53 protein-coding genes (1 of these 53 running past the window's edge) are annotated in these 57,671 nt (G+C 56.5%); 28 read left to right on the top strand and 25 right to left on the bottom strand.

The features are described 5' to 3' along the window. Window positions 1-24: 24 nt before the first annotated feature. The 11 genes from mgtE to BM344_RS04910 form a co-directional block, all read right to left on the bottom strand. Window positions 25-1,386, bottom strand: a complete 1,362-nt coding sequence (mgtE, locus tag BM344_RS04960) for a magnesium transporter (RefSeq protein ID WP_091986682.1) — start codon at window positions 1,384-1,386, stop codon at window positions 25-27. Window positions 1,387-1,479: 93 nt separating this feature from the next. Next, the gene (locus tag BM344_RS04955) at window positions 1,480-1,749 is read right to left on the bottom strand and encodes an HPr family phosphocarrier protein (RefSeq protein WP_091986679.1); all 270 of its coding nucleotides are present in this window, start codon (window positions 1,747-1,749) and stop codon (window positions 1,480-1,482) included. A gap of 7 nt (window positions 1,750-1,756) precedes the next feature. Next, window positions 1,757-2,641 (bottom strand): RNase adapter RapZ, encoded by an 885-nt coding sequence (gene rapZ, locus BM344_RS04950; protein ID WP_091986676.1) that lies wholly within the window; start codon window positions 2,639-2,641, stop codon window positions 1,757-1,759. 28 nt (window positions 2,642-2,669) lie between these two features. Then, window positions 2,670-3,140, bottom strand: coding sequence for a PTS IIA-like nitrogen regulatory protein PtsN (gene ptsN, locus BM344_RS04945; protein WP_091986674.1), 471 nt, complete (start codon window positions 3,138-3,140; stop codon window positions 2,670-2,672). An 87-nt stretch (window positions 3,141-3,227) separates the two neighbouring features. After that, window positions 3,228-3,536, bottom strand: coding sequence for a ribosome hibernation promoting factor (gene hpf / locus BM344_RS04940; protein ID WP_008170154.1), 309 nt, complete (start codon window positions 3,534-3,536; stop codon window positions 3,228-3,230). 103 nt (window positions 3,537-3,639) lie between these two features. Next, a complete protein-coding gene (locus tag BM344_RS04935; protein ID WP_228143552.1) occupies window positions 3,640-5,169 on the bottom strand; it encodes an RNA polymerase factor sigma-54 in 1,530 nt (509 codons plus the stop codon). 149 nt (window positions 5,170-5,318) lie between these two features. After that, the gene (lptB, locus tag BM344_RS04930) at window positions 5,319-6,044 is read right to left on the bottom strand and encodes an LPS export ABC transporter ATP-binding protein (RefSeq protein ID WP_091986670.1); all 726 of its coding nucleotides are present in this window, start codon (window positions 6,042-6,044) and stop codon (window positions 5,319-5,321) included. Between the two features lie 11 nt (window positions 6,045-6,055). Then, window positions 6,056-6,589: a lipopolysaccharide transport periplasmic protein LptA gene (lptA, locus tag BM344_RS04925; protein WP_407656798.1), complete on the bottom strand. Its 534-nt coding sequence runs from the start codon at window positions 6,587-6,589 to the stop codon at window positions 6,056-6,058. Next, complete coding sequence (lptC, locus tag BM344_RS04920; protein WP_091986667.1) at window positions 6,573-7,157, bottom strand: LPS export ABC transporter periplasmic protein LptC; 585 nt, start codon at window positions 7,155-7,157, stop codon at window positions 6,573-6,575. Before lptC ends, lptA begins: the two co-directional genes overlap by 17 nt. Beyond that, the gene (locus tag BM344_RS04915) at window positions 7,154-7,729 is read right to left on the bottom strand and encodes a KdsC family phosphatase (RefSeq protein ID WP_167363212.1); all 576 of its coding nucleotides are present in this window, start codon (window positions 7,727-7,729) and stop codon (window positions 7,154-7,156) included. The genes lptC and BM344_RS04915 overlap by 4 nt, the downstream gene beginning before the upstream one ends. Beyond that, on the bottom strand, window positions 7,729-8,583 hold the full coding sequence (locus BM344_RS04910) for a KpsF/GutQ family sugar-phosphate isomerase (protein ID WP_407656843.1): 855 nt from the start codon (window positions 8,581-8,583) through the stop codon (window positions 7,729-7,731). Before BM344_RS04910 ends, BM344_RS04915 begins: the two co-directional genes overlap by 1 nt. A 351-nt stretch (window positions 8,584-8,934) precedes the next feature. Between BM344_RS04910 and BM344_RS04905 the strand changes: the two genes are divergently transcribed. The 11 genes from BM344_RS04905 to BM344_RS04855 all read left to right on the top strand — a co-directional run bounded on the left by BM344_RS04905 (window position 8,935) and on the right by BM344_RS04855 (window position 17,998). Continuing rightward, entirely contained in the window at window positions 8,935-9,747 is an 813-nt protein-coding gene (locus BM344_RS04905) for an ATP-binding cassette domain-containing protein (RefSeq protein ID WP_091986664.1), read from the top strand. Further along, window positions 9,744-10,526, top strand: a complete 783-nt coding sequence (gene mlaE, locus BM344_RS04900; RefSeq protein ID WP_091986662.1) for a lipid asymmetry maintenance ABC transporter permease subunit MlaE — start codon at window positions 9,744-9,746, stop codon at window positions 10,524-10,526. Before BM344_RS04905 ends, mlaE begins: the two co-directional genes overlap by 4 nt. Before the next feature lie 34 nt (window positions 10,527-10,560). Further along, window positions 10,561-11,010, top strand: coding sequence for an outer membrane lipid asymmetry maintenance protein MlaD (gene mlaD / locus BM344_RS04895; RefSeq protein ID WP_091986659.1), 450 nt, complete (start codon window positions 10,561-10,563; stop codon window positions 11,008-11,010). A gap of 33 nt (window positions 11,011-11,043) precedes the next feature. Next, complete coding sequence (locus tag BM344_RS04890; RefSeq protein ID WP_091986656.1) at window positions 11,044-11,697, top strand: MlaC/ttg2D family ABC transporter substrate-binding protein; 654 nt, start codon at window positions 11,044-11,046, stop codon at window positions 11,695-11,697. Then, on the top strand, window positions 11,694-12,026 hold the full coding sequence (locus BM344_RS04885) for an STAS domain-containing protein (protein WP_091986654.1): 333 nt from the start codon (window positions 11,694-11,696) through the stop codon (window positions 12,024-12,026). Before BM344_RS04890 ends, BM344_RS04885 begins: the two co-directional genes overlap by 4 nt. Before the next feature lie 105 nt (window positions 12,027-12,131). Continuing rightward, window positions 12,132-12,374, top strand: coding sequence for a BolA family protein (locus BM344_RS04880; protein WP_091986651.1), 243 nt, complete (start codon window positions 12,132-12,134; stop codon window positions 12,372-12,374). Between the two features lie 28 nt (window positions 12,375-12,402). After that, the gene (murA, locus tag BM344_RS04875) at window positions 12,403-13,665 is read left to right on the top strand and encodes a UDP-N-acetylglucosamine 1-carboxyvinyltransferase (protein ID WP_091986648.1); all 1,263 of its coding nucleotides are present in this window, start codon (window positions 12,403-12,405) and stop codon (window positions 13,663-13,665) included. A gap of 39 nt (window positions 13,666-13,704) precedes the next feature. After that, window positions 13,705-14,352, top strand: coding sequence for an ATP phosphoribosyltransferase (gene hisG, locus BM344_RS04870; protein WP_091986646.1), 648 nt, complete (start codon window positions 13,705-13,707; stop codon window positions 14,350-14,352). A 23-nt stretch (window positions 14,353-14,375) separates the two neighbouring features. After that, window positions 14,376-15,680 carry a histidinol dehydrogenase gene (hisD, locus tag BM344_RS04865; RefSeq protein ID WP_091986643.1) on the top strand — a complete coding sequence of 435 codons (1,305 nt, stop codon included), beginning with the start codon at window positions 14,376-14,378 and terminating at the stop codon, window positions 15,678-15,680. A gap of 276 nt (window positions 15,681-15,956) precedes the next feature. Then, a complete protein-coding gene (hisC, locus tag BM344_RS04860; RefSeq protein WP_091986640.1) occupies window positions 15,957-17,009 on the top strand; it encodes a histidinol-phosphate transaminase in 1,053 nt (350 codons plus the stop codon). A 245-nt stretch (window positions 17,010-17,254) separates the two neighbouring features. Then, entirely contained in the window at window positions 17,255-17,998 is a 744-nt protein-coding gene (locus BM344_RS04855) for a Nif3-like dinuclear metal center hexameric protein (RefSeq protein WP_091986638.1), read from the top strand. A gap of 222 nt (window positions 17,999-18,220) precedes the next feature. Here the strand turns inward: BM344_RS04855 and BM344_RS04850 are convergent, their stop codons facing one another. Next, window positions 18,221-18,661, bottom strand: coding sequence for a YhcB family protein (locus tag BM344_RS04850; protein WP_091986635.1), 441 nt, complete (start codon window positions 18,659-18,661; stop codon window positions 18,221-18,223). 232 nt (window positions 18,662-18,893) lie between these two features. Between BM344_RS04850 and zapE the strand changes: the two genes are divergently transcribed. The 5 genes from zapE (at window position 18,894) to BM344_RS04825 (ending at window position 28,066) form a co-directional block, all read left to right on the top strand. After that, window positions 18,894-19,991, top strand: coding sequence for a cell division protein ZapE (zapE, locus tag BM344_RS04845; protein ID WP_208603411.1), 1,098 nt, complete (start codon window positions 18,894-18,896; stop codon window positions 19,989-19,991). A 105-nt stretch (window positions 19,992-20,096) separates the two neighbouring features. Next, window positions 20,097-21,281 carry a thiolase family protein gene (locus BM344_RS04840; protein WP_091986630.1) on the top strand — a complete coding sequence of 395 codons (1,185 nt, stop codon included), beginning with the start codon at window positions 20,097-20,099 and terminating at the stop codon, window positions 21,279-21,281. Window positions 21,282-21,856: 575 nt separating this feature from the next. Then, window positions 21,857-23,758 (top strand): DUF1302 domain-containing protein, encoded by a 1,902-nt coding sequence (locus tag BM344_RS04835; RefSeq protein WP_091986628.1) that lies wholly within the window; start codon window positions 21,857-21,859, stop codon window positions 23,756-23,758. A gap of 33 nt (window positions 23,759-23,791) precedes the next feature. Next, entirely contained in the window at window positions 23,792-25,153 is a 1,362-nt protein-coding gene (locus tag BM344_RS04830; RefSeq protein WP_091986625.1) for a DUF1329 domain-containing protein, read from the top strand. 222 nt (window positions 25,154-25,375) lie between these two features. Continuing rightward, window positions 25,376-28,066 (top strand): LuxR C-terminal-related transcriptional regulator, encoded by a 2,691-nt coding sequence (locus BM344_RS04825; RefSeq protein WP_091986622.1) that lies wholly within the window; start codon window positions 25,376-25,378, stop codon window positions 28,064-28,066. Window positions 28,067-28,074: 8 nt separating this feature from the next. On the opposite strand, the gene BM344_RS04820 is transcribed toward BM344_RS04825, so the two are convergent. The 12 genes from BM344_RS04820 to pilB all read right to left on the bottom strand — a co-directional run bounded on the left by BM344_RS04820 (window position 28,075) and on the right by pilB (window position 41,989). Next, a complete protein-coding gene (locus tag BM344_RS04820) occupies window positions 28,075-28,977 on the bottom strand; it encodes an acyltransferase (RefSeq protein ID WP_091986619.1) in 903 nt (300 codons plus the stop codon). A gap of 12 nt (window positions 28,978-28,989) precedes the next feature. Beyond that, complete coding sequence (locus BM344_RS04815) at window positions 28,990-29,925, bottom strand: glucosaminidase domain-containing protein (RefSeq protein ID WP_091986615.1); 936 nt, start codon at window positions 29,923-29,925, stop codon at window positions 28,990-28,992. 87 nt (window positions 29,926-30,012) lie between these two features. After that, on the bottom strand, window positions 30,013-32,199 hold the full coding sequence (locus BM344_RS04810; protein WP_091986612.1) for a hypothetical protein: 2,187 nt from the start codon (window positions 32,197-32,199) through the stop codon (window positions 30,013-30,015). 143 nt (window positions 32,200-32,342) lie between these two features. Next, the gene (locus tag BM344_RS04805; protein WP_091986609.1) at window positions 32,343-32,900 is read right to left on the bottom strand and encodes a YfaZ family outer membrane protein; all 558 of its coding nucleotides are present in this window, start codon (window positions 32,898-32,900) and stop codon (window positions 32,343-32,345) included. A 120-nt stretch (window positions 32,901-33,020) separates the two neighbouring features. Then, window positions 33,021-33,209 (bottom strand): DNA gyrase inhibitor YacG, encoded by a 189-nt coding sequence (yacG, locus tag BM344_RS04800; RefSeq protein WP_091986606.1) that lies wholly within the window; start codon window positions 33,207-33,209, stop codon window positions 33,021-33,023. A 52-nt stretch (window positions 33,210-33,261) separates the two neighbouring features. Beyond that, window positions 33,262-35,619, bottom strand: a complete 2,358-nt coding sequence (locus BM344_RS04795; protein WP_091986603.1) for a response regulator — start codon at window positions 35,617-35,619, stop codon at window positions 33,262-33,264. A 43-nt stretch (window positions 35,620-35,662) separates the two neighbouring features. Next, a complete protein-coding gene (tsaA, locus tag BM344_RS04790; protein WP_091986600.1) occupies window positions 35,663-36,406 on the bottom strand; it encodes a tRNA (N6-threonylcarbamoyladenosine(37)-N6)-methyltransferase TrmO in 744 nt (247 codons plus the stop codon). Beyond that, on the bottom strand, window positions 36,406-37,500 hold the full coding sequence (locus BM344_RS04785; protein WP_407656797.1) for a hypothetical protein: 1,095 nt from the start codon (window positions 37,498-37,500) through the stop codon (window positions 36,406-36,408). The genes tsaA and BM344_RS04785 overlap by 1 nt, the downstream gene beginning before the upstream one ends. Further along, entirely contained in the window at window positions 37,493-38,092 is a 600-nt protein-coding gene (coaE, locus tag BM344_RS04780; protein ID WP_091986597.1) for a dephospho-CoA kinase, read from the bottom strand. The genes BM344_RS04785 and coaE overlap by 8 nt, the downstream gene beginning before the upstream one ends. Further along, window positions 38,093-38,968, bottom strand: a complete 876-nt coding sequence (locus tag BM344_RS04775; RefSeq protein ID WP_091986595.1) for a prepilin peptidase — start codon at window positions 38,966-38,968, stop codon at window positions 38,093-38,095. An 82-nt stretch (window positions 38,969-39,050) separates the two neighbouring features. Continuing rightward, window positions 39,051-40,271 (bottom strand): type II secretion system F family protein, encoded by a 1,221-nt coding sequence (locus BM344_RS04770; protein ID WP_091986592.1) that lies wholly within the window; start codon window positions 40,269-40,271, stop codon window positions 39,051-39,053. 2 nt (window positions 40,272-40,273) lie between these two features. After that, window positions 40,274-41,989, bottom strand: a complete 1,716-nt coding sequence (gene pilB / locus BM344_RS04765; protein WP_091986588.1) for a type IV-A pilus assembly ATPase PilB — start codon at window positions 41,987-41,989, stop codon at window positions 40,274-40,276. Between the two features lie 400 nt (window positions 41,990-42,389). Here pilB and BM344_RS04760 point away from each other — a divergent pair, with 400 nt between their 5' ends. The 7 genes from BM344_RS04760 to BM344_RS17495 all read left to right on the top strand — a co-directional run bounded on the left by BM344_RS04760 (window position 42,390) and on the right by BM344_RS17495 (window position 50,294). Next, entirely contained in the window at window positions 42,390-42,815 is a 426-nt protein-coding gene (locus tag BM344_RS04760; RefSeq protein ID WP_208603377.1) for a pilin, read from the top strand. A 77-nt stretch (window positions 42,816-42,892) separates the two neighbouring features. Continuing rightward, a complete protein-coding gene (locus tag BM344_RS04755; protein ID WP_091986586.1) occupies window positions 42,893-44,821 on the top strand; it encodes a hypothetical protein in 1,929 nt (642 codons plus the stop codon). Then, window positions 44,818-45,678 (top strand): glycosyltransferase family 2 protein, encoded by an 861-nt coding sequence (locus BM344_RS04750; protein WP_091986584.1) that lies wholly within the window; start codon window positions 44,818-44,820, stop codon window positions 45,676-45,678. Before BM344_RS04755 ends, BM344_RS04750 begins: the two co-directional genes overlap by 4 nt. Further along, window positions 45,679-46,926, top strand: a complete 1,248-nt coding sequence (locus tag BM344_RS04745; protein ID WP_091986581.1) for a glycosyltransferase — start codon at window positions 45,679-45,681, stop codon at window positions 46,924-46,926. Then, on the top strand, window positions 46,923-47,948 hold the full coding sequence (locus tag BM344_RS04740) for a glycosyltransferase family 4 protein (RefSeq protein WP_091986578.1): 1,026 nt from the start codon (window positions 46,923-46,925) through the stop codon (window positions 47,946-47,948). The genes BM344_RS04745 and BM344_RS04740 overlap by 4 nt, the downstream gene beginning before the upstream one ends. 27 nt (window positions 47,949-47,975) lie before the next feature. Beyond that, a complete protein-coding gene (locus BM344_RS04735; RefSeq protein ID WP_091986576.1) occupies window positions 47,976-48,998 on the top strand; it encodes a polysialyltransferase family glycosyltransferase in 1,023 nt (340 codons plus the stop codon). A gap of 54 nt (window positions 48,999-49,052) precedes the next feature. Further along, window positions 49,053-50,294 carry an MATE family efflux transporter gene (locus BM344_RS17495; RefSeq protein WP_139229626.1) on the top strand — a complete coding sequence of 414 codons (1,242 nt, stop codon included), beginning with the start codon at window positions 49,053-49,055 and terminating at the stop codon, window positions 50,292-50,294. Window positions 50,295-50,332: 38 nt separating this feature from the next. Here the strand turns inward: BM344_RS17495 and BM344_RS04725 are convergent, their stop codons facing one another. Beyond that, window positions 50,333-51,694: an MBL fold metallo-hydrolase gene (locus BM344_RS04725; RefSeq protein ID WP_091986571.1), complete on the bottom strand. Its 1,362-nt coding sequence runs from the start codon at window positions 51,692-51,694 to the stop codon at window positions 50,333-50,335. 90 nt (window positions 51,695-51,784) lie between these two features. Here BM344_RS04725 and cysQ point away from each other — a divergent pair, with 90 nt between their 5' ends. The 5 genes from cysQ to wecC all read left to right on the top strand — a co-directional run. Then, window positions 51,785-52,552: a 3'(2'),5'-bisphosphate nucleotidase CysQ gene (gene cysQ / locus BM344_RS04720; RefSeq protein ID WP_091986568.1), complete on the top strand. Its 768-nt coding sequence runs from the start codon at window positions 51,785-51,787 to the stop codon at window positions 52,550-52,552. Window positions 52,553-52,655: 103 nt separating this feature from the next. After that, entirely contained in the window at window positions 52,656-53,207 is a 552-nt protein-coding gene (locus tag BM344_RS04715; RefSeq protein WP_091990794.1) for a sugar transferase, read from the top strand. A gap of 29 nt (window positions 53,208-53,236) precedes the next feature. Beyond that, window positions 53,237-55,204 carry a polysaccharide biosynthesis protein gene (locus BM344_RS04710; protein WP_091986565.1) on the top strand — a complete coding sequence of 656 codons (1,968 nt, stop codon included), beginning with the start codon at window positions 53,237-53,239 and terminating at the stop codon, window positions 55,202-55,204. Between the two features lie 143 nt (window positions 55,205-55,347). Further along, window positions 55,348-56,481 (top strand): non-hydrolyzing UDP-N-acetylglucosamine 2-epimerase, encoded by a 1,134-nt coding sequence (wecB, locus tag BM344_RS04705; RefSeq protein ID WP_091986562.1) that lies wholly within the window; start codon window positions 55,348-55,350, stop codon window positions 56,479-56,481. Then, a protein-coding gene (gene wecC, locus BM344_RS04700; protein ID WP_091986560.1) for a UDP-N-acetyl-D-mannosamine dehydrogenase crosses the window boundary here: on the top strand, window positions 56,478-57,671 show its 5' portion. 84 nt of this gene lie beyond the right edge of the window; 1,194 of the gene's 1,278 nt are visible here — the first part of the coding sequence; its start codon is at window positions 56,478-56,480; its stop codon lies off the right edge, out of view. Before wecB ends, wecC begins: the two co-directional genes overlap by 4 nt.

Raw genomic sequence — 57,671 nt, 5'->3', positions numbered from 1 at the left:
AGCAAAGCGTAATCCGACATCCGGCTACGCATAGAAAATCGTGGCGAGGCCAAGAAAGGCCATGAAACCGACCACGTCTGTCACGGTGGTGAGAATCACGCTCCCCGCTAGGGCCGGGTCGATGTTCCGTGACTTCAGGAACAGCGGTAGCACGGTACCCACGAGTGCTGCCGCCACGAGATTAATGACCAGGGCGGCGGCGATAATGGCGCCAATCAGCATGTCCTGGAACCAGAGCATGGCGGCCCCTGCGACCACGGCCGCCCAGAGAAACCCATTGAGGATGCCGGACAGAAACTCACGGTTCAGCAGCCAGCCCACATTGGCGCCGCTGATCTGGCCTACGGCCATGCCCCGGATTACCAGGGTGAGGGTCTGGCTGCCGGCAATGCCGCCCATGCTGGCGACAATGGGCATGAGCACGGCGAGCGCGACCACCTTGGCAATGGTTTCTTCGAACAGACCGATCACCGCCGAAGCGGTGAGGGCGGTAATCAGGTTGATACCCAGCCAGACCGCCCGACGCCGGGATGTTTTCCACACCGGTGCAAAGGTGTCCTCATCTTCGTCCAGACCTGCCATGCTCATCAGAGAGTGGTCGGCGTCTTCCCGAATAACGTCCACCACGTCATCGATGGTGATGCGGCCCAGCAGCCGGCCTTCCTCGTTCACCACCGGCGCCGAGATCAGATCGTAGCGTTCAAACAGGGTTGCTACCTTGGTGTCGGACAGGGTTACGGGAATGGGGTCAATGTCGGTATCCATGACCTCCCGCACGGTGGCGGCAGGATTGGAAACCAGCATCTTGGTGATCGGCAGCATGCCGATGAATTCATCCCGCCGGCTCACCACAATCAGGCTGTCGGTCATCGGGGGCAGGGTTCGGTGCCGGCGCAGGTAACGCAGCACCACGTCAATGCTGATGTCCGGGCGCACCGTGATGGTGTCCGTGTTCATCAGACCGCCGGCGGTGTCCTCGGGGTAGGAGAGAACTTCCTCGACCCGCTGGCGATCCTGTTCGTCCATGGTGTCCAGGACTTCCTGAATCACCGTGTCCGGCAGCTGTTGCAGCAAGTCGGCCAGGTCGTCCGACTCGAAGTCCTCGATGATGTCCGCCAGTTCCTGGGCATTCAACTGGCTCAGGAAGTAGCCCCGGATATCGTCGTTCAGGTACTGGAGAACTTCCCCCTCGAGCTGCTTGTCGACCAGGTTCCAGAGCAGGGCCCGCTGCCGGGGCGGCGAGGACTCGAGCAGGTGGGCAATATCGCTGGGGCTCAGGCCGCCATTCAGGATGCGGGCAACCTGCTTCAGCGCACCACTGTCCAGTGCTTCACTCAGGGAGCGAAGGCGCTGGCGGGCCTGGCTTTTTTCCAGAATATCGGTCATGAATCACCCGGCGTCAGAAAACGCCTGCATTATAGCGGAGTTAGGCGCTGTAGGTGAGAATGAGTTGTAGGTGAATGCCGTACGGCATTCGCCTTATTCGCCCTCGCCGAAATAGTCGTTGATCAGGTCGGCCACGGCCTCGACCGCCTGCTCCTCGTCGGAGCCCTCGGCAATGATCTCCACTTCGGTACCCTGACTGGCGGCCAGCATCATCACCTGCATGATGTTCTTGGCATCCACTTCCCGGCCCTTGCCACTGATGCGAACACTGCTTTCGAACCCGGAAGCCGTGGCAACGAGCTTTGCAGTGGCGCGAGCGTGAAGACCAAGTTTGTTGATGATGGTAATGGGGCGACGAATCATGAGTGGATCAGATCTCTTCCCTTGCCTGAAGGTGTGGCAGCTCCGTGTGCCGAACCTGCACATTGCTGTATTTCTGCCGGAAGTAGGCGCCCAACTGTTCGCACATGTAGACCGACCGGTGTTGGCCGCCGGTACAGCCGATGGAGATGGTCATATAGCTACGATTACTGTCGGCGAAGGATGGCAGCCAGTTATCCAGGAACGTCGTCAGGTCTTCGATCATTTTTCGAGTGGACGGCTCCTGTTCAAGGAAATCGATAACCGGCTGGTCGGTGCCCACATATTTGCGCAGACTGGTGTCCCAGTAAGGGTTGGGTAGGCAGCGGACATCAAAAACGTAGTCCGAATCCAGGGGAACACCGTGCTTGAATCCAAAGGACTGGAACAGCAGAGCCAACTCCTGGTCCTTGCGACCCACCACCCGTTGTTTGACCATGTCCCGCAGTTCGTACATGGACATGCCAGTGGTGTTGATATACAGGTCTGACAGCTTGGACAGCGGCTCCAGCAATGTTTTCTCGCTGCTGATTGCCTCCCGCAGCGAGGTTTTGTCGTCGCTCAGCGGATGTTTGCGGCGTGTTGCGTGGAAACGCTGAAGCAGCGACTGTTCGTCGGCGTCCAGGAAAATGATCTCCACAGTAACGCCGGTACCCTGAAGACTGCGGTAGATGTCCTCGAAATTCGCCAGTTCTCCCGACAGGTTGCGGGCGTCGATGCTCACTGCCATCTTGCCCAGCCGGCCCGGACTGGCCTGGCCTGCCGCCTCACGGGTGAGCGGGAACAGAAGGCCAATGGGAAGGTTGTCGATGCAGTAGAAGCCAAGGTCTTCAAGCACATGAAGTGCCGTACTCTTGCCCGAGCCGGATCTGCCACTGACGATGATCAGCTTCATGACCAAACTTCCTCTGCTGTGGTAGCTCTCATCCGCCCGTAGCGGTCATGCGTTCGTAAAGCGTTCGGGCATCCTGGCACTGCCGGAGTCGGTCACAGAACGACCGCTCATTGAACTTTTCGGCCAGTTGGCTGAGAAGTTCGAGGTGCTCGCTGGTGGCCTCCTTGGGCACGATCAGCGCGAAAATCAGGTCGACCGGCTGATTATCGATGGCGTCGAAGTCGACGCTTTCCTCGAGGGTCATCAGCACGCCCACCACGTGATCCAGCCCTTCAAGCCGACAGTGCGGGATCGCAATACCCTGGCCAATGCCGGTGCTGCCCAGGCGCTCGCGGGCAATCAGATTGTTGAAAATCTGGGTTTCGCTGAGCGTGTTGTCCTGCTGGTTTATCTGCTCGGCAATAAACTCCAGGGCCCGTTTCTTGCTGGAGGCCGCGACCCTGCATAGGGTCAGCTCCGGCGCAAGAATGTTGTCTATGGTCAGGGATGTGTCGCTCATGGATCGACTGGGTTTCCGTTAAAAAAAAGGCTGCGACACGTCACTCGTGTCGCAGCTCGATTGTATGAATTACACCATAACAGCCGGTTAACGAGAGCCGTTTCCGTGCATCCGGTCTACATTCTTTTCCTTGTGCTTGAGGATCTGGCGGTCCAGCTTGTCGATCAGGGCATCGATGGCCGCGTACATGTCCTCGTTTTCCGCCTTTGCGTGAATCTCACCACCAACCACGTGCAGTGTGGCTTCCGCGATCTGGCGCACCTTTTCCACTTCCAGGGTAACCTGGCAGTTACTGATGTGGTCAAAGTGACGCTCGAGCTTCTCGAACTTCTCTGAAACGTAATCCTTGAGTGCGGGAGTCAGTTCTACGTGATGGCCTGAAATATTGAGTTGCATAGGCGTCTCCTGTTGTCATCGTGCCGGCTCCGGAGAGCCGGTCTGGGTGCAGGCGCCCTTGGCGCCGGCGAATACTGCGTTGCGTGCCGCTCCCCGTAAGGGATCAGACCAGCCGCTTGCGCTCGTTGGAAGGCGGAATGTGCATGGCCTCCCGGTATTTGGCAACGGTGCGTCGCGCAACCTTGATTCCCTGTTCTCCTAGCATGGCTGCAATTTTACTGTCGCTCAACGGCTTTTTGGGCGTCTCCGCGGCAATCAGCTTCTTGATCATGGCCCGGATTGCCGTTGAGGAGCATTCGCCGCCCTCGTCCGTGCTTACGTGGCTGGAGAAGAAATACTTCAGTTCGAAAATGCCCCTCGGGGTGTGCATGTACTTCTGGGTAGTGACCCTTGAGATAGTTGATTCATGCATCTCCACGGCCTGGGCAATGTCCGAGAGTATCAGAGGCTTCATGGCCTCCTCTCCATGGTCCAGGAACCCCTGCTGGTGCTCGACGATGCGCGTGGCCACCTTAAGTAGTGTTTCATTCCGGCTTTGCAGGCTCTTGATAAACCACTTCGCCTCCTGCAGCTGGTCCCGCAGATAGGTGTTGTCGGCGCTACTGTCTGCACGCCTTATAAGTGAAGCATAGCTTGCATTTACCCGAATGCGCGGGGCAATTTCCGGATTCAGTTCCACCCGCCAGCGGCCGTTGTGCTTGCGCACAATCACGTCTGGAATTACATAGTCTGGCTCGGCGCGGTCAATGACATCGCCCGGCCGCGGGTTCAGCCCGGTAATCAGTGCCAGTACTTCCCTGAGCTGATCTTCTTTCAGCCGGCTGCGTCGCAGCAACTGGGCGTAATCACGGTTGCCCAGCAGATTGATGTAGTGGGTGATCACCAGCCGGGCCTGGGCCAGCCAGGGAGTGTCCGGTGGCAACTGGTTGAGCTGGATGAGCAGGCACTCTTGAAGGTCCCGGGCGAAGACGCCTGGTGGGTCGAAGTGCTGCAGGCGGTGCAGCACCGCTTCCACTTCGTCCAGTTCGAGGGGATCTTCCTCAGCCTCATCCAGCAGCCCGGCGTGAATGTCTTCCAGGGAGCTGGTCAGGTAGCCGCGCTCATCCACCGCATCCATCAGGGCATGAGCAATGGCCTGGTCCCGTTCGCTCATGGGCGTGAGGTTCAGTTGCCACTCCAGGTGATCCTGCAGGGTTTCTGTCGGTGAGTTGCGAGTCTCGAAATCGTGGTCGTTCTCGTCGTCGTTACGGGCCGCCGGCGCGGGTGCGGACTGGTAAATATCGTCCCAGGCAGTATCGACCGGCAGGTCATCGGGGATGTTGTCGGGGATGTCGTTTTCCGAGGCCCAGTCCGGGCCGTTCTCGCTTTCGTCCCAGTCGGTCTGGGTTTCGGTCGGGGATTCGGCGGTGTGTTCCGAGGATTCGGATTCGCCCGATTCCGGGCCTTCGGAGGAGGCGTCAGGGTGGTCATCGTCCTCGGAGGTTTCCAGCATCGGGTTGGATTCCAGTGCCTGCTGGATTTCCTGCTGAAGGTCCAGGGTGGAAAGCTGTAGTAGCCGGATCGCCTGTTGCAGCTGGGGCGTCATGGTCAGGCTCTGACCCAGCTTTAACTGTAAAGAGGCTTTCATAACCATGGTTCAGGATCCGTCACTCATCAGCGCTTCGTGCCTTAGCCAGTAAAAAGTCGTTATATGCCGGTTACTTGCCTTGGGTTTCATTTACCCTAGCAAGTTCTTTGCCGAGTTTACTTGCTGCAGGTCATCAAAACAATCCGCACTTGGTATCACAGCCTGAATTCGTCGCCCAGATACACTTCCTTGACCTGTTGGTTGGCCAGGATGGCATCGGCGTTGCCGGAGGCAATAATGTGGCCGCCGGAAACGATATAGGCATTCTCGCAGATATCGAGGGTCTCTCGCACGTTGTGGTCGGTGATCAGTACCCCGATGCCCTTATCGCGCAAATGGCGAATGATGTGCTTGATGTCACTGACTGAAATCGGGTCAACACCTGCAAAGGGTTCGTCAAGCAGAATAAACGCCGGCTCCATGGCCAGGGCCCGGGCTATTTCCACCCGTCGCCGTTCGCCACCCGACAGCGCCATGCCGACACTGTCTCGAATGTGGGTGATGTGGAATTCTTCCAGCAGCTCCTCCAGCTTTTGCTCCCGCTCGGCGCGACCCATGCCCCGACGGGTTTCCAGGATGGCCATGATGTTGTCGCGAACCGACAGCTTGCGGAACACCGAGGCTTCCTGGGGCAGGTAGCCAATGCCCTTTTGGGCGCGACCGTGCATCGGCAGGGGGGTGATATCGCGGCTGTCGATGGTAATGCGGCCACGATCAGCGGGAACCAGCCCGACGATCATGTAGAAGCAGGTGGTTTTTCCCGCCCCATTGGGACCCAGGAGCCCGACAATCTCCCCGCTGCGGATTTCCAGGGAAACGTCAATGACCACCTTCTTCTGCTTGTAGCTTTTTGCCAGGTTGCTGGCTCTCAGAACTGCCATCGGAATCCTGTTTAATCAGTGCGGCTGTCGGTACTGCGTGGCTGTATGACCATTTCGACCCGGCCCGGTCCGGATCCTGTGTCGGTGCCACCTTCGGCGGTAACTACCCGGTCCTGGGTATCGTAATGAATGATGTTGCCCCGGAACAGGTTGCCATTCTGTTCAATGATGGCCTCCCGTTCAAAGGTGATGCGCTGATCGGTCGCAGACCAGGTGATGTTCAGGGCCCGTGCGTCGGTTTCGCCGTTACCGTCGCGGGCTGGCTGGCGGTACCTGGCCGGTTCTCCGGACGCTTCTATCCGGCTGAGCCCGTTTGCGTCCCGGTAGAGAACCACCCGCTCGGCATCCAGTCGGGTCTGACCCTGTTCCAGCTCGACATCGCCGGTGTAGGTTGCGATCCCCTTGGCATCGTCCAGGCGGGCGTTATCGGCCGTTACCTTGATCGGCGTGTCGGAATTGAGGTCGAAGGCGGCGGCCGGGGCCATGATCGCCAGTGATACCAGCGCAGCCGCCAGGCGCCGACGTACATTAGTTTCCGGTGTCATAATATCCTTCCACCTGGGAGTTCAGTTCCAGAATGCGCTCGTCTATCCATGCCTTCATGCCAACGGCGGTAGTAATGCCGGTCACATCCCGGATCTCCACCGGCGCGTCGGTGTATACCACGCCTTCGTTATTATCGAGGGTCAGTGTCCGGGTCGTCAGTGTGGTGTCCCGTTCACCGACGCTGCGGAGCACCTGTACATTGCCCGTAAGATACACCAGCTCCCGGTTCTGCATCAGCCGGCCACGATCCGCTTCAACAATCCAGGGCTGGGTGTCGGCATCGCCGTAGAGTTCCGCGCGCGGCGAATCCATGGTTGCCAGGTTTTTCTCTTCAAACTGCTCTATCCGCGGGCTTACAAACCGGATCTCAAGGTTTCCGGTTTCGTCGAACGACCGGTAGTTGCCATTGACCACAAAGCCGTCGGGCTCGGCATCGCCGCGCAGGGCTGCCGCCTCCTGGTCGACAACCGGCGCTTCGTCACTGCGCCAGAGCAGGAAAACCGCGGCCACAACCGTGCCGCCTAACGCCAGCATTCTCAGCCATGGCCGATCGGCAAACCAGTTCACGGCTGCGGCTCCAGATAGGGCTGAAGTGCGGCGTCGAGCTTACCCTGGGCGGCCAGGATGAGGTCGCAGGCTTCACGCACCGCCCCGGCACCGCCGTGGGCCTGAGTACAGTAGTCAGCGTGCTGTCTCACCAGCCAGTAGCCGTTGGGTACTGTCAGACCGAGGCCGACGAACCTCAGTGCCGGCAGGTCGGGCAGGTCGTCGCCCATATAGGCGATCGCATCCGGGGTAATGTCCATTGCCCCTACCAGTTCCTGAAGCGCCGCTTTCTTGTCTTCACGGCCCTGCATCAGGTGGGGGATGCCGAGGTCGCGCATCCGCTTTTCCGTCAGTGGAGACTGGCGGCCAGTAATTACCGCGACGGTGATGCCCGCCGCCATAAGCTGTTTCAGTCCCAGCCCATCAAGAATGTTGAACGCCTTCAGCTCGTCTCCCGTGGCACTGAAATACAGTCGCCCATCGCTCATGATGCCATCGACATCCAGGGCAATCAGACGTATCCGACGGGCTTTGGCGAGCAGGGCGTCCGGCCACCAGGCCATCATCGGGTGGGGTGTCGTGCTGTCGGCCATCAGATCACGCCCGCCCGCAACAGGTCATGCATGTTGATCGCGCCCACCAGGGCGCCGCCGTCGTCCAGTACGGGGAGGGCATTGATCTTCATTTCTTCCATGATGTTCAGGGCTTCCGCCGCCAGGTGATCGGCTTCGATGGTTTTGCCGTGTCGGGTCATGACCTCGCGGATGGGGGTGTTGTGAATATCCACCGAGCGGTCGAGTGTCCGCCGCAGGTCGCCGTCGGTAAATATTCCGGTAAGTTTGCCCTGGTCGTCCACCACGGTGGTCATACCCAGGCCCTTACGGGAAATTTCCAGCAGGGCGCCGCTGAGTGGCGTGCTCTCGTTTACCACCGGAATGCGATCGCCGGAATGCATGATGTCCGAGACTTTCAGCAGTAACCGCCGCCCGAGACTGCCACCCGGGTGGGAGAAAGCAAAGTCCTCGGCACTGAAACCGCGGGCCTCGAGCAGGGCCACGGCCAGCGCATCGCCCATGACCAGAGTCGCGGTAGTGGACGAGGTGGGAGCGAGGCCCAGCGGGCAGGCTTCCACTGCCACACTCACATCGAGGTTGGCCACTGCCTCCCGGGCGAGTGTGGAATTGGCGTTGCCGGTCATGCTGATCAGGGGAGCGCCCATGCGTTTGATCAGTGGCAGGATGGTAACCACCTCGCTGGTGTTGCCGCTGTTGGAGATGGCAATCACCACATCCTGGGGGGTGATCATGCCCATGTCGCCATGGCTGGCTTCGCCCGGATGCACAAAGAATGAGGGCGTGCCAGTGCTGGCCAGGGTGGCGGCGATCTTATTGCCAACGTGGCCGGACTTGCCCATGCCGGTAACCACAACCCGGCCCTTGCAGGCCATGATAACTTCGCATGCACGGTCGAACTGTTCGCCAATGCGGCCTTCGAGCGCGTCGATGGCGTCCCGCTCAATGCGGATGGCACGCAGGGCGGAGGTACGAAAGTCGGTTGCAGTCTGGTCGGTCATCGGGCTTGGGGCCTGGCTGTCGCGTCTCTGGGAAATGTCGCTGAAAAGTGACATCGAAAATTGTTCCCGGAGTATATCATTTTCAACGGCTAACGATGCCCGGTGATCGAAAGATCAGTCAAACTGATCATGGCGGTCAGTGGATTTCGGGTAGTATTTCGCCGCCATGGATTGAGCTTGGCGGCTCCTTGGCATAATGTAGCCCCACTTCGAAAGGTAAGGACTATGGATTCGCCGGCTTACATTACTCTCAAGGATGTCGTTTTTTCCCGTTCCGGACGCCGTATTTTCGATGGGATCACGCTGAGCATTCCCCGTGGCCGCATTACCGCCATCATGGGCCCCAGTGGTACCGGTAAAACCACGTTGCTGCGCCTGATTGGCGGGCAACTCAAGCCGGATTCCGGCCAGGTGGTAGTGGACGGACACGATGTGCCCCGGCTAAAGCGCAAGGCACTCTATACGCTGCGCGAGAACATGGGCATGCTGTTCCAGAGTGGGGCTCTGTTCACGGATCTGTCGGTGTATGAAAATGTGGCGTTTCCGCTGCGAGTTCACACCCGCCTGCCAGAGGACATGATTCGGGACATCGTATTGATGAAACTTGAGGCAGTCGGCCTGCGCGGTGCGCGCCATCTGATGCCATCCGAACTGTCCGGGGGCATGACCCGCAGGGTCGCACTCGCCCGCAGTATTGCCCTGGATCCTGAGCTGATCATGTACGACGAGCCCTTCGCTGGCCAGGATCCCATTGCCATGGGTGTGCTGGTGAAACTGATCCGCGATCTGAACAGCTCCATGGGCCTGACCAGTGTGCTGGTATCCCACGATGTGCCCGAATCCCTGAGCATCTGCCATTACGCCTGCATCATCTCCGACGGGAAGGTCATCGGTGAGGGTACGCCCGAGCAGTTGCGGGAACATCCGTCTGAACAGGTCCAGCAGTTCCTCCAGGGGCAACCGGACGGGCCCGTACCCTTCCATTACCCGGCCGACGACGCCGGCCGGGACTTCGGTTTCTCCGGGGGTGGTGTGTGATCGACAGAGTCGCAGCCCTGGGTCGCCTTGGCCTGAATATTGTCGCCTCCTTCGGGCGCTCTGGTCGTTTCCTTGCAGGAGTCCTCGGAGGTGTGCCCAAACCGGCAACCGGGTTCCCGCTGCTGGTGCGGCAGCTGTACGCAGTAGGAGTGCTGTCCCTCGCCATTATCGTGGTGTCCGGATTGTTCATTGGCATGGTGCTGGGGCTGCAGGGTTACACCATTCTCAGTGACTATGGCTCAGAGTCTGCCATTGGCCAGATGATTGCCCTGACTCTGGTCCGGGAACTGGGCCCGGTGGTGACCGCGCTGCTGTTCGCCGGCAGGGCTGGTTCCGCGTTGACAGCCGAGATTGGCCTGATGAAAGCCACCGAGCAGTTGTCCAGCATGGAAATGATGGGGGTTGATCCGCTGCGTCGGGTTATTGCGCCGCGTCTGTGGGCCGGTTTCATCGCTATGCCGGTATTGGCCGTGATCTTTTCTGTGGTTGGCATCTGGGGTGGCATGCTGGTGGGTGTCGACTGGCTGGGCGTGTTCGAGGGGTCGTTCTGGGGCAACATGCAGTCTTCGGTCGATTTCGTGGACGATGTCCTCAATGGCGTGATCAAGAGCATCGTTTTCGGCTTTGTGTGTGCCTGGATTGCGGTGTATCAGGGGTATGATTGTGTTCCGACCTCCGCGGGCATCAGCTCGGCGACTACCAAGACCGTGGTGTATTCCTCGCTGGCTGTTCTGGGGCTGGATTTTGTATTGACCGCCGTGATGTTCGGCGATTTCTGAAACCATCGATAACGGGATTTCAACGGAGCCGGAAATGGCACAGAGAACCACTGAAATCATTGTTGGCCTGTTCATGATTGCAGGCTGTGCGGGGCTGCTGTTCCTGGCGTTACAGGTAAGCGGGCTGTCACCCAAATCGGCCGGGGATACCTATACCATTTACGCCAACTTCAACGACACCGGTGGTCTGACGCCGCGCGGCAGGGTGTCCATGGCGGGCGTCACGGTGGGCACCATCGAGTCCATCGCCCTCGACAAGGACACCTTTCAGGCCCGGGTGACCATGTCCATCGATTCGAACGTGGATAACATTCCCGCTGACAGTTCCGCAGTAATACGTACATCCGGCCTGTTGGGAGAGCAGTACATTGATATTTCCGTTGGCGCGGATATGGAATCCCTGAAAGAGGGCGACACCTTCTACTCAACCCAGTCGGCCATGAACCTTGAGCGACTGATCAGTAACTTCGCATCGGGTCGGTGATTCAGGCCGGAAAAGACTACACAGGAGATCGGGATGTTTGTTTTCAGAATCCACACACTGCTGGGCCTGGTGCTGGCCCTGTTTCTGGCGTCTGCCGTCCATGCCAGCGAGGCCGAAGACCTGCGCGAGTACGTGGATGCCAATACCCAGAGACTGGTGGATAAGCTCAACCGGGAGCGTGGCCTGTATGACAAGGACCCGGAAGCCTTCTATCGGAAAATGGACGAGGCACTGTCGGATTTTGTTGATTTTCGGCGGATCGCCGCCCGAGTGATGGGCCGGTACGCACGTCAGACAACCCCCGAGCAACGTGATGAGTTCGTGGTCAAGTTCAAGCGCAGTCTGTTCGACAGTTACGCGCAGGCGCTGGTCAGTGCCGAGGAATTCGAAATCAACGTGCAGAGTGCCACCATCAATCCTCAGGACAGCGGCCGGGCCTCCGTGCAGATGGAAGTGGTCACCGCGTCGGGTAACCGCTACCCGGTAACCTATTCCATGTACAAGACCGATAGTGGTCAGTGGATGATGGAGAACGTGATCGTTGAGGGCGTGAACATTGGTCTGGCTTTCCGCGACCGGTTCAGCCAGGAAATGGAAGAGAACCGAGGCAGGATCCAGGCGGTGATCGACGGCTGGAGCGATGCTATCCAGTCCCTCAATCTTGAGCAGGAAGTGGACAAGTCATGAGCCCGTCGGCGCCGCTGGCCCGGCTGTCGGACGGTGTCCTGGTTGTCTCGGGCTTTGTGGACTTCGACAGCGTTGTCGCCCTGCGAAAACAGGGCGAAGCGCTGATTGCCAGTTGCTCCCGGGCGCTGACGGTAGACCTGGAGGCTCTGGAGAACGCGCACAGTGTCGTTCTGTCTCTTCTGCTGTGTTGGCGCCGCCTGGCGGCAGGCCGGAATATCGAGCTGTCCTTCCGTGGTGTCAGCGACAGGTTGGCGTCGCTGGCTGCACTCAGCAATCTGGAAGAGGAGTTGCCCGGTTTTGCACCGGGATCCGACATCGCCACTCACTGAAAGCCTACGGTTTCGCCGCCCCTCATTACTGCATGGTAAAGCTGACCCGGGCGCCGTAATTGGTTACAATCTCGCCCCTGATTTCCAAACACCCGAGGTTTTTCTATGGATGCCAACCAAGTCACCGAGCTGGTCAAGGAATCCTTCCCTGACTGCGACGTGCAGGTACAGGTTGACGGTACCCATTATCTGGTTGTGGTCGTGGGCGATGTGTTTGAAGGCCTGTCCACCATCAAGCGCCAGCAGCTGATCAACAAGGCGCTGTTCCAGCAGGTAATGGATGGCACAATCCACGCACTTCACCCGCGCGCGTTCACGCCGGCCGAATGGGCAGATCGCCAGGGCTGAACCGCCCGAACAAGACAGGATATTCATTGTGGACAAACTTCTGATCAGGGGGCGCAAGCCCCTGGATGGTGAAATCCGGATTTCCGGTGCCAAGAACGCCGCGCTGCCAATCCTGGCGGCAACCCTGCTCGCGGACGAGCCGGTGACCGTCGGCAACCTGCCGCACCTGAACGACATCACCACCATGATCGAGCTGCTCGGCCGCATGGGCGTGGAGCTGATGATTGATGAAAAGATGAGCGTGGAGATCCACGCCAACACCATCAAGCATTTCCACGCACCTTACGAGCTGGTAAAAACCATGCGTGCCTCCATTCTGGTGCTGGGCCCGCTGGTGGCGCACTTCGGTGAGGCGGAAGTGTCCCTTCCTGGTGGTTGTGCCATTGGCAGCCGGCCCGTGAACCTGCACATCCACGGCCTGGAAATGATGGGCGCGGATATCAAGGTTGAGAACGGCTACATCAAGGCGAAGAGCAACGGGCGCCTCAAAGGTGCTCATATCTTCCTGGACACGGTCACGGTTACCGGCACCGAGAACCTGATGATGGCTGCGGCCCTCGCTGATGGTAAAACCATTCTCGAAAACGCCGCCCGAGAGCCGGAAGTGGTGGATCTGGCCGAGTGCCTGATTGCCATGGGCGCCGACATCAAGGGGCACGGCACCGCAACCATCGAAATCAATGGCGTTGAACGCCTGCACGGCTGCCACTACAACGTGCTGCCGGACCGGGTCGAAACCGGTACCTATCTGGTGGCTGCCGCCGCTACTGGCGGTCGGGTCAAGCTCAAGGACACCCGAGAAGACCTGCTGGAAGCGGTTCTTCTCAAGCTGGAAGAAGCCGGCGCCCATATCAGCACAGGTCCGGACTGGATTGAGCTCGACATGAAGGGCAACCGCCCGAAAGCGGTAAGCCTGCGCACCGCGCCTTATCCGGCGTTTCCCACCGACATGCAGGCCCAGTTTGCGGCCATGAATGCCGTGGCGGAAGGCTCCGGAACCATTGTCGAGACGGTGTTCGAGAATCGCTTCATGCACCTGCAGGAGCTGATCCGCATGGGTGCAGACATCACACTCGAAGGCAATGCCGCCATCATCAAGGGGGTGGACCACCTGACCGGGGCACCGGTGATGGCCACTGACCTGCGGGCGTCAGCCAGTCTGGTCATTGCCGGCCTGGTGGCCGACGGAGACACAATCGTTGACCGCATTTACCACATTGATCGTGGTTACGAGTGTATTGAAGAGAAGCTTCAGCTGCTGGGCGCCAGTATCCGCCGCCTGCCGGCCTGAGACACCCAACCAGACATTACAGGGAAACCGGAAGAACTGATGACAGATTCCATCACCATCGCCTTGTCGAAGGGAAGAATCCTGGAGGAAACCCTGCCGTTGCTGGCGGAGGCGGGCATCGAGCTGGTCGACGACGTCAAGAAATCCCGCAAGCTGGTGTTCCCGACCACCGACCCGCAAGTGAGGGTGCTGATCCTGCGGGCTACGGACGTGCCCACCTACGTTCAGTACGGCGGCGCCGACCTGGGCGTGACCGGTAAGGATGTTCTTATGGAGCATGGTGGTGAGGGACTGTACGAGCCGCTGGATCTCAACATCTCCCGATGCCGACTGATGACCGCCGGGCCGAAGAACCAGACCCCACCTGCCGGTCGTATCAAGGTGGCGACCAAATTCGTGAATCTGGCCCGTCGGTATTATTCAGCCCAGGGTCGCCAGGCCGACATCATCAAGCTCTATGGCGCGATGGAACTGGCGCCGATCCTCGGGCTGGCGGATGAGATCGTCGATATCGTGGACACCGGTAACACCCTCAAGGCCAACGGTCTTGAGGCCAGGGAACTGATTGAACATATCAGCAGCCGCTTGGTGGTGAATCGTGCGTCCATGAAGATGAAACACGCGCGGATTAACCCCATAATCGAAAAGATGTCGGCAGCCGTTGAGAAACGACGAGAGCCGCAATAGAGCCTGGTTACAGGATGAGAGATATGACCGTAAGCATCAAACGACTGAACGCCTCACAAAGTGACTTCGACATTGCTTTGGCCAAATTGCTGGCCTGGGACGACAGTGTTGATCATCAGGTGAACGAGTCGGTGCGTCATATCCTGCATCAAGTGAAAACCCGAGGTGATCAGGCGGTTCTGGAATTTACCGAGAAGTTCGACCGCTTGAAGGTCGGCTCCGTTGCCGAACTGGAAATGGATCAGAGCCGTTTGCAGCAGGCGTTGGAAGCGATTCCCCAAGACCAGCGCGTGGCGCTTGAGAAAGCGGCCGAGCGAATTCGGGATTACCACGAACGGCAGAACCAGAAGTCTTGGCAATACGAGGACGAGGACGGCACTGTGCTGGGCCAAAAGGTAACGCCGCTGGATCGGGCCGGCCTGTATGTGCCTGGTGGAAAGGCTGCGTATCCCTCGTCGGTGTTGATGAACGCCATTCCCGCAAAAGTGGCCGGTGTGAGCGAAGTCATCATGGTGGTGCCCACGCCGGATGGCGTAGTGAATGACATGGTGCTGGCAGCAGCCGCCATTGCCGGCGTTGACCGGGTATTCACCGTGGGGGGCGCCCAGGCGGTTGCCGCGCTGGCCTACGGCACCGAAACCATTCCCGCCGTCGACAAGATTGTCGGCCCCGGCAACATCTTCGTGGCCACCGCCAAGCGGGAAGTCTTTGGTGTGGTTGGCATCGACATGATTGCCGGTCCGTCCGAGATTCTGGTGATCTGCGACGGCAACACCGATCCGGACTGGATCGCCATGGACCTGTTCTCCCAGGCCGAACATGACGAACAGGCCCAGTCCATCCTTATCAGCCCGGATGCGGACTTCCTGGATGCGGTGGAAGCGAGTATCAACAAACTGCTGCCGACCATGGAACGCGCCAACATCATCCGCACCTCCGTGACTGACCGGGCGGCCCTGATTCAGGTCGCAGACCTGAAAGAAGCGGCCGCCGTCTCCAACCGGATTGCCCCCGAGCACCTGGAGCTTTCCGTGGAGAATCCTGAAGCCCTGCTTGAGGACATCCGCCACGCCGGCGCCATCTTCATGGGCCGCTACACCGCTGAGGCCCTGGGTGACTACTGCGCCGGCCCCAACCACGTGCTGCCCACCAGTGGGACGGCCCGGTTCTCTTCGCCGCTGGGCGTTTACGATTTCCAGAAGCGGTCCTCCATCATCGGCTTCAGCGCCGCGGGTGCGGATCGGATGGGTCGCGTGGCGTCGGTTCTGGCGAGGGGTGAGGGGTTAACGGCCCACGCCCGGTCGGCGGAGTATCGAATTAAGGAATGACGTTCGTTGTCGGACGGCGTGTTGCAGGTCCGACATAGGTTTATCTCCCCAAGTATGCAGGGCGGCGAGCAGGTCAATCTCCGAGAATGTCGGCGGCCATGGATGGCCGGCGCCAAGCGCACATGGGCGAAGCAAGCGCTTTAGAAGCGAAGCTTCGCGCGCAGCGTAGCGACAGCAATCTGTGATTGCTGGCTGGACCCGCTTGCGGGTGCTCGTAGCGGTTCTCGGAGATTGACCTGCCCGTTGCCCGTCTGCACCAAATGGAGTGCAATACAGATGAGCAGATTCTGGAGCCCCTTAGTCAAAGACCTGGTTCCATACGTCCCGGGCGAGCAGCCCAAAATGGCCAAACTGGTAAAGCTGAACACCAACGAAAACCCGTTCGGCCCATCACCCAAGGTCATCGAAGCCATCCAGGCGGAATTGAACGACAGCCTGCGCCTCTATCCGGACCCGGAAGGCGAAAGCCTGCGCCAGACTATCGCCACCTACCACGGCGTTCAGCCAAACCAGGTTTTCCTGGGCAATGGCTCGGACGAAGTGCTGGCGCACATCTTCTACGGCTTGTTCCAGCACGGCGAGCCGATTCTGTTTCCAGACATTACCTACAGCTTCTACCCGGTGTACTGCGGCCTCTACGGGATCCCGAGCAAGGTGGTGGCACTCACCGAAAGCTTCGAAATCAATCCGGCGGACTTCAAGCAGCCCAATGGCGGCGTGATCTTCCCCAACCCGAACGCGCCTACCGGCCGGTATCTGGGGTTGGAGCACGTTGAAGAGATTCTGGTGGCCAATCCGGATCGCGTGGTGGTCGTCGACGAGGCCTACATCGATTTCGGCGGTGAAACGGCCATTACCCTGATAGACAAATACCCGAATCTGCTGGTTTCCCAGACCCTCTCCAAGGCCCGCTCTCTGGCCGGCCTGCGAGTCGGCTTTGCCGTGGGACATCCGGATCTGATTGAAGCCCTGAATCGAGTCAAGAACAGCTTCAACAGCTACCCGCTGGACCGCCTGGCACTGGCCGGTGCCAAGGCCGCCTATGAAGACGAGGCCTGGTTCCGGAAGTGCTGCGAGGGCGTGATTTCCGAGCGTGAGCGGGTGACGGCCGCCCTCGAAAATCTGGGTTTTGAGGTGTTACCGTCCAAGGCGAACTTCATCTTCGCCCGCCACAAAGAGCAGTCCGGCGAGGCTTTGGCTCGAGGCCTTCGGGAGCAGGGCATTATCGTTCGGCACTTCAACAAACCCAGAATCAGCGATTTTCTGCGGATTACCATTGGTACTGCGGAACAGAATGATGCTTTGATTTCTGGTTTGGAATCGCTCTAGCCTTTTGGGTATGGAGGCTGCGGAAGGCAGGCACCCCTTTCCGGGAAACGCCACGAGCACCCGCAAGCGGGTCCAGCCAGCAATCACAGATTGCTGTCGCTACGCGGCGCGCGAAGCTTCGCTTCTAAAACGCTTGCTTCGCCCATGTGCGCTTGACGGCGGCCATCCCTGGCCGCCGACATTCCCGGAAAGGGGTGCCTGCCTTCCTCGTTCAATTTCTCAGAGATAGTCCGGAGCGCAACTGTATGGCTAATCGAATCGATATTCTGAACAAAATCAACGAATGGCTCCAGCCAGAGAATTTCCAGGATTACTGCCCCAACGGACTACAAGTAGAGGGCAAATCCGACGTAAAAACCATCATCTCCGGTGTTACCGCCTCCAAAGCCCTCATCGAAGCCGCCATTGACGCCCACGCCGACATGATCCTGGTACACCACGGCTATTTCTGGAAAGGCGAGGATCAGCGCATTCAGGGCATGAAGCGTGAGCGCCTGAAGCAGCTTCTGGATAACGACATCAACCTGGTGGCCTACCACCTGCCGCTGGACGACCACCCGGAGTATGGCAACAACCGCCGACTGGCCGACGTTCTGGATATCCGGAATGCGCGACCGCTGGGCGGTCTGGTCTGGGAAGGCGAACTCGCGGAACCCATGTCGCCGGAGGCATTCGGTCGGCACATCGCCGAGCAGCTCCATCGCGAGCCCCTCTGGGTTGGCGAGGGACCGTCGATGATCAAGCGGGTAGGGTGGTGCACCGGTGCGGCCCAGGGGTTCATCAATAACGCTCTGGATGCCGGACTGGATGCGTACATCAGCGGTGAAATCTCCGAGCCGACTACCCATACCGCCAGGGAGTGTGGTATCCACTACTACGCTGCTGGCCATCATGCGACAGAGCGTTATGGTGTGCAGGCGCTCGGGAAGGCGTTAGCAGAAGAATTTGGATTGATTCACAAGTTTATCGACTGTGATAACCCGGTCTGATGCTTGCGTCGAGGTCGGGCCTGTAGCGAATTGCACAGAGATGGCGGGAGCGAGGTAAGAGCCCCTTTCCGGGAATGTCGGCGGCCAAGGATGGCCGACGTCAAGCGCACATGGATGTGCTCGTAGCGGTTCCCGGAAAGGGGCTCTTACCTTGCTCCCTTCCCGAACTCAGCAGGCTTGAAGAGGCGTGACTCCAAAGCTATCGCCAGGCAGTTGAACTGCTCAGGCCTGCTGAGCCTTGTCACCCTTCTTGAGCCCGAAATCTTCCGCCAAAGTACCAGAAGCCTTGGGATCGGTCTTCGGCGCATAGTCCCGAGGTGGCTCGGCGGCGTCCTCGCGGACCTCTTCCAGACGCTTCTTGGACGTTTCCTGAGCCAGCTCCTCCATCCACTCCTCGTCGTTACACAGACGATTCGCACCGCGTGCCATATGCTGGTTCACATCCCGGTAGGCATCATTGAACCGGCGCAGCAGATGGGCCGACTCCATGAAATGTTCATTCACCTGGGCCTGGTAGCGGGTGTACTCGCTTCTCAGTTCCTCAATCTGCTGTTCCGCCCGGCGCTGCCGAAGCGTCGTTCCCTGACCGGAACGGCCAACAAATACCCCGATGACAATGCCAACAACCAAAGCGGCAATCGCTGCCAGAATCAGGTTTGTCATATGCTGTGTCGTCCTTTTACCTAGAAGTGAGCCAAGCTCCAGTACCACGAGTATAACGCCCCGGGCTCCATCATCCCATGATTGCCGGTTGCGCCTATCGTCGTATTGCTCCTGTCGGTGTCCAACGTGGCGAAAAATCGCCAAATGCGAGACAATACGGCGCCCAAATTCACGACCAACCTCCGGGAACTTCTTGATGACAGCTGCGATGTCCTCCGAAACCAGTGCGAACCTGACCCCCTGGCAACGTTACCAGAAGGATCTTGAACGCCCGGATTTCCAGAAGGACGCTGCCCAGGAAGATGCCGTCAAACGCCTGCAGTCACTGTACGACAAACTGGTGGAAGCCGAAAGGGATCGTAACAAGCCCATGGCCAAGCTGCGCCGCAAACTGAGCAAGGGACGCGAAGAGCCGGTGAAGGGCCTGTACTTCTGGGGCGGGGTTGGCCGTGGCAAAACCTACCTGATGGACACCTTCTACGAATCGCTGCCGTTTGACCGCAAGATGCGGGTCCACTTTCACCGGTTCATGCAGCGGGTCCATAACGAGCTGAAAAACCTCAAGGGCGAAAAGAACCCGCTGGAGCTGGTATCAAAGAAGTTTGCCGATGAAACCCGGGTCATCTGCTTCGACGAATTCTTTGTCTCCGACATTGGCGATGCCATGATCCTGGCCACCTTGATGGACGGCCTGTTCAGCCGGGGCGTCACCCTGGTGTGTACTTCCAATATTGTGCCCGATGGCCTCTACAAAGATGGCTTGCAGCGCGCACGATTTCTGCCGGCCATTGATCTGGTAAAGAAGCACACCGAAGTGGTGAACGTTGATGGCGGCGTGGATTACCGGTTGCGTACCCTGGAGCAGGCTGAACTGTTCCATTCGCCGTTGGACGAAGAAGCCGACGTCAGCCTGCGCAAGAGCTTCGACGCCCTGGCGGTAGAAGCCGGCAAACACAGCAAGACCATGGAGATCAATGGCCGCAAGATTCCCGCCCAGGCCCATGCGGATGACGTGGTCTGGTTCGACTTCAAGGACGTGTGCGACGGCCCCCGAAGCCAGAACGACTACATCGAAATGGCCCGGCAGTTCCATGCCATCATTATCAGCAATGTGCCTGTGCTGGGTAATGACAAGGACGACCAGGCCCGCCGGTTCATCAACATGATCGACGAATTCTACGACCGCAACGTCAAGGTGATTATCTCGGCTGCGGCGCCCATCACCGAGCTCTATGCCGGTGGTCGACTGGGCTTTGAATTCGAGCGTACCGAATCCCGCCTGCTGGAAATGCAGTCCCGGGAATACCTCGAAGCACCTCATAAACCATAAGAAAAGACCCATGAGAACAGGCGGGACTGACGGAGCGGCGGCACACCGTTGGTGGCACCGTTCCTGAACCCTGACCTGCCAGACAAACGACAGAGAGATTCATGTATGAGCAGTGACAACGTAGTAATTGTGAGCGGCGTGCGAACACCGATGGGCGGCTTCCAGGGCAGCCTGGCGAGCGTTACCGCCCCCGACCTGGGTGCTATTACCATCGCCGAGGCGGTCAAGCGTGCCGGTCTTCAGCCAGCTGATGTTCAGGAAGTGATCATGGGCAACGTACTGCCCGCAGGCCTTAAACAGGGCCCGGCCCGCCAGGCCATGCGCAAGGCCGGACTTCCGGACCACACCGGCGCCACCACCATCAACAAACTCTGTGGCTCGGGCATGAAAGCCGCCATGTTCGCACACGACCTGATCAAGGCGGGCAGCAACGACATCATGGTTGCCGGTGGCATGGAAAGCATGTCCAACGCGCCTTACGTGTTGCAGGGCGTGCGCAGCGGCTACCGAATGGGGCCCGGTCAGGCGCCGCAGGACCACATGTTCCTGGACGGTCTGGAAGACGCCGAGACCGGTCGTTTGATGGGCGCTTTTGCCCAGGAAATGGCTGACAAGAAGGGCTATACCCGCGAGGAGATGGACGAATACGCCATCCGCTCCCTGACCCGCGCCAAGAAGGCCATCGAAGAAGGCCTGCTGAAGGACGAGATCATCCCGGTCACCGTCAAGACCCGCAAGGGCGACTTGGTAGTGGAAGACGACGAGCAGCCCCACAACGCCAACATCGAAAAAATCCCGACCCTGCGTCCGGCCTTTGCCAAAGACGGCACCGTGACTGCCGCCAACGCGTCCTCCATTTCTGACGGCGCCTCAGCGCTGGTGCTCATGCGCGAATCCGAGGCGGAAAAACGCGGCCTCAAGCCTCTGGCCCGGATCGTCGGCCACAGCACTCAGTCCCAGCACCCGTCCGAGTTCACCTGTGCCCCGGTCGGTGCCATTGAGACCCTGTTTGCCAAAACCGGCTGGAGCAAAGACGACGTTGACCTGTTCGAGATCAATGAGGCCTTCGCCATGGTGGCCATGATGCCAATCCGCGAACTGGGCCTGGATCCGGAGAAGGTCAACGTCCACGGCGGCGCCTGCGCCCAGGGCCACCCGGTCGGCTCCACCGGCTCCCGCCTTCTGGTTACGCTGATGTACGCCCTCCAGCGCTACGGTAAGAAAAAAGGCGTTGCCGCGCTCTGTATCGGCGGCGGCGAAGCCACAGCTATGGCCATCGAAATGCTCTGAACCTGGGAGTGTGGCAGGGGCGGGAGCCTTTCCCGAAACACGCTGTAAATACGTCCCTGTACGCTTGACGGCAGCATCCATGCTGCCGACAGTTCTGGGAAAGGCTCCCGCCCCTGCCAAGCAGACCTCCGTTTAGACGTCCCGGAAACTGCTTTTTCGCGCGCTCCGTTGAAAGCGAACTCAATGGCCTGGCGTTGAGCGGATGAATGTTTCTCCGGGAATGTCGGCGGCCAAGGATGGCCGACGTCAAGCGCACATGGATGTGCTTGTAGCGGTTCCCGGAGAAACATTCATCCGCTCGGCGCTTCGCCTAACTCGGGACGACCATCAAAATCGCGAAAAAACCACAAAAACCAAAGTGGTTGCATCCAATTTTGTTGTCTATAGTGATTTTGTGCGACGAAACCCGGCGGTAACAGGGGTGTGAGAGCAAAATCATACTTTTGACTGATCAAAGCGCCACAGGGCGTTAGCTATAGTGCCAACATCACGAGCACTGTGCATGAAGCCTCCAATACATCGTGAACACCAATAATCAGAGCAGCGACTCAGAACAACAATGGAGTAGCCTTCCAATGACAAGAAAAACACATCAATGGCAGCGTTGGACCAAGTTACCGCTGGCCGTGGCAGTTGCAGCCGGTATGTCCGGCCAAGCATCCGCATTATCGTTTTATCTGGGAGACGTTGAAGCCCAGTTCAACACCACACTGTCTGCCGGTGCCGGCTGGCGGGTTGAGGATCGTGACAAGCGACTGATCGGCCAGGGTAACCTTGGCCCGGAATACACGCCCGGTCAGCCCCTTGCCAACATTGGTGCCTCCACCAACAACTACGACGACGGCAACCTGAACTTCGAGAGTGGCGACACCTACTCCAAGATCGTGAAGGGCAACAGTGAGCTTTACCTCAACTACAACGTTGACAGCTCCTATCTCACCCGCGTCGGTGGTCTTCTGCGCGGCCGTTACTGGTACGACTTCGAACTGAAAGACGAAAGCCGTGCCGTTGACTTTGTAGGCCAGCGTCGCGAACTGAACGAAGAAGCCAAGGACAACGCCTCCGGCGGTGAGATTCTGGACGCCTACGTATTCTCGGACTGGTACTTCGGAAACATTCCGGTCAGCGTCCGTTACGGTAAGCAGGTTCTGAGCTGGGGTGAGAGCACCTTTATTCAGGGCGGTATCAACGTTATCAACCCGGTTGACGTGCCTGCGTTCCGTGCGCCGGGCTCCGAGCTGAAAGATGCCCTTCTGCCGGTTGAGATGTTCTACATGTCGGCGGGTGTGACCGAAAACGTCACTGTTGAAACCTTCGTTCAGGCGGATTGGGAGCCGGTGCGCCCGGACGACTGCGGCACCTTCTTCTCCACCAACGACTTCGCCGCTGACGGCTGTGGCCCTGTGTTGCTGGCTGGCCAGCTGCCGGATTCCCAGGCATTCGCCCAAGGCTTCATCGCCCCGCGTCTGGGTGACCAGGAAGCCGACTCCAAGGATCAGTTCGGTATGGCGATCCGGTGGTACGTGCCCGAGCTGAACGATTCGGAACTGGGCTTCTACTACATCAAGTACAACAGCCGTCTGCCGTATGTCAGTGGTCTGGTGAACAACCCGTCGAACCCGGGTACCAACCAGCAGAGCGATCCGAATCTGCCGCCGTCCACGTTCCCGAGCTACTTCATCGAGTACCCGGAAAATATCAACCTGTACGGCATCAGCATCAACACCACCACCCCCGGTGGTTGGTCACTGGGCGCCGAGTATAGCTTCCGTGACAACGTCCCGCTTCAGTGGAACGCCTTCGAGCTGATCTTTGGTGGTCTCCAGCAGCGTGGGCCGAACGGTGAAATCCTGAGTGATCTTGAGCGCCAGCGTCTGGCTGAAACCAATGGTGCGAACCTCGCCGGTAAGCCGGTTGCCGGCTATGATCGCTTCAACGTGTCTCAGGCACAATTCACCCTGATCAAGTTCTTTGACCAGGTGATGGGAGCCAGCCGCCTGTCTCTGATTACCGAGTTTGGTGCGACCTACATCCACGACCTGCCAGATCCTGACGAGGCTCGTTACGGACGCTCCGGTACCTTCGGGATTGGAACGCTGCCTCTGGAAGGGCCGAATTTCACAGGAGATTTCTGTCGGGCCGGCGCGAACATCAACGTCAACTACTGTAACAACGAAGGCTTCACAACCGACTTCTCCTGGGGTTACCGTACCCGCCTGGTGTGGAGCTACCCGAACGCACTGGCCGGTGTGAACCTGTCGCCGCAACTCGCCTGGAGCCACGATGTGCAGGGTTACAGCCCGCAGCCGGGCGGCGCCTTTAATGAGGGCAGCAAAGCCATCGGCCTGTCTCTGGAAGCCGTATACCAGAACAAGATTACCGGTGAGATCGGTTATACAAACTTTTTCGGCGGTAAGCCGTACAACGAGTTGACTGACCGTGATTTCGTGAGTGCCAGCGTTTCCTACTCATTCTGAACCGGAAAGAATTCGTTTAACGAGGTAATTTAAATGAAACTGAACAAGAAACTACTGGCCACAGGTGTTCTGGCAGCAACGATGTTTGCTGGCCAGGCCTGGGGTGCGGTTTCTGCTGAAGAAGCGGCCAAGCTGGGTAATTCGCTGACCCCCATGGGGGCCGAGAAAGCCGGTAACGGCGGTGCGATTCCTGCCTGGACAGGCGGTCTGACCACGCCCCCGGACAACTACAAGGGAGACGGCGTGTATGTAAACCCGTACCCCAATGAAAAGCCGAAGTTCACAATCGATCAGAGCAACGTCGACCAGTACGCCGACAATCTGTCGCCGGGCCAGGTTGCCATGATCAAGCGTTACGATGACTACTTCATGCCGGTCTATGAGACGCACCGCTCGGCTGCGTATCCAGAGCCTGTCATGCAGCAGACCATGGAAAACGCCACCGAGGTGGAACTGATCAAGAACGGTAACGGCCTGGGCAATTACAAATCTGCAACGCCGTTCCCGATTCCCCAGAACGGTCTGGAAGTCATCTGGAACCACATCACCCGGTATCGCGGTGGCTCTGTTATGCGTAACGTCGGGCAGGTAACGCCGACGGAAAGCGGTGACTTCTCAGTGGTTAAATTCCAGGACGAACTGACTTGGAGAACCTACCTGGAAGACTTTGAGCCAGGCATGGACCCGAACGTGCTGTTCTACTTCAAGCAGGCGATCACCGCTCCGGCGCGTCTGGCCGGTAACGTGCTGCTGGTGCACGAGACCATTGACCAGGTTGCCGAGCCGCGTCGTGCCTGGGTATACAACGCCGGCCAGCGTCGTGTTCGCCGTGCGCCCCAGGTTGCCTACGACGGCCCGGGTACTGCAGCCGACGGTATGCGTACCTCGGACAACTTCGACATGTTCAACGGTGCACCGGATCGTTACAACTGGGAGTTGATCGGCAAGAAGGAAATGTACATCCCGTACAACTCCTACAAGCTGGTTGATCCGAGCCTGACCTACGACCAGATCATCAAGGCCGGTCATATCAATCAGGACTTCACCCGCTACGAACTGCACCGCGTATGGCACGTACGTGCGACCCTCAAGGAAGGCGAGCGCCACATCTACGCGCAGCGTGACTTCTATATCGACGAAGACTCCTGGCAGGCTGCGGTCATTGACCATTACGACGGTCGTGGCGAGCTCTGGCGGGTAGCGGAAGCCCACGCCATGCAGTTCTACGATCAGGTGGTTCCCTGGTACGCCATCGAAGTCCTGTACGATCTGCTGTCCGGTCGTTATCTGGCCCTGGGCCTGACCAACGAGGAAGAAGAGCCGTACACCTTTGGTGTTGAGCGTCGCTCACGGGATTACACCCCCGCTGCTCTGCGTCGGGCCGGTACCCGGTAAAGCGGGCCGGACTGGAAAAACGGCGGACCCCTGGGTCCGCCGTTTTTTTATCGCTCCATAAAATCCTTTCACGTCAAAATTTTGCAGCCCACCCCTCAATTGGTTTAACCTCTCACTCATACTAAAGGCGTACCCGATGTCGGTCGCCATATCGAAGTGCCTGTAAAGAACCACTTTTCCGACGGGGCCAGGATGCCCGTTACGGATTGAAAGGGGCAGTGCGTGAAACCATTGAATGATGGCTGTGCAGCCAACGATGAGTTCCAGTCAGCAAACGGCGGTCTTCAGCGGGGTGAATTGGTCCGGGATTTATTGAGCCAGAGGGTTCAGCTTCCCCGCATTCCGTCCGATGCACTGAAACGTCCCCGGCTGGACCAGAAAATTGCCGACGCTCTGACCTCCAAAGGCGTCCTGTTTCTGGAGGCCCCCTGTGGGTATGGCAAATCTCACAGCCTGGTCAGTGCTCTCGAGGCCTCTGATGTGTCTGAGGAGCAGGTTCGCTGGATTTCCCTGAACGCTCAAGACAATGCCCCCTCGCGTTTTCTCACGCTACTTTCTATAGCCCTGAATTTACCGGAAACCCTCGAACAGGGCGCCCAGGGCGGCGCAAGCTTCTCAGACCTTCTTTCCCTGATGCTGATGGCTATTGCCCGTAGCGGTAGTCGGCAGCCGAAGGTCCTGGTCCTTGATAATCTGCAGAATCTGACCAACCCCGCCGTTGTGGATGTGCTCCAGCAACTGGTATGCGATTGCCCTTCTGGCTGTTCCGTTGTCTTGATTTCTCGCAAAGCGCTGCCCTTCGAGACCCACAGCCTCGAGCTGGAAAACCGGTTTACTCGTATTGGTGTGGACGCCCTGGAATTTTCCCGCTCGGAGACCTTTGACTTCTTCCGATCGGCGACCGAGAGCAGTCAGATCACCAGCGTGGCTGTTGACAGCCTGTATGACAGGACAGAAGGCTGGGCCACGCCACTGGCCCTGTATCGTCGCGAGGTTTTTCGGAATCTTGAACGCAAGCCAATCCAGGAAACGCCCTGTGTTGAGCGGTTTCTCAAGGAATCGGTGCTTGGCCAGCTCACGCCTGGTCAGATCCGTGCCATGCGGGGTATAGCAGAACTCGAACTGTGTTCGGATGAGCTTTTCCTGGCACTGGCCCCCCTGTTGCCGGAGGTCGGGCTGTTGCCATCGCAGGCCCTGGAGAAGGGGTTGCCTCTGAAGTCCATGCCCGGTCGCGGGCGCTGGTACCGGTTGAACCCGCTACTGCAGGAGTGGCTGCAATCACCTGCGATGGCGGGATACGCAGAACGAATGCTGCAGGCGAGTCGATGGTTTGGCGCACGTGACCAGTTTCCGGAAGCGCTCAAGTACGCACTGCTCGCCGGTGACGCCGATGAGGTCATCCAGATTGCCTCAGAAGGGTCGGAGGCTTTGCTGCTGGGCCAGGATACCGCCTCTCTGCTCCGGCTTCGCAAGAGCCTGCCGGCGCAACTGCTCGAACGCAGTGTGCGCCTGAAGATTGTTTACAGCTGGGTACACGCGATTGGTGGCCAGTTCCGGCAGGCCCGCGCGCTCATTGAAGGTCTGTCGGCAGAGGATGCGGAGTCTCAGGCTGCCCGAATCGCCGCGCTCCGGGCGTTTATCCTGCGGGGTGAGGGCAGCGTTGGCCCGGCACTGGCGATGGCAGACCGGGCAATGGACGGGGGCGAGATGAGCCCCCAGGGCCAGCTGGTGACCCAGATGGTGCGGTCAAGCGCCCTGTGCGCCCTCGGGCGCTTTCAGGAAGCCCGGGAAGCGAACCGGATAGCGTCAAAACTGGCTCGGGAAGCCGGAGACTCAGGTTCGGAGGCGCTGGCGGTGTATGCCCATGCCCGGATTGAACTTGGAAAGGGCGCACTCAAGCACGCCGAGCAATTGCTTCGCACGGGCCTGGACACCACGATGCAGGAGTTGGCTCGTCCGGCCCGGATTGGTGAAACCCGGCTTCAGCTGAATCTTGCCCTGGTGCTATGGCATCAGGGGCGGGAAGCGGAGGCGGATCGCCTGCTGGTCACCTGCGGCCGTCATGCAGAGCAGACCCGGGACCTGGGCCTGTTGCTGGCAATGACTATCCGGGTTCTGATGTGTCGGGCGCAGGGCCGGCTTGAGGATGCCTTTGTCTGGATTGGCCGGGCGGAGCGTACTATGCACGCCTGGCAGGTAGACGAGTCCCTGTTCGTGCCGGTGCTTGAAGCGCTCAAGGCCAACTGCTGGCTCTCCCAGAATCAGATCGACAGTGCCGAGCAAGCGGTGCAGAAACTGGCGCCATATCGAGAAGCCGGCTGCGTGCCTGAGCTGTTCCCAATGATGCCGGGGCTGCTGGATTGCCTTCAGGTGCGCGTTGATATGGCGAAAGGCGACCTGATTCGCGCCAGGAAGATCCTTCAGGGTATTCGCGATCGTTACGAGGGTGTCATTCCACGGGGCGTGGAGCTGCACATGCGCTTGCTGGAATCGGTCATCCTCCTGGATGAAAAGGGTACAACAGCTGCCCAGAAAGCGCTGCAGGCAGCGGTGGCCGAAGCAGCCCGTGAGCACTTCATCAGCCCCTTCGTGGAATTACGGAGCGAGCTGCAGGAGGTTATGGAGAAGACCTTCGGCCTGCTGCCCGAAGGGCCATTCAAGAGCGCGCTGGGCGGTCTTTTTGAACTGCAGGACACGACCCTGGGCGCAGAGTCACTGCCTGAACCCATCAGTGAACGGGAGCAGGGCGTTCTGGAATTGATCGCGAAGGGACTCTCGAATCAGGAAATAGCTGACAAACTGCACATCTCACTGCACACGGTAAAGACGCATGCCCGGCGTATCAATGCCAAACTGGAGGTCAAATCCAGAACACAGGCCATCGTGAAGGCCCGGGAGCTGGGGCTTCTGTAGCGTTATGATCAGGCCGGCGATTCGGCCTTGAGTGCTTCAATCCTGGCATCCTTCTCCGCCCAGATTTGGCTCACCCAGCGTTGGAATGCAACCCGTGTTTCGCGGTTGTTCTCGTAGTCCATGCCCAGGAACTCGCCGGGTATCTCCCGCACCCGAATATCAATGATGATGCGACGGATTCGTCCGCACAGATAATCCCAGAAGCCCGCCCTGCCGTCCGGATATACGATGGTGACATCCAGCATGGTGTGAATCATCTCACCCATGGCGCCCAGCACAAACGCGGTGCCGCCGGCCCTTGGTTTCAGCAGGTGTCGGTAAGGGGAGTTCTGGCGGTCGTGTTTTTCCTGAGTAAACCGCGTGCCTTCCATGAAATTGAAGATGGTTACGGGCGTATAGCGAAACTTCTCGCAGGCAGCCTGAGTAGCCGCCACATCCTTGCCTTTCAGCTCCGGACGCCGGGCGATCTGTTCTTTGGTGTGGCGATGCATGAAGGGAAAATCCAATGCCCACCAGGCGATGCCCAGAAAGGGAACCCAGATCAGCTGTTTCTTCAAAAAGAACTTCAGCAGGGGAATGCGACTGTTGAGCACATACTGGATAGCGGGAATGTCGGCCCAGCTCTGGTGATTGCAGGTAACGAAATACCAGTGCTGGCGGCTCAGGTTGCTGGCGCCTCGAACATCCCAGGCGACCCGATGCAGCAGATCCATGAGCAGGTTGTTGAAGCCGATCCAGATCCACGCAATGTTGTTGAGAATAACGGTGCAGGCCTTGCGCACCGGCGTGACGGGTAACGCCAGTTTCACGATCGCGAACACCATCAGAACAGGAAAGAGAATTAATGTGTTACACAGGATCAGCAGGGCCGCCAGGGTTCCCTTTAGCGGCGCGGGCAAGAAATCGAGCATCTGGGAAAATCTCTATCCTTCGTTCGGAGCGGCGCTCAGTGATGACTGGCCGGGCAAGAGCTGGGTTTCAGCCTGTGTTGAGGCCAGTTGTTGCAGGCTGCCAGGCTTCAGGTTGCGGACCACGCTGCGGAAATCGTCATCGTAGAATTCCAGGTTGTTGTAGTGAATCATGGCCCGGATCTCTTCTACGTACTCTTCGCCCCTTTCGGAATAGCCAAGCAGGCCTTCCGCCAGTTCGATGCCCGACAGTGGGGCCTGGTTTCTCCGATCCTTGAGTCGCACATCCCGCAACAGTTGGTAGGTTGGATGGCGGTTGAGATTCTGGATGTAGGCGCGCACCGAGCGGTAGGGCGAGGAGAATTTGGCCACCTCGTGGCTTGCTCCCTCTTCGCGGCCCCGGGGCACGAGGCCGCAGCCTTTGGAGAAGCACCACTGCCCGAACAGGTTGTTGCCCTGGGTGGCAAAGCGAGATGTACCCCAGGCGGATTCGTTGGCGGCCTGGGCGAGGATCAGCGAGGGCGGAATGACATCCAGGCGTTTGTGCAGCAGGGCAAACTGTTCTTTGCTGCCCGGTTCCGCATCCACCCGGAGCCGCTCGGCCTGCTGGGCCAGCCAGTCGTATTCTTTTTCAGTCAGTTCGTCCTTGTTGGCGAGGCTATCCAGATAATCGCGTTCAATGAGAATACGGGAATTGGCCAGAACGATCCGCGGATACAGGAAGGAGAAAAACTCCGCTTTTTTCTGGGTAGTGTCCTGATACTGGGAGAAGTCTGGCAATGGCTCGTTGGCCCAGTCTGGCAAGGGGGGGAGTGATGCCAAAGCCGGCTCAGAGCCGGTGTTGTCGGATTGTCGTTGGGTAAGGCTGGCGTCCGGCACGTAAAAGCCGCCACCGATAGCGAACGCAATCAGGGGCACCAGAAGCACAAACGCCCGTTTACCTGCAGACATAAAACCTCTCGTTAAAGCCGATATAGCAATAATTATAACAGGTTATACGGGCGCGTCTGCGTCTTGGCTCAGGTCCGGCAATTCCCTCTAGGGCAGCCGCGTCGCGAGGACCAGGCCGATCTGCTCCTCATCGCCGTCGGTGGTGCGGTATCTGAGGTAGAACTGGTCCTGGCTGGCCGTATAGAACCCCTCCATCGTGAGAGGGCCAGACGTAAACCGGACCTGACCGCCACCCAACGTGCCATTGTAGGTCAGGCTGACATCGGATTGCTCCACGAGCTTCGGGGTTGTAACCGTTTGATTGGCAACATCATGTGTGCTGTTCAACGTAACCGATGAAAGCGTTGCCTGGGTGCCTGAGTCGATGCGCAGAAGGGCATTGTCGAAATGCCTCAGGCGGTTGGCGTCAGGTGCCAGACCCAGTGCTACGCCCTGAAGGCGGAACTGTCCGCTGGTGGGCGCGCTGTTGCTGGTCTGCTCGCCGGCAATCAGCAGGCCGTCACCAAAGCCACTGTCATCCAGATTGAACGCCAGCAGGCTGCCATCGGGCGTGCTGGCGCCAACCCCCAGGTCGGGCTGCTCCAGATCGCCGGAGGGGGTGCTGATGTCCAGATTCAGCCGGCCAATATCGCGGTTGCCATTACTGAGCCGGGCCGTCCGACTGCTGAGTGTCCAGGGTTGGGTCCGGGTGCCGGTGTTGTCGCTGGTAACCGAGCCTGAGGAATCACGCTGTACGGTGGTGACCGCTTGCGCCTGGACCACGTTTCCGGAATCCGTTTGCCAGTCGATCTGCCAGGTGCCGAAGCCGCTCTCTACCGCCAGGGGCGTTGCATCTTCGCTGAATCGGGAGCTCAGATACACCACGTTGTAGTCTCGGTTGTCGAGGATGTCGGCGTTGAAACCATCCTCTCTGAGCAGATTGATTTCGAGTACGGAAAGATAGTGATCTTCGAGCGTGCTCAGTCTCTCCAGGCGCTCGCCCACCGGTTCCAGTTCAATGGCCTTGCCTGCGGTGAAATAGCCGCTGATAACCCGGTCGGGGCCTGTGGTATTGTCGGGCGGCACGCTGGTGAAGGCGTCAAGATAGTAAGGGTTGCGGGTCCAGCCGATGATGGTGGAGCTACCCCTACCGGTAATGCTCTGGAACAGGGCCCGGCCAGCCAACAGGCGGGTATCGCTGAGCAAGGTGGCCGCGCCCGGGGATGAGGAGTGGGTGTTGCGCTCCCAACGCTCGGAGCCCCTGAGGTAGAAATTGTTGCCCTGCTCGTGGATCAGGGCCTCGCGATCGTAGGGAATGTCGTTGGCCAGGGAGGTAACGTTAATGCCGAAGGCGTCGAAGCTGGTCAGAGTCAGAGCGGGGTAGACGTAACCGGTGCCGTTGGCGTCAGCAAGCACTTCCTCCTGTGCTGTCCGGATGCCCCATTGGCCAGACCCGCTGATCGAGGGTTCGAGGAACGTCTGGCCCAGCTCGATACCGAGGAATACCGAATTGTAATCGGCGGAGCTGGCGCTGATTTTCCCGGAGGAGTTTTCATCCAGAAGCGCGTAATCGGCCATGGCGCTGACGTAGCGTGCGAAATCGCCGCGTGCTTCCAGGAGGTCGAGGGCACCGGAGAGGCCCAGGTTAGAGGGGATCTCAATCTCGAAATCGTGGACCTGGTCGGCGAGCGTCGACCACACATACTTGTTCAGGCACAACTCGCCGCCGGCGTCATTGACGCAATCCAGAATGCCCTGAAACTCCGTGCTGGTGTAGCGGGCAAGTGTATTGCGTACCAGATATTCGGAGAACGGATTCACCTTGACATCGCGATCGGCGTCGGCCGCCAGCGCGCGCATCACGGTGTTACCAAAACTGGCTTCTATCACCACGTTCGGGCCCAGGGGCAGCCCGTTGGTGAACTCGATGACCGTGAAACCCTGGTCATCGGTGCGGGTTGTAATGGCAGGCTCGCCCAGGTTTTGCAAGGCCGTGTTGGTAACGTAAACACTCACCCTGTCGGGCCGGACGATTCTCAGGTTTCTCCGGGTTGGCGTGCCCTCCGTGGTTACTCCAGAGGGCACCTCCATGGTAATCCTCACTTCATTACGCGCGAGGCCACTGGTGTTATTGGAGTCGCCGGTGCTGCCAGAGCTGAAGTCGTTCGCAGGATTTTTACTGTTCCCGAAATCATTCGGTTCATTCCGGGCACCCTCCACGGCGTCCTCGCCGCTGCCGCACCCGGCTGCCAATAGAAGAGTGGAGGAGAGGAGTAATCCGAGAGAGAGTCGCATGCCTGAGCTGTCCGTGCAGGAAATACAGGTCGTCAGTCTAGCAGTGGTCAATCAGGGAAAGCGTGAGGAGAAGCACAAAGGATGGAGACGGGGATTTCCAGGAGAGCGGGCGCCCGGTTAGGGCGCCCGCGCAGGGCTGCTGGTCAGAAAAAGATCTTCATGCCAGCCATAACGCCCTCGTCGAGGTTCACGTCGCGGTTGGTGCCTTCAATCTCAGTGTTCAGGTAACGGTAGCCAGCGAACAGCTCGGCGTTGCGGATAACCCGATAGCTGCCGCGCAGCTCCAGGCTGGTCATATCATCGGAGTCGCCAAACGACAGGATGCTGGGCGCATAATGCAGGCCACCGGTAAAGGACAGGCCCGGCACGCGGGGAATGTTCACGGTGGCGAAGCCACCAAGGCCAACAGCGCCGCCATCGGCCCGGTTCTGATCCCAGTAGATGCCGCGCATGCCGATCCCGGCAGTGGTAGGCAGGTTACCGATGGCCGTACGGCCCTGGGCATGGAAATCCGCGTTGAAGATGTCGCGTCCGCCCTCGTGGTAGGTGTAACCAGTACCCAGCTGCAGATCGTTGTTGCTGCCAAAGAAGTTTACCTGGCCTTTCACTGAGTCATTGGTAAGGCTCAGGTCGACATCACCCGCGAAAGCCGGAGCAGCCGCCAGTGAGAGAAGCATCAGGGAAATCCGGGTCGCTTTCATACGTACACCTTCTTGGTTATGGACAGATTGGCGGTATGTTAACGGGGCGTTTGGCACCACTCAACTTAAATGGCAGTAAGTCCGCGTTAACCTGAGCGTTCTTGATTGACCGTGGTGGGCTCAGTGTCGGGTTGTTTCACCGCCCTGGTCGAGATCCTCCGGCGATGCGTTTTCCGCGGGTACCCGGTATTCCTCGTTGGCCCAGGCGCCCAGGTCAATCAACTTGCAGCGCTCGGAACAGAAGGGGCGCCAGGGGTTGGAGTCGGTCCACTCCACGGATTTCTTGCAGGTCGGGCAGTCAACGTTCATGGCAGCCTTGGTCAGTTTAACGAAACAATGGAAATCGCTGGCTATCGGCGCCTCACTCGGAGGGTGTGGCCGATGCCTTGCAGTATTGTTCCAGCACTGCCCGCAGCATTTCAATATTGACAGGCTTGGCGACGAAGGAATCCATGCCGCAGCGGCGACAGCGCTCCTCGTCCTCTTCCATGGCACTGGCGGTCAGGGCGACCACCGGAGTGCGGGCCCGATTGTGGGTTTTCTCCCACTCGCGGAGCCGGCGGGTGGCTTCAAAGCCGTCCATCCGAGGCATCACGCAGTCCATGAACACCAGATCGAACGGGTGCCACTGCCAGAGGCTGGCCGCGGCCTCGCCATCGTTGGCGGTCATCACGTCGCAGCCGAGTTTTTCCAGCAGGCGACGCGTGAGGGTTCGGTTGACCGGGTTGTCTTCCACCAACAACACCTTCATCCGACCGCACGGCAGTTCCCGGCGGCGGGCGGTGTCGGACACAGATTGCAGGGAGAATCGGGTGAGGAAACGCCGCTCTTCCCGGGCCGCATCGGCAAACAGCTGGTTCAGGATGGGTGTCAGGCAGGATTCCCGAAGCGATTTACTCAAAAACGCGTCGGCACCGGCCTGGCGGAAATGCTCGGCATCGCCCCGCTGGGGGTTGGAAGAGAGAATCAGCAGGCGCATGTCGGCCCAGAGCGGGTTGCTGCGAATCTGCCGGCAAAGCAGATCGCTGTCCATGTCCGGCACGAAGCCGTCGAGGATGATGGCGTCGAACGGTTGCTGGCCGTCAAAGGCTGTGCGCAGGGAGGTGAGCGCCTCTCCGGCGGACTTCACGGCTTCAATGTGCACCTCATGCCGGGACAGCATCTCCAGGGTGATCTTGCGCGACAGCTCGTAGGAATCCACCACCAGTATCCGGCGGTTTTTTACCATCCGGGTGTCTGGGCGTACCCGGGTTGCGCTCTCTGGAGCAACGGGCAGGGTGAGCTCCATCCAGAAGGTGGACCCCTCCCCAGGCCGGCTTTCCAGGTCCATGGAACCGTCCATGAGGTTTACCAGCTGCCTACAGATGGTCAGTCCCAGGCCTGCTCCAGGCAGCTGGCGCTGGAATTGTTGCCCCAATTGAACGTAAGGCTCATACACCAGGGGAATATCCTCCGGATTGATGCCCACGCCAGTGTCCTCCACCGCCAGGCGTATACGTGCCTTGTCGTCTCTGCGTCTCAGCACTTCGATGCTGATCAGCACGTGACCTGAATCGGTAAACTTGATGGCGTTGGAGGTGAGGTTGAGCAGTATCTGGCGAATGCGCACCGGGTCGCCCTTCAGGGCCCAGGGCAGGTCCTCGTCCACACGCAGCTCCAGGGCCAGCCCCTTTTCCCGGGCACGAGCGCCCAGCATGTGCACCAGATCGTTGAGGGTTTCCCGCAGATCAAAGGGAATCTCGTCCAGTACCAGCTTGCCGGCTTCCATACTGGAGATGTCCAACAGGTCGTTGATGATGGCGGAGAGGCTTTCCGAGGCACTCAGCAACGTGTGTACGTATTCCCGCTGCTCCTGATCCAGAGGCGTGTCGGTCAGCAGATTGGCGTAGCCGAGCACCGATTGCAGGGGAATGCGCAGCTCGTGGCTGACGTTGGCCAGGAACTGGTTCTTGGCGTGATTGGCGCGAACGGCCTCATCCCGTTCGCCCTGGGACTGAATGGTGGTCTGGCGCAAGGAGCGGGTGTCTTCAAGGATTTGCAGGCGCATCTTGTTGAGCGCCTGTTCCAGCTCGGAGAGCTCATCGGGTGTTCGTGGTGACTTGCGCTTGAGCTTCAGCGGGTCGACCAGGGCGTCGAGATTCAGACGGGCGGCGTAATCGGCCATGGCCTCCAGGTGTCGTGACAAGGTCAGGCGAACGATGATCAGGAGCCCCAGTGTGCCCAGCATCACCACAATGGACTGGAACAGCAGGTTCAGCAGCGCCCGGTTGCGTAGATCTGAATAGATCTGGTCGACGGAGGAGGTGACTGTCAGAGTGCCGACTTCTTCCGGTGGTCGAACGTTGGAGCGGTCGAACACCAGCGGAAAGGTTTGGGAGATAACCCGGCCCTCGGGATAGGTGCCGGTGCTGAAGGCCTCGCCGGTGGAGGTGACCAAGCGGGCGTACTGGATGGCCGGCACCGCTTTCATGTCGTCCAGGCTGTTGGCCACCTCGCTGAAATTCATCAGCCAGATATTGTTGCTCATGCTGCCAGACACCAGCTCGGCCGCCTTGGTCTGGGTGCTGAGCAGTTCATCTTTCCGGCGCTCGAAATCACCAATCATCTGGACGCCGGTGGCGACCAGTGAAAGCACGACACTGAACAGGAGCACGTAGGCAAGCAGCCGCGCCGCCAAGGGCCGTATTCCCAATCGTCTGAACAACCGTGTTGATGGCAAGGCACATGTTCCCTGTGTCGGCTACAAACTGAACAGTAAGAGTCTAACAGACCGTTAGCACTTCGACACGCTTCTGTGACGGGCCATTCACGAACCGGAACCGCACGTTCAAATCGTACAGGTGGGCGCCGTAAATGCGCTCCTCATCTCGGCCCCGACGAAAGGACGGGCGTGGATCGTAGGCGACCACATCCTCGATCAGCGCCCTCAGTTCGGGGTAACGATCCGGCGGCAGCCCGGCGAGCTGCGTTTCGGCCTCTGGGAGGAAGACCACATCCAGTCTGTCGGTGGGGGGCGAATCGGCCCAGCCGAGCGTTGCCTCAGGTACCGAATCGGCAAACGGCAGGTAGGGTTTGATATCAAGAATGGGCGTGCCCTCGATCAGATCGTGATCGCTGATGCGCAGAACCAGCTCATCGTTCTCTCGAACCAGACCCTCATTCCGAACCACCGACAGCCCCAGGCTGTTGGGGCGGAAGGGCGAGCGGCTGGCGAACACCCCCATCTTGCGATTGCCTCCCAGGCGCGGGGGCCTGACCACCGGCCGCCACTCGGCCCGCACGGCTTCGTGAAACTGGAAGGTGAGCCAAAGGTGACTGGCTGTTTCCAGGCCCCGGAAGGCGTCCTCGCGATCAAACGGGGCCTGTATCACCAGGTCTGCCCGGGCATGGCGGGTAAGGCCGGGCTGGCGCGGTACGCCAAACTTGTCACGAAAACAGGAGCGGGTAATCGCCACTGGCGTTAGCGTAAGCGCCTCGGCGGCAGGTCTTGAGGGGTGTCTGGGCATCAGAAACGATCTTCCTCGATAACGCCGGAGAAAAACATCTCAACCCGGAAAATCAGCGACGCCCGATCCTTGAAACTGTCCTCCCGCGGGAACTCCAGTGCCGGAATCAGCTCGGCAAACAGCCAGTTGCTGTGCAGCCGGTAGCGGAAGGTAACGTCGCCAAAGGCCGAGGTGGTGCGCCATCCGGGCTTGCTCTCGCCGAGCACACCGAGCCGGGGAGTCACAATCAGCCGGTTGTTCATCTGTTTGCGCAGGCTGAAGATCTGCGCGGCCACGAATTCCTTCTCCCGGTGAATCCATTCGAGCTCGGAGGATGAGCGGAAATACCAGCCATTCCGGGTTGGCCTTCCGGCTCCTATCCAGGTGCGCTCGCCCCAGCCGTCCTGATGGAAGTAGTACAACCGCTGCTGGGCGTTGATGATCCAGTTATCGTCCAGTCTCCATCGCTTCTCTGCGGTAGCGCGCCAGAAGGCATCCGGCGGGAGCCGCAGGCGTACACCCACATCGCTGGAAAAGTTAATGGCGTCGCCGATGCGGGTGAGATAGCGCAGGGCGCCGGTGGCTTCGGTATCGGACCGCTCGGGTTCGGTTAGCTGGCGGTCGCGCTGGCGCTCGCCAAGTGGAATGAGTTCGTCACTTTCACTCTCGATAACCAGTCGCAGTTTGCGTTCGGTTGTTGGGATGTCCAGCCGGAATCGGGCTTCGGGTTCGAACTGGGCCGGATCGCCGTACTCGGATTCGGTGGCAAAGCCCAGGCGCAAGTAGCTTTCGTTGTTGGGCAGGCTCCGATCGCTTCCGGAGAGGGTTCGGTCGGCCCATTGCCCGAGGGACTGGACCTTGGGGCTCTGAATGCGCTCCTGGCGCAGGACCCAGTTGCTGAATTTCAGCCAATAGGAATCCCGGGGCTCGGCCCAGTACTCATCCGGCTCAAAGGTAAAGAAACCGATGGGCAGGCGTGACGGGGACAGAATGTCTGCCACGGGCCGCTCCTGAACCTCGAAAACCGGCTCGGCGGCGTGCGAAACAGGGGGAAGTGCGAGAGCGAGGTACGCCAGCAGGCCTGCATGCCAGGCGCGAAAAGAACTGTCAGCCAAAGTCCACCATTAACCGTTCATGCAGGTCGCGAACCTGACGTTCGACCTCATCCATGGGCCGATCATTATCAATCACTGCATCCGCCCGCTCAAGCCGTTTTGCCCGGGGCATCTGGGCGGCAATGATCCGCTCCACCTGATCCCGGCTGTTGGTGTCGCGGGCCATGGTGCGGGCGATCTGGGTTTCCTCGGGTACATCAATGACGATTATGCGGTCCACGAGTTCGTGCTGGTTGGTTTCGAGTAGCAGGGGAGAGACGAGCAGTACGTAAGGTTGAGGGTGCGGGGGACTTTGCAATTGCCGAACCAGCTCATCCCGAATGACCGGATGTAGCAAACCCTCGAGCCACTTCCGCTCCTCCGGCTCTTTAAATACAACGCCCCGCAGCTGGGCCCGATCCAGTGCTCCGTCTTTGGTCAGGATGCCGCTCCCGAAATGCTCGGCAATCCGCGCGAGTGCAGGCGTACCCGGCTCTACCACCTCGCGGGCCACGTCATCCGCATCCACCCAGTGCACGCCGAGCTCCCCAAAGAGACGCGCCACCGTGGATTTGCCGGAACCAATACCCCCGGTGAGGCCTACAATTGCCACTCAGACCCCCAGATAACCGAACCAGAACGCCTGGATTTCCGGACCAAACCACAGGCAGAGCAAGCCCGCGGTCGCCAGATACGGACCAAAGGGAATCGGCACCTCACGCCCATGCTTCTTGAACACCATCAGGCTGATGCCAACAACCGCACCTACCACAGAGGACAGCAGAATCACCGCCGGCAGAAGCTGCCAGCCCAGCCAGGCGCCCAATGCCGCCAACAGCTTGAAATCACCGTGGCCCATGCCTTCCTTGCCGGTGACAATCTTGAACAGCCAGTACACCGACCAGAGCGACAGATATCCGGCGACGGCTCCCCAGAAGGCGCTGGTGAAATCCGTCAGCACGCCGAAATAGTTCAGCACCAGCCCAAGCCACATGAGGGGCAGGGTGATGCTGTCTGGCAACAGCTGAGTGTCAAAATCGATGACTGTCAGGGCAATCAGCGACCAGACCAGCAAAAGCGCCCACAATGCGGCTTCGGTAGGCCCCAGCAAGGCAACGGTGACCACCGAAAAGATCGCGGTTACGGCCTCGATGATCGGGTAACGCGGTGAGATGTGGGCCTTGCAGGAGGCACATTTGCCTCCGAGCACCAGGTAACTCACCACCGGAATATTCTCCCAGGCCCGGATGCCGTGGCCGCAGGATGGGCAGGTTGAGGCAGGTTTCGACAGGGTGATGGTTTCTTCCTGCTTACGTTGCTTCTCCGGGATCTCCAGAAACTCCTCGCACTGACAGCGCCAGTCCTGGTGCATGATTTTGGGCAGGCGGAGGATGACGACGTTGAGGAAGCTGCCTATGCAGAGGGAGATGAGGGTTAATGTCAGGTATAGGAGCCAGGGTGTGGCGAGGAAGGATTCGAGGCTTAACATCAATTCGCTCAGTTATCGGTGGTTTAACCCCTCTCCGTAAACGAGGAGAGGGGTTGCGAGAGGGGAGTTAAGAGTGGGGGCCTTACCCAACAACCTGACCCATCTGGAAGATGGGCAGGTACATACCAATAATCAGCCCCCCTACGAGAACGCCCAACACCGCCATAATCATGGGTTCCATCAGTGCGGTGAGGTTGTCCACCATATCGTCGACTACCGCTTCATAATGCTCGGCAACCTTGGAAAGCATATCGTCCAGGTTGCCCGATTCTTCCCCGATGGCAGTTAACTGTACTGCCATCACCGGGAAAACTCCTTGCTGACGCATCGATGCCTGCAACTGGGTACCGCTGGATACGTCATTCTTTATGTTCTGTACGGCATCGCGATAGACGGCGTTGCCAGTCGCACCGGCCACCGACTCCAAGGCATCCACAAGCGGAACACCCGCTGCGAAGGTAGTCGAGAGCACTCGCCCAAATTTGGCAACCGCTGATTTGTCCAGTATTTCTCCAACGATTGGAAGTTTGAGCGTGTACTTATCGACAAAGTCCGAAAACTTCTGAGAGCGCCGTTTCGCCTCTCTGAACAAGAAAATTGTTCCAACGATTCCAAGAAGTACTATAAACCACCAACTTTGCAGCCATTCCGATGTTTCCACAATGAACTGAGTAAAGACCGGGAGCTCGGCACCAAAGCCCTGGAAAAGGCTTTCGAATTGCGGAACGACCTTTATGAGGAGAATTGCTGTGACAACGATCGCTACGATGATTACCGCGATCGGGTAGGTCATCGCCTTTTTAACCTTCTTCTTGAGCGTTTCCGTTTTCTCAAGGTAGGTGGCGATCCGGTCAAGCATCTGCTCCAGTGCGCCCGCCTTCTCACCGGAATCTACAAGGTTGCAGTACAGGTCATCAAAATACTTTGGATGCCTTCTTAGTGAAGCGGCGAAGCTCGTTCCAGAAGCGATATCGTTTCGGATGGCGACAACTAGGTCTTGCAAGCCCTTGTTTTCAAGGCCATCGGCGACAATATCAAAGCTCTGGACCAGCGGTACACCGGCCTTCATCATGGTGGCGAGCTGCCGGGTGAGCATGGCAATGTCGAACGGGGTGATTTTTTTGCTGCCGCCGAAAAGCGGTTTGGGCTTTTTCTTTACCTTGTCGGGAATAATCCCTTGCTTGCGCAATTGCGCCTTCACAAGGGCAAGATTGGAGCCCGCGAGTTCACCTTTTGCCTTGTTGCCTTTTCTGTCCTTGCCTTCCCAGATGTAAGATTCCAGCTTCTGCGCTTTCTCTGCCATGCTTAATCCTTCGTCACGCGGTTGGCTTCTTCAAGGCTTGTCACACCCTCGATCACTTTCAAGAGCGCTGACTGCCGCAAATTGCGGAAGCCTTCCGCCTGAGCCTGCTTTGCAATTTTGATGGAACTGGCTTCTTCCATAATCATGTTCGCCAGTTCGTCTGTAACTTTGACCACCTCGTAAATCCCGACGCGGCCTTTATATCCACCATTGCATTTATCACAGCCCTTGGGGCGGTACAACGTGAAGCCTGTATCAATTTGTTCTTGTGTGAACCCCTCCTTCAAAAGCACGTCCTGGGGGACTTCGGCGGGTTGTTTACAGGCGTTGCAAAGCCTTCGACCGAGTCGCTGGGCGATTATCAGGCTCACGGACGTTGCGATGTTGAACGCCGGCACACCCATGTTCATCATCCGCGTAAGAGTCTCGGCGGCGCTGTTAGTATGCAACGTAGACAGAACCAGGTGGCCTGTTTGAGCCGCCTTTATGGCGATGTTCGCTGTTTCCAGATCCCGGATCTCGCCGACCATGATGACATCGGGGTCCTGGCGCAAGAAGGCGCGCAGGGCTTCCGCGAACCCGAGCCCAACCTTGGTATTCACGTTTACCTGGTTGATGCCTTCAAGGTTTATCTCTGCAGGATCTTCTGCTGTTGAAATGTTTCGCTCATTGGTGTTGAGAATGTTGAGGCCAGTGTAAAGCGACACAGTCTTACCTGAACCCGTGGGCCCCGTTACGAGAATCATTCCCTGTGGCTGTTCAAGTGCATCCAGGTAAAGTTGCTTTTGATCTTCTTCGTAACCCAGAACGTCGATACCGAGCTTTGCCTGGCTCGGATCCAGAATCCGCAGAACAATCTTCTCGCCCCAGAGTGTGGGCAGGGTGTTCACCCGGAAATCAATGGCTTTGGTCTTGGAGAGTTTCATCTTGATGCGGCCGTCCTGGGGAATCCTCCGTTCAGAGATGTCCAGTTGGGCCATGATTTTCACGCGGGCGGAAATTTTGGGAGCCAGCTTTATGGAGGGGCGAGAAACTTCCTTCAGGATCCCATCTGTCCGATAACGCACACGATATGTCTTCTCATACGGTTCGAAATGGATGTCCGAGGCGCCGCCACGAATGGCATCGAGGAGCATTTTGTTTACGTACTTAACGATTGGTGCATCATCGACTTCGCTTGCTGATACGGCTCCATCGTCCTCCTGTTCGCCACCCTCTGTCTCTACACCTTCCAGATCCGCGTCGTCCAGATCACCCATCGTGGTGTCCTGGGACTCCAGAAACTTGTCAATCGCTTCACGGAGCTTGCTGTCGTCAACCAGCACTGCGTCTGTACTGAGACCCGTGTTGAACTTTATCTCGTCCAGGGCCTGGATGTTCGTTGGGTCCGAAACCGCTATAAACAGCCGGTTCCCACGCCTATAGAGCGGCAGCGCGTTGTGCTTTCGGATCAGTTTCTCATCAACAATCTTCTCCGGCATCATCTCCGGTAGGAAGGCTGAGAGATCGAGCACGGAAACGCCGAATTCCATCGCGGCCGAAAAGGCAAGTTTTGAACTGTCGGCGAGTTTGTTTTGGGTGAGGTAGGTAATAAGTGGAATTCGGTTCTGAGAGGCTTGGAGAAACGCATCCTTCGCGGTTGCCTCATCAAGGTGCCCGTCATCTACAAAGCGCCTCGCGAGGCCCGTAAGCGTGATGTTGCTTTTATTGGTAGACATAAATTAAGTAAAGAACGCAGCCTAAGTAACTGAATCAAGGATTTCGTGAATTGCAGTGAGTTTAGATGGCCTGCAGAGATTTGGAAAGACGTGCCTCGGGAGTTGCCGGATGAGGGGCTTCATAAAGATTGCCGTCTGACAAGCCAGTCCTGACGGTTAGGGGTGACCAAAAACGTCACCCATTGACGCCTACGGGCAGCAAATTTGCTCGAGTGACTTATGTGAAGTGGTTCACGAATGCTTGCAACAACTTAAAATAGCGGGGAATATTTTTTTGTTGGTGAATTTTTAAAGCTGGCACACGTTCTGCATTGGTACCCTCAGGCTCAAACCGCGGGGTACGGCTCCAACGGGACCGGGCCATACCGAACAGAATACCGACAAACGTAAGAGGTCGATGATGAAAAACATGCAAATCAAGCACACCCAGAAAGGTTTCACCCTGATCGAACTGATGATCGTTGTTGCCATCATTGGCATCCTGGCAGCGGTCGCTATCCCTGCTTATCAGGACTACATTGCACGCTCTCAGGCAACCGAAGCCGCCACGCTGCTGGGTGGTCTGAAGACCCCTATCTCTGAGTACTACCTCAGCAACGGTGCTGTACCTACTATCGCTCAGCTTGGATCCATTACCGACGATGGCGAGTACGTGCGGAGCATCACCTTCGACGGTACCGACGACTACGTTGCCACGTTCAAGGGGGCTGGTAGCGTTTCAGCTAAGCTGGCGGGTCAATCCATGACCCTTACTTTCGTTACGACTGACAGTTCTTTCACCTGGAGCTGCAGCATGCCGACCGAAATCGCTCCCAAGAACTGCTAATCTGCTAGTCTAGGTTGAGCATTCTCGCGAGCTGAAAGCCGCCCCGCTCATGGGGCGGCTTTTTTCATGGTGGCGTGTTGAAAAATTACCTCTCAAATAGATCCAAGATATTTTTATTCGGTCTGGCCCTGCTGGCCGTCGCGGTTTGGTTGCTGTGGCCAGGGCTATATGGCGGTTTTCATCTGGATGACTATCCCAACCTAAGCGGGCTTCCTGGACCGAATACAGACTTCATAGCATCGCTCGGTTATCTCCTTGACACTCCTGTAGGCGGGAGTGGTCGCCCAATAGCGTATCTATCGTTCCTGTTCCAGGCCGAGCACTGGCCCGGAAATCCTTTTCCCTTCAAATTAGTGAATCTTTTCATTCACTTGGTGAATGGCGCTCTGGTTTCAGCGCTCGCTTATCTGATTGGAAAGGTAGTTTGGGCAAAAGAGGCCAGTCCAACCGTTCTTGAAATCCTTAGTCTTTCTGCCGGGTTTGTCTGGATCATTTTGCCGATGAACCTGAGCACCGTGTTCTATGTCGTACAACGAATGACTCTGTTGTCGAGTACGATGACTCTGGTGGCGCTGGCTGGGTACTGCTATCTGAGAATGCGACACGACAAATGGACAAGACTCGAATACCTGATGGCGTCGATGGCTGTGGGAGTCGGTTATTTTGGGGTTTTTGCCAAGGAAACCGCGATTCTGACGGGCCTGCTTATCCTTACTGTCGAGTATTCAGTATTTTCGAGCTTGAAACCTCCTCTAAGTCGGATATGGATGCTGGTGTTCTTGGTGCTTCCGGTGGCGTTGGTTTTTGGTTATCTGCTTCTGGCGGGTAAGATATTCGGTGGATATGGGCACAGAGAGTTCTCTATCTCTGAGAGGCTCGTTTCGGAAAGCGTCATAGTTTTGGAGTATCTCTCAAAAGTATTGGCTCCAACCAATGCTCGAATCAACCTTTACAATGACGGATATCCCTTTCAGGAAGTGGCAAGAAATTTTTGGCTCGTCGGGTTTTCGGTCATTGGCTTGGCGGCGCTCAATTTGGTTGCTTTAAGCTGTAAAGATAGATTTTTATCGCTCGGGATTCTTTTTTTCTTCGCTGGGCATGTGCTGGAATCGACTGTTATTCCACTTGAATTATATTTTGAGCACCGAAATTATATACCATCGGTGGGACTCATTATTGCTTTGGTCCTTGGCGTGGGCAGCTGGCTTTCGAAACTACGGCAAGCCAGTCAGTGGAAGGGAAAAGTAGCGCTCGTTTTATTTGTATCCTGGGTCGGTTGGCTGGGAGTTGTGTGTGCTATTGAAGCCAGAGTATGGGGAGATCCCAGAGCCTTCTCGATTGCAGCATTTACTGAGCGCCCTAATTCATTGCGAGCTCGGCAGGAGATAGGGACCTATCTGATGAGCATTGGAGATTACGCGAGTGCCGCTACAGTTTTGTATAGCATGGACTCAGATTTTGGGGTTTTTGCAGGTACGTACGCGCAACTCCTATTACTGAAATGTCATACATCGGAGGTTCCCGTCCCGACTGAATCTAAGATTATCGCCATTTTCGAAACGGCGGCTTTTGATCGAGGCACGGAGTCTGCCTTACAAGAAATCTGGCGGATGAAGCGGCCAAATAATGATAGGTGTCCAAGTGTAAGCACGGAAAGCTTGCTTGATGCAATCCATGCTCTTTTGAACAATCCAAACTACAAGTATAGAAATAACTTGCATGTTTTAAAGTCGCTTGTATTAGCTGATCAGAGGCAGTGGCTTCAAGCTGCAGAATCAGTTAATCGGATAGGTCAGGAAAGAGTGAGCATTGATGAGCTCATTTTGGGTGCAAGGTATTATGGTCTTGCGGGGGAAATTGATAAAGCTCTGTCACTCCTGCGGGAAGCGGAGTCCCGTACCTCAGGTCTATTAAGCGAAGTCGTGCATCAGAAGCACATAGATGAAATCCGAGCCGATATCATCAGCGAGGACAGCGACGTAAACGATAGAGTGTCTCCACCATGAAAAATCGCAAGGTATCTGTTGTTATTCCCGCTAAGAACGAGTCATCCAGCATCAGCAAAGTCATAGAGGCGTTGGTGTCGAATCAACTTATCAATGAAGTTATCGTGGTAGATGACGGTTCGACCGACCATACGGGAGAAATAGCATCGAGCCTTGGGGCAAAGTTGATAACTCATCCCTATTCTAAGGGTAATGGCGCTGCAATCAAAACCGGCGCACGAGCCGCAGTCGGTGACGTACTTGTGTTTATGGATGCGGATGGTCAGCATTCACCTGAGGATATTCAAAAGCTTTTGTCCAAGATTGAAGAAGGGTTCGATCTGGTTGTTGGATCGCGTGATTCGAGGTCCCAAGCGAGTTTCGGTCGCCTATTAGCAAACTCCCTTTATAATCGTTTATCGAGTTACGTAACGGGGCATAGAATAGCGGACTTGACATCTGGGTTTAGGGCTGTCCGGCGCGAAAAATTTTTGCAGTTCTTGTCTTTGCTGCCTAACGGATTTTCATATCCCACCACCTCCACAATTGCATTCTTTAGAGCAGGCTATTCCGTCGCCTATGTTCCTGTAAAAGTTTTGAGGCGAAGTGGAAAAAGCCATATTAAACCAATACAAGATGGCATTAGATTTCTTCTCATTATCTTCAAAATTGGTACATTGTATTCTCCTCTGAAATTGTTTGTTCCCGTATCTTTTGGGGTTTTTATGCTGGGGATATCTTACTACGGGTACACTTACTTTACGGAGGGCCGCTTTACAAACATGAGTGCGCTTATGTTTACGACAGCGCTAATAGTCTTCCTTGTGGGTTTGGTGTCGGAGCAAATAACATCACTTCTATACAAAGATAGTGATTAGATGGATAGCGGAAACTCGCCCTCTGCATGTATGCCAAAGCCTAAATTGCTCGTCTTGGCATCAACATATCCGCGCTGGAAAGGCGACTATGAGCCAGGCTTTGTTCATGAACTCAGTAAACGGCTAACCAGGGAGTTCCATGTCACTGTGCTGTGCCCCTCATCATACGGGGCCAAGTCACGAGAAGAATTGGACTCTGTTCATGTAGTTCGATATCGATATGCGCCTGAGCAGCTTGAAACTCTGATTAGTGACGGTGGTTTGATCGAGAATCTGAAGAAAAAGCCATGGAAAGCTCTATTGCTTCCGGCATTTCTCCTCTGTCAGATATTTGCCCTTCTTCGGCTATTACTCATCTTGAAACCTGACGTAATCCATGCTCACTGGCTGATACCTCAAGGTCTCTGCGTTAGCATCTCTCAATTAGTTCTGTCGCGGAATATTCCCGTACTCGTTACGTCTCATGGGGCCGACCTCTTTGCCCTTCGTGGTAGATGGTTTGATCTTTTGAAGCGAATTGTTTTAACGCGAGCATCACGAATAACGGTCGTAAGCACTGTAATGAAATTGAAGATCGAACAGCTCGGCATCTCGTCTGAAAAAGTTATGGTAGAGCCAATGGGCGTTTCCTTAGGGCAAGACTTCCATCCGGGCGCCGCGGAGTCCCGGCGTGGGGCCAGCATCCTGTTTGTTGGAAGACTGGTAGAAAAAAAGGGTTTGGAATACCTAATTTATGCAATGCCGACGATAATGCAGCACCACAGAGACGCGTTTCTGAGGATAGTTGGTTTTGGGCCCCAAGAACAAAATGCAAGAGAGCTAGTGGCGGCGTTGGGATTGGAAGACAGAGTACAATTTGCAGGGCCAGTGAGTAATAAGGAACTTCCAGAGTTTTACAGGGAGGCGGCCGTTTTCGTTGCCCCTTTTGTTGAGGCTGCTAATGGAGATCAAGAAGGCCTTGGGCTGGTTTTGGTTGAGGCAATTGGCTGCGGTTGCCCCACTGTGGTCTCTGATATACCTGCTGCTAGGGATGTCATAGATGGGTTGGATGGTGTGATCACCGTTCCGCAAAAAAATTCAGATGCCATAGCACTTGCCGTCTCTGAGATTCTTGGTGATTTGACTGACTTCGAAGAGGGGGCCAGAGAGTCCGGTTCGCGGATAAAGGAGCGTTTCGATTGGGAAGCGGTGGCAGGGCGTTACGAGGATATTTTATTGGAGCTCTTAGAAGGTGATTGTAGCAGGTGAATAGACCAGTTGGGGTATGGTTCCCGACCATCCGGGCCGGAACGGGGGTTGATCGATTTACGGTGTCGTTGGTTGAAAGGCTTCGTTCTTTAGGTGTTCGCGCCGAGATCACCTGGCTGCCCCCTCACGCTGAGTATCTGCCATGGACAGTTGAAGCTCCGGCGCCGCCAGAGTGGGCAACCGTTACGCATATCAACTCCTGGTTGCACAAGCGGTTCTACGATACGAGTCTGCCAACGTTGGTAACTCTGCATTCTTGTGTGCATGATTCGAACCTCATGCCGTACAAGTCGGTTGCTCAGAGAGCTTATCATCGACTTTGGGTTTTCCAGCGGGAGAAGCAGGCAATCCAAAGGGCTTCAAAGATAACGGCTGTAAGTGCCTATACAGCTAATTCCGCGAGAACATGTTTCGGCAGCACCAAGATTGAAGTCATTCCGAACTGGGTGGATACCGACCGATTCTTTCCTTCCGATGACGCTTTTAAACGTCGGCCCTTCCGGCTCCTTTTTGTTGGTAACTTAAGCAGACGAAAAGGGGCCGATCTTCTGCCTCACATCATGCGTCGGTTGGGTGCTGGCTTTGAGTTGCGATATACGGGTACGCCGGACTGGTTTCATGTAAAAGATGATATTCCTGAAAACATGATAGCGCTCGGTTACATCAACAATGAAGAAGAGGTTGCTGCGCTTTATCGCAACTCTGACGCCCTGCTATTTCCTTCGCGCCTTGAAGGGTTACCGCTTTCCGTGCTGGAGGCGATGGCGTCGGGTTTGCCAGTTGTGTGCTCCAATTCCTCCTCACTGCCGGAAGTCGTAGTGCAGGACGTCACAGGCGAACTTTGTAGACAGGACGAAATTCAGGATTTTGTGTCAGCTGTAATGAAACTGGCCGATACGCCAAACTTGCATAGTGAGATGAGCAAAGCTGCGGCATCACGAGCAAGAACTCTTTTCAATGCAAAGGTTGTCGTAGGAAAGTATCTTGAAATTTATCGGGAATTAACAATGGGGCGCGCATGAATAGTGTTAAAGCAAGGCTGAAAGTGAATGAGATTTGAGGCTAAGGAACAGGTCGGTACTGTTATCATCTGCCACACGCCACTTCACTGTCTGCTGGCTGCCTTTATCTGTGTGCCTAACCCGACCAATCGGCTTTTCTTTATATCTGATGCCAACATTGATTATGAATTCTTGCGCAGAATCGCTAGTGACATCTCGGCCCGGCTGGTGGTGCTGCCCGGATCTCAAGGCTGTAGAAATATAGCGTCGAGGCTGCTCAGGAGGCGTGCAAACTTAAAGTTTTTAAAGCGTGCGCAAATCGCAAGCGGCAATGAACGTCTTCTGATCTTCAACGATGTCGCAGTTGAAGATCAATTTGCAATCCACGTTGTAAGTCGTAATGGATCACCAATTTGGCTAGGTGAGGACGGTGTTGCAATCTATGACGTCGGAGGAGAATTTCGGTCATCGAAAGTGGATACTTGGTTAGGAAAGTTGCTCTATGGCACCTGGTGGAGTCCAAAGAGAAAGATTGGTGCGGACTCTCGCATTCATAAAGTGTTTGCTGCTTGCCCTTCTTTGGTAACGGCTGAGGTCGCCAAGGGAAAGGATTTGCAACAGCTTGTTCTGGGGAATGGGTCAGGTCTAGCTTCTCAGTTGGGTTTCCTCAACCCTGAAGGTCCTCGGAGCAACAGGGTAGCTCTGGTGATTCTTCCAGTAATCACAGCTGAGAATATAAGCATAATGAAGTTCCTGCTTCGTCAATTACTCTCAGATGGATTTAAGGTGGTGCTTAAGTTCCACCCCAGAGAACGTCGACAGGATAAATATATGAGCGAATTAGATTTTGGGAATTTGTATGGAATATTGCCCGATAATATTCCGTGTGAACTAGCTTTTTTTTCAGGGATAATGTTTAAGTTGGTCATTGGTTTTAGAAGTTCGGCCCTTCACCTGATCAAAGCGTTCTTTCCTGAAATTGATGTAAGATTCTGGGAATCAAGCCATGGTGCTGGCTCCTCCTCATGGAGAAGATTCTATAAACAGGTTGAGGTATCTGAGTATCTCTAGAAAGGAGATCTCGTTGGTGTTTGCTGACGATGCAGAGAAAGCTATGAGGGATACATGAGGATTAATGCCCAAGCGATTAATGTTTTTATACGTGGCCTCACGCTTGGTGTTCGGTTTTCTTTAATACTATTTTTGTCAATATATCTAACCCCCTCAGAGCTTGGGTTATTTGGGTTAATTTCGGTTTCTGTAATATACTCTTTATATTTTGTTGGGTTAGACTTCTACACTTTTAGTTTGCGGTTCCTTGTCGGAAAACCTATTGAACTTTGGCCAAGATACCTTTTTTCTGAGGGTATCCTATTCCTTTCGCTTTACTTGATCTTTCTGCCCGCTCTACTTTTAGTTTTCCATTTTGGGCTTCTCCCATGGTGGACTTCGGGATTCGTAGCCCTGCTAATTGTTCTCGAACATATAAGCCAAGAGGTTTCACGGTTGGCGATTGCTGCGGGACGGCCAGTATTCTCAAGCATATTAACTTTCACCCGGCAAGCAAGTTGGGTTCTTTTTATTATTCCACTAATGTCTATTTTTCCCGGTTTTAGAACCCTTGAAGCTGTATTGAGTTTTTGGGTTTTTGGATCATCTTTAAGTGTGTGTTTGTGTGCATTTTATTTATGGTCGATGAATTGGCGAGGCTCCCTAAGCAACTTCAATTTTGGATGGATTAAAAAGGGTGTGGTTGTAGCCATACCGTTGCTATTGGCCTCTTTAGCGCTACGAGGAGTTACAACTTTTGATCGATATTTTTTTGAGGCATTTAATAGTAAAGATTTGCTCGGAGCTTACAGCCTCTATATCGGTATGGCCGGAGCGATGTTGACTTTCCTGGATGCTGGCGTTTTTGCTTTTCTCTATCCAAAGCTGATTGCTCAGTCTAAAGATTCAAGTTGGTCTGGATTCCGGAAAACATTGAATTTGCTTCGGCAACAAACGGTAATGTTCTCAGTGCTAATGTTTTTCGGTGCTTCGGCTTTGGGACCATTGATTTTTTATTTTCTTCCTTATCCGATATATTTTGAAAATTGGCCTCTCTTTATTTTTGTTTTGATTGGTGTTCTTTTTTCAATATTCGGAATGATGCCACATTATGCGCTTTACGCTCTGTCAGAGGACCGGGTTATTGTCTGTTCCAACGTTTTCGGATTTCTGGTTTTTGTTATTTTGGCTCTCACTCTGAAAGATGTAACCCCATATTGGTCAGTTGTTCTTGCCGTTATCCTGTCTGCACTTGGGATTTGGCTTTCAAAGGAGGTCGGTCTGAGACTTGTGCTTCGGAAAGTGAGCACTTGTTGATCGTTTTGTGAACATTGGTAGGCGGGCCTCTTCGCTTATTAGACCACTACCTCCTCCCCCAACTCCGGCACCTCAACATCCCACCCAAACCTTTCCCGAATACGCTTGCGCATAACATCGCTGGCCACCATCTCTCCATGCGTTACATACACCTTCTCGGGCTTCAGGGTGCCCTGCTCCAGCCAGGCAAGGATTTCATTGTAATCCCCATGGGCGGAAAGGGAGTCGAGATTGTGGATTTCAGCCTTCACCGGCCAGTAGTCGCCATGGATTTTCACGGATTCTGCGCCATTCACCAGCGCATCGCCACGGGTTCCGGGGGCCTGGAAGCCAGCAAACACGATGCTGTTGCGTGGGTTGGGTAGCAGGGTTTTCAGGTGGTGCAGTACCCGCCCGCCACTGGCCATGCCGCTGGCAGAAATAATCACGCAGGGGTAACGCACGGCATCGAGCTCGATGGATTCTTCCACCGTGCGAACAAACTCTGTTTTGTCGTCGATCAGTTCGCATTGCGCGGCGTTGAGTTTGTGTTCCTTGTGGTGTTTGCAGAAGATCTCCGTCGCCTTGATCGCCATGGGGCTGTTGAGGAACACCGGCAGTTTCGGGATTCTGCCTTCGCCCATGATCTTGTGAATCACATACAGCAGCATCTGGGCGCGGCCCACCGCAAAGGCAGGCAGAAGGACGATGCCGCCGCGGCCGGCTGTTCGCGTGATGATGCTGGCCAGTTCGGCCTCGGGGTCTATATCACTGTGGGCCCGGTCGCCGTAGGTGGATTCGCATATCAGTACATCGGCTTTCTGAAGGGGTTCGGGAGGCCGCATGATGATGTCGTTCTGTCGCCCGACATCGCCACTGAAGACGACCGTTCGGGCGCTTTCTCGGTGGTGGACATGCACGCAGGACGAGCCGAGGATGTGTCCTGCTGGTGTAAAGGTTACCTGGAAGCCTTTCACGGGCTCGAAAGTCTCGTGGTAATGCAGGGACTCGAAGTGTTTCAGTGCTTCCCGGGCGTCTTTTTCGGTGAAGAGAGGCTCGGGTTTCTCATGCTTGGAGAACTTTTTTCGGAACGCATACTTGGCGTCCTCTTCCTGGAGGAAACCGGCATCCGGCAGCAGTACCCCGCACAACTCATGGGTTGCTTTGGTGCAATAGATCCTGCCCTTGAATCCGTTCTTAACCAGCGCTGGCAGATAACCCGAGTGGTCGATGTGGGCGTGCGTCAGAACCACCGCATCAATCGTTGCAGGATCCACCGGAAACTTCGCCCAGTTCCGCTTCCGCAGGGTCTTTACGCCCTGATACATGCCACAGTCTACGAGCAGCCGATGTTTGTCATCGGAAAGCAGGTAGCGCGAGCCGGTAACCGTTCCGGTTCCGCCAAGGAAGCGAAGATACATGGTGCCATTCCTCTCGCAGTTCGTGTGCTGAATGCTACTATGACTTATCATAGTTGATAACGTTTTGATCTGAAGCAGGAAACGCATCTTATGGATTTCGCCTCGATTCTCCCCGACGTCATAAAGGTTGCTGATGAGGCCAGCGAGCGAGTCCTGCAAATTTATCAGACTGATTTCAAAGTGAGTTACAAAGAAGATCAGTCGCCCATCACAGCCGCCGACACCGCAGCGCACGACATTATTGTTCGCGGTCTCCGAGGCATCAGTCGAGACATTCCCATTCTGTCGGAGGAGGGCAGGGAAATTCCCTGGGAGGATCGAAAACACTGGAGCCGCTTCTGGTTGGTGGATCCCATCGACGGCACCAAGGATTTTACGCAGCGAACCGGCGAATTCACGGTCAACATCGCTTTGATCGAGGATGGGGAGCCTGTGCTGGGGGTGGTAACCGCGCCTGCCTTGAAAGAGGCGTTCTGGGGCGCAAAGGGTGAGGGTGCCTACCTACGGGATCGAACTGGGCGCGCACACCGAATTCAGGTTGCAGAACCAAAGCGTTTGAAGCGGGTAGTGGCCAGCAAGAATCATCTAAATGCGGAGACGAGAGAATTTATCGAAAAACTGGGTGAGCACCAGCTTGTCCAGGCTGGCAGTTCCCTTAAATTCTGCCGAATTGCCCAAGGGCACGCGGATATTTATCCAAGGCTCGGCCCAACCTCAGAATGGGATACCGGGGCGGCTCATGCCGTGTTGCTGGCAGCCGGGGGCAACGTAAGAAAGCTGGACGGCACGCCCTTGCTTTATGGCAAAGAACATCCCTTGAATCCCTATTTCGTTGCTGCCGGGGATTGGTATTTTTAAGAATCAAAATGAAGGTTGAATTTCGTAAACGCAACGTTTCACTGGCTCCTCATCTGGTATACTTCGCGAAGTTTTTTGGCGGATTTCAACGTGTATGGCAGCGGTGCTTCGGTTCTTCGACATTACATTGTCTCTGGTGGGCTTGATTGTCCTCTTTCCAGCTTTTTTGATCCTGCTTTTTATCGGCTTTATCGACACCGGCTCCCCACTGTTCCGTCAGACAAGAGTGGGTCGGAAGCGAAAGCCGTTTGTCCTTACCAAATTCCGCACCATGAAGGCGGGAACAGACTCGGTCGCCACGCATCTGGTGGATGCTGGCGCCATAACGCCGTTTGGTCGTTTTCTGCGAGCATCGAAGCTTGATGAGTTGCCTCAGCTCTGGAACGTGCTCAAAGGTGATATGAGCCTGGTTGGGCCCCGCCCATGCCTGCCGATTCAGCAGGAGTTGATCGCCGAGAGAGACAGCCTCGGTGTGTTTGAGGCGCGCCCTGGAATCACAGGCCTGGCGCAGATCCAGGGAATTGATATGTCAACACCGGCCCTTCTTGCCAAAACGGATCATCAAATGTTGAATGACTTGGGTTGCCGACAATACTTCAGGTTGATCCTGTTCACCGCGCTTGGAAAGGGTGCAGGTGACAGAGTAATGCATTGATACGGATATTTGCCCGTGTATGAGGGATTATGAGCCAGATTTTCAATTTCTTTAAGCACCGCCTGTTCGAATTGCCTCGGCCTCAGAAGCGGCTCGTCTCGCTCGTGGCCGACACCATATTCATCGTTGCCGCGCTATGGGCAGCCTACGCACTGCGGTATGAAAATTACTCCTGGCTGCCCAACCACAAGCAACAGCTGGTGTTTGCGGGCACCGTGCTGACCTCCCTGTTCGTATTCGCGCGGCTTGGACTGTACCGGGCTGTAATCCGATATATCAGCGAGAAAGCACTGATGGTCATGATGACCGGAGTGGCAATCTCCGGTATTTCACTGATCATCTACGGCTATCTGTTCCAGGCAGTTGTTCCCCGTTCCGTGCCAGTTATCTACGGTGCTTTTGTGTTCATGTTGGTTGCCGGGACCCGTTTTGCGTTTCGGGGGCTCATCAACCGGCCTCGGGAAAAAGCGAAGGGCAGGGTACTTATTGTTGGCACCGGGCCAAAGGCCATGCAACTTGCATCGGCTCTTATCCAAGGCACCGAGTACCGACCAATGGGTTTTGTTTCCTTCGACGGAAGCAAGCACAAATCCTTGATCGCGGGTATGCAGGTGTATGGCGTCACGCATATTCAGCGGGCCGTCCGCGAACAGGGCATCCAGAGAATCTTTCTGGCACTGGAAGATGACGGACGAGTAGACCGGAAAAGCCTGATCAGGCGTCTCGAGGAACTCGCTGTGCCAGTACAGACGGTTCCGTCCATGTCTGAACTGGTTGCAGGCCAGGCCCGCATTAATGACATCCGCGACCTGGACGTGGAAGACCTCTTGGGGCGGGATTCCGTGCAACCCAATGTCGCCATTGTGGCTGAAAGCCTCTATCAGAAGGTTGTTATGGTAACCGGCGCTGGCGGCTCCATCGGCTCCGAGTTGTGCCGTCAGATCGTGCGCCACAAACCCAAGGCCCTGGTGCTCTTCGAGCAGAGTGAATTCGGCCTCTACGACATTGAGCGAGAACTGCGCAACATCAACCAGATAGAGAATCTGGGTGTGGGCGTTTATCCGGTGCTGGGCAGCGTTTGCCATCATCGACGCTGCGAGCGCGTAATGCGGGCCTTCGGCGTACAAGTGGTTTACCACGCCGCCGCTTACAAGCACGTGCCGCTCGTTGAGCACAATGTGATTGAAGGCGTGCAGAACAATCTGTTTGGCACCTGGCACGCGGCAGAGGCGGCCATTGAGGCCGGCGTAGAGCGGTTCGTGCTGATCTCCACCGACAAGGCGGTACGGCCGACCAACGTCATGGGCGCAACCAAGCGCCTGGCCGAACTGGTCCTCCAGGGCCTGTCCAGCCGCCAGACAGAAACCATTTTTTCCATGGTGCGATTCGGCAACGTGCTGGGCTCTTCCGGCTCGGTTGTGCCCCTCTTCCGTGACCAGATTCGCGATGGCGGCCCGGTAACCGTGACCCATCCAGACATCACCCGCTATTTCATGACCATCCCGGAAGCCAGCCAACTGGTTCTTCAGGCCGGAGCCATGGGCCGGGGCGGGGAAGTGTTTGTTCTGGATATGGGGGAACCCGTCAAGATCGCCGATCTGGCCAGAAAGATGATCCGCCTGATGGGCCTCAGTGAAAAGACCGACGAACATCCGGAAGGGGATGTCAGGGTTGTCTACACGGGGTTGCGGCCCGGAGAAAAGCTCTTCGAGGAGTTGCTGATTGGCGATGATCCGCAAGGTACGCCGCATCCGCGGATTATGATGGCGCATGAGATGGCGTTGTCATGGCAGGATGTCGAAAAACTTCTGTCACGCCTTGATGCTGCAAGTCGCTCCTTCGACTGCGCCCGAATCATTGAGACCCTTAAGGATGCGTCGATAGGGTATTCCTCGCATGAACGAATCGAAGACTGGGTATGGTGTGAAAGCGACGGGGAAGTGTTTGATTCCGGCTCAAGGGGTGCCGCTCCCAGTAACGTTCGGTTTCTCTATTAATCAAAAGAGAACCGGAGCCGCAGGCAAAAAGCTCAACGGCTGTGCTAAACTCCGCGCCTTTTCATGAAACGGTCATTTACTTGAATGTTTACAACGGATTTTTCAGGGAACCAATATTTGGCCGGAGCAAATCGAGGTCTTGAATGAGGGCTTTGATCGTCTTCGGCACGCGGCCGGAAGCAATCAAGATGGCGCCGTTAGTGCAAGCCATCTATGAGGATGACTGCATTGACGGAAAAGTCTGTGTCACGGGTCAGCACCGGGAAATGTTGGATCAAGTTCTGGATTTATTTGAGATCCGACCGGATTACGACTTAAACGTCATGCAGCCTGGCCAGAGTCTTTCCGACCTGACGGCCTCTATTCTCACTAAACTCGATCCCGTGCTTCGGGAAGATCAGCCAGATATTGTACTTGTTCATGGCGATACAACGACTACCCTTGCGGCGTCGCTCGCCGCTTACTATCAGCGCATTCCAGTCGGTCACATTGAGGCCGGTCTAAGAACCGGTAACGTATTCTCACCCTGGCCTGAGGAGGCGAACCGGCGTCTCACTGCGGCCTTGGCTACTTTGCATTTCGCGCCCACGAATACAGCAAGGCAGAATCTTCTTGCTGAGAATATTCCGACAGAGCAAATTCTTGTAACTGGCAACACGGTGATTGATGCCCTGCAGGATATTTCCCAGCGCCTCTCGCTTGATGCGGAGCTGAGAGCAAATCTTGCCCATCGTTTTCCAATGCTGCGTGATGAGGCGAGTTTGGTGCTCATTACTGGCCATCGCCGAGAGAGCTTTGGTGGCGGCTTTGATCGAATTTGCAATGCGGTTTTGCGAGTTGCGAGAGCCAGGCCGGATGTGGACTTCCTTTACCCAGTGCATTTGAACCCCAACGTGCTGGAGCCGGTGCACAGATTGTTAAAAGGGCAGTCGAACGTTCACCTAATCGAGCCAACGGATTATCTGCCATTCGTCTATTTGATGAACCGCTCTTCAATCGTTCTCACCGATTCCGGGGGAATACAAGAAGAAGCGCCTTCTCTGGGTAAGCCTGTTCTGGTTATGCGAGACACGACTGAACGACCGGAGGCTGTGAGCTCAGGAACAGTCCGTCTCGTTGGAACTGATGAAGCCCGAATCGAGGCAGAGCTTAGGATGCTTCTCTCGGATCAACAAGCTTATGAAGCCATGGCGAAAGCTCAGAATCCTTATGGCGACGGCCAAGCATGTGCCCGCATCGTCACCAGTCTCAAAACCTTTTTAAAGAGCCAGAGATGAGTTTTGAAAATATAGTTGTCGTCGGTCTTGGGTACATCGGGTTGCCAACCGCGGCCGTTTTTGCCTCACGGAAGAAGCGTGTGCTCGGCGTGGATATCAATGTCAAGGCAGTTAATCTGATCAATCAGGGCGAGGTTCATATAGTCGAGCCCGATCTCGACATGTTGGTGCATGCGGCGGTTTCAGAGGGATATCTTCGAGCCTCAACCTCTCCTGAGCCGGCGGACGCGTTCCTAATTGCGGTACCAACGCCGTTCAAGAAAGGGGTGGCCGGCCATGAACCGGATCTTTCCTACATTCAGGCAGCTTGCGAATCCATAGCGCCCGTCTTGGAGAAAGGGAACCTTGTGGTTCTGGAGTCTACCTCGCCAGTGGGTGCCACAGAACAAATGGCCGACTGGCTAGCCGACGCTCGTCCGGATCTGAGTTTTCCGCAGAGCGTTGGAAGCGCCTCGGATATTCGGATCGCCCACTGCCCGGAGCGCGTTTTGCCTGGTCACATCCTCCGCGAGTTGGTGCATAACGACAGGGTTATTGGCGGTATGACCCCGGATTGTTCCCGGGCAGCCGTAGAGCTGTACGGATCGTTTGTTGAAGGTGAGTGTATTTTGACCAACGCACGCACCGCAGAGATGTGTAAACTGACTGAAAACAGTTTCAGGGACGTGAATATTGCTTTTGCTAATGAGCTTTCCATCATCTGCGACAAACAGGGCATAGATGTTTGGGAGCTGATTAGTCTGGCTAATCGACACCCCAGAGTTAACATATTGCAGCCGGGGCCAGGAGTTGGAGGCCACTGCATAGCGGTTGATCCTTGGTTTATCGTTAGTGGCAGTCCAGAAGAAGCAAGGCTGATTCGAACGGCACGCGAGGTTAACGACGGCAAGCCAGAGTGGGTGTGTGGCAAAGTCAGGGGGCTGGCGTCGGAACTGATCGGCAGTGGCCAGGTGAGTCGTGATGAACTCTCGATCGCTTGCCTTGGGCTATCGTTCAAGCCAGATATCGATGACCTGCGAGAGAGCCCTGCTCTGCAGATTGCTCAGATGATTGCTGAAGACTTTCCTGGAAAGGTAATGGTGGTTGAGCCACATATCAATCAACTGCCTGGGGATCTGCGTCGTTTTGATGCCAGGCTGGCGTCCCTGGAAATTGCTCTTGATGCCAATATCGTGATTCTGTTAGTGGAC

Origin of the sequence: Marinobacter gudaonensis (assembly GCF_900115175.1) — a bacterium.
Classification (GTDB): domain Bacteria; phylum Pseudomonadota; class Gammaproteobacteria; order Pseudomonadales; family Oleiphilaceae; genus Marinobacter; species Marinobacter gudaonensis.
The sequence above is the reverse complement of the archived record's forward strand: the minus strand, read 5'-3'. Positions and strand labels throughout refer to the sequence as shown.

Excerpts from the sequence above, each read along its gene's own strand:
- BM344_RS04955 (WP_091986679.1), bottom strand. The coding sequence starts at position 1,749 with ATGATTCGTCGCCCCATTACCATCATCAACAAACTTGGTCTTCACGCT.
- BM344_RS04770 (WP_091986592.1), bottom strand. The coding sequence starts at position 40,271 with ATGGCAGAGAAAGCGCAGAAGCTGGAATCTTACATCTGGGAAGGCAAG.
- mgtE (WP_091986682.1), bottom strand. The coding sequence starts at position 1,386 with ATGACCGATATTCTGGAAAAAAGCCAGGCCCGCCAGCGCCTTCGCTCC.
- rapZ (WP_091986676.1), bottom strand. The coding sequence starts at position 2,641 with ATGAAGCTGATCATCGTCAGTGGCAGATCCGGCTCGGGCAAGAGTACG.
- BM344_RS04820 (WP_091986619.1), bottom strand. The coding sequence starts at position 28,977 with ATGCTCGATTTCTTGCCCGCGCCGCTAAAGGGAACCCTGGCGGCCCTG.
- ptsN (WP_091986674.1), bottom strand. The coding sequence starts at position 3,140 with ATGAGCGACACATCCCTGACCATAGACAACATTCTTGCGCCGGAGCTG.
- hisC (WP_091986640.1), top strand. The coding sequence starts at position 15,957 with ATGAGCAGATTCTGGAGCCCCTTAGTCAAAGACCTGGTTCCATACGTC.
- hisG (WP_091986646.1), top strand. The coding sequence starts at position 13,705 with ATGACAGATTCCATCACCATCGCCTTGTCGAAGGGAAGAATCCTGGAG.
- BM344_RS04835 (WP_091986628.1), top strand. The coding sequence starts at position 21,857 with ATGACAAGAAAAACACATCAATGGCAGCGTTGGACCAAGTTACCGCTG.
- BM344_RS04750 (WP_091986584.1), top strand. The coding sequence starts at position 44,818 with ATGAAAAATCGCAAGGTATCTGTTGTTATTCCCGCTAAGAACGAGTCA.
- BM344_RS04850 (WP_091986635.1), bottom strand. The coding sequence starts at position 18,661 with ATGACAAACCTGATTCTGGCAGCGATTGCCGCTTTGGTTGTTGGCATT.
- hisD (WP_091986643.1), top strand. The coding sequence starts at position 14,376 with ATGACCGTAAGCATCAAACGACTGAACGCCTCACAAAGTGACTTCGAC.
- BM344_RS04880 (WP_091986651.1), top strand. The coding sequence starts at position 12,132 with ATGGATGCCAACCAAGTCACCGAGCTGGTCAAGGAATCCTTCCCTGAC.
- BM344_RS04890 (WP_091986656.1), top strand. The coding sequence starts at position 11,044 with ATGTTTGTTTTCAGAATCCACACACTGCTGGGCCTGGTGCTGGCCCTG.
- BM344_RS04725 (WP_091986571.1), bottom strand. The coding sequence starts at position 51,694 with ATGTATCTTCGCTTCCTTGGCGGAACCGGAACGGTTACCGGCTCGCGC.
- lptB (WP_091986670.1), bottom strand. The coding sequence starts at position 6,044 with ATGGCAGTTCTGAGAGCCAGCAACCTGGCAAAAAGCTACAAGCAGAAG.
- pilB (WP_091986588.1), bottom strand. The coding sequence starts at position 41,989 with ATGTCTACCAATAAAAGCAACATCACGCTTACGGGCCTCGCGAGGCGC.
- mlaD (WP_091986659.1), top strand. The coding sequence starts at position 10,561 with ATGGCACAGAGAACCACTGAAATCATTGTTGGCCTGTTCATGATTGCA.
- BM344_RS04910 (WP_407656843.1), bottom strand. The coding sequence starts at position 8,583 with ATGGCCTGCAAGGGCCGGGTTGTGGTTACCGGCATGGGCAAGTCCGGC.
- yacG (WP_091986606.1), bottom strand. The coding sequence starts at position 33,209 with ATGAACGTTGACTGCCCGACCTGCAAGAAATCCGTGGAGTGGACCGAC.
- BM344_RS04760 (WP_208603377.1), top strand. The coding sequence starts at position 42,390 with ATGAAAAACATGCAAATCAAGCACACCCAGAAAGGTTTCACCCTGATC.
- BM344_RS04745 (WP_091986581.1), top strand. The coding sequence starts at position 45,679 with ATGGATAGCGGAAACTCGCCCTCTGCATGTATGCCAAAGCCTAAATTG.
- BM344_RS04810 (WP_091986612.1), bottom strand. The coding sequence starts at position 32,199 with ATGCGACTCTCTCTCGGATTACTCCTCTCCTCCACTCTTCTATTGGCA.
- BM344_RS04710 (WP_091986565.1), top strand. The coding sequence starts at position 53,237 with ATGAGCCAGATTTTCAATTTCTTTAAGCACCGCCTGTTCGAATTGCCT.
- BM344_RS04855 (WP_091986638.1), top strand. The coding sequence starts at position 17,255 with ATGGCTAATCGAATCGATATTCTGAACAAAATCAACGAATGGCTCCAG.
- hpf (WP_008170154.1), bottom strand. The coding sequence starts at position 3,536 with ATGCAACTCAATATTTCAGGCCATCACGTAGAACTGACTCCCGCACTC.
- BM344_RS04830 (WP_091986625.1), top strand. The coding sequence starts at position 23,792 with ATGAAACTGAACAAGAAACTACTGGCCACAGGTGTTCTGGCAGCAACG.
- BM344_RS04840 (WP_091986630.1), top strand. The coding sequence starts at position 20,097 with ATGAGCAGTGACAACGTAGTAATTGTGAGCGGCGTGCGAACACCGATG.
- wecB (WP_091986562.1), top strand. The coding sequence starts at position 55,348 with ATGAGGGCTTTGATCGTCTTCGGCACGCGGCCGGAAGCAATCAAGATG.
- BM344_RS04735 (WP_091986576.1), top strand. The coding sequence starts at position 47,976 with ATGAGATTTGAGGCTAAGGAACAGGTCGGTACTGTTATCATCTGCCAC.
- BM344_RS17495 (WP_139229626.1), top strand. The coding sequence starts at position 49,053 with ATGAGGATTAATGCCCAAGCGATTAATGTTTTTATACGTGGCCTCACG.
- BM344_RS04905 (WP_091986664.1), top strand. The coding sequence starts at position 8,935 with ATGGATTCGCCGGCTTACATTACTCTCAAGGATGTCGTTTTTTCCCGT.
- tsaA (WP_091986600.1), bottom strand. The coding sequence starts at position 36,406 with ATGCCCAGACACCCCTCAAGACCTGCCGCCGAGGCGCTTACGCTAACG.
- lptA (WP_407656798.1), bottom strand. The coding sequence starts at position 6,589 with ATGACACCGGAAACTAATGTACGTCGGCGCCTGGCGGCTGCGCTGGTA.
- BM344_RS04815 (WP_091986615.1), bottom strand. The coding sequence starts at position 29,925 with ATGTCTGCAGGTAAACGGGCGTTTGTGCTTCTGGTGCCCCTGATTGCG.
- BM344_RS04775 (WP_091986595.1), bottom strand. The coding sequence starts at position 38,968 with ATGTTAAGCCTCGAATCCTTCCTCGCCACACCCTGGCTCCTATACCTG.
- BM344_RS04915 (WP_167363212.1), bottom strand. The coding sequence starts at position 7,729 with ATGGCCGACAGCACGACACCCCACCCGATGATGGCCTGGTGGCCGGAC.
- BM344_RS04885 (WP_091986654.1), top strand. The coding sequence starts at position 11,694 with ATGAGCCCGTCGGCGCCGCTGGCCCGGCTGTCGGACGGTGTCCTGGTT.
- cysQ (WP_091986568.1), top strand. The coding sequence starts at position 51,785 with ATGGATTTCGCCTCGATTCTCCCCGACGTCATAAAGGTTGCTGATGAG.
- BM344_RS04805 (WP_091986609.1), bottom strand. The coding sequence starts at position 32,900 with ATGAAAGCGACCCGGATTTCCCTGATGCTTCTCTCACTGGCGGCTGCT.
- BM344_RS04935 (WP_228143552.1), bottom strand. The coding sequence starts at position 5,169 with ATGGTTATGAAAGCCTCTTTACAGTTAAAGCTGGGTCAGAGCCTGACC.